Genomic DNA, 57,671 nt, shown 5'->3' with positions numbered 1-57,671 from the left:
TCAAGACGCTGGACCCGAGCACCGGGACGTGGGGCCCGGCGCAGCTCAACGACTACCAGGGCATTGACCTGGAAATCTGGGCGCGCGCCTGGCTTGCCGGGCTCGACCTGCTCTGCACCTCGCCTTACGCGGCGCCGGCCTACGGGGTCGCGGCGGGGCCGCTCGGTCGTCTGCTCGCCGCCAAGAAGCTGCTGGCTTGCGCGGTGGCCGACGGTCTTTCGCCGGTTCTTGCCGATCAGGTCGACGCCAACGGGGTCAACTCTGTGACCTGGGCCGCCGCCCGCGAGGTGCTTTACCAGCGCCTGCTGAGCCAGCTGGTTGCCGCCTACAACACCACGGCGATCATTCAGTTCAACGCCACCGTGACCTCACCGCCGGCGGCCAGCACTGCACGGCTCTCCGGGGCTGGCCGACTGCGCACGCTGAACCAGAGTCAACAGGCCCTGCGGCTGGCTGCCGGCGACGACCCGGATGCCTGGAAAGTCGCCCAGCTCGGCAATGCCAAGACCGCCCTGGGCACCACCACCCACGGTACGGTTTCCTTTGCCCTGGACGTGGCGCAACCGGCCCGGCATCGTGCCGTAGCGCTGTCGCCGGTGTATGTGGTCAACGAGATAGAGTTCGGCATCGCGCCGGTGGTGGCAGGCTATGAAGCGTCGAACTGGTTGAGCTTCGTCCGCGCCTTCGACCAGTTCCCCCCGGCCGCCTTCAGCGCCGCGCTGGGTGCTCCGCTGGTCCCGGTGCCGTTGCGCGCCTACCCGGAACTGCCGGCACTGGTGTCGCAGACCGCCGAGATGGCGCGCACCCCAGATTCGGTCGATGCGGCGCTGCACTGGAATTATGTCTTCACCTACACCCACCAGAGCGCCGCGCAGGACCAGATCCTGCTGGAAGTCGAGTTCAATCGTACAGCGGCTTCGGCGCGTTTCGCCGTCGAGGACGACAGCCTGTTCAACGCGCTCGCCCAATACGCGGCGGTCAGCGACGGCTTGTGGCAGATTCTCGCCGAGCTGCAAGGCCCCAACGCCAAAGGCAGCAACACGCGGCTTGCCACAGCGCTCGATACCTATGCGGGCCTGGCCGAACGGGTCGCTGGGCTCTGGTCGGGTTGGTGGGGTGTCGGCAGTTGCGATACAACGGTGGCGAGCCTCGGCCAGGTCCGCCCGCCCCATCGAGGCCTGTTCGACCCGTCACGACGCGCGGCCCAACACGCCGGCGCAGCGGGGCTGACGTCGGCGCGATCAAGCGGCGCGCCGCATGAGTTCTACCACTATCTGGCAACCCTCGACGCCGCGCAGGTGGACGGAGTCGATGTCTATTTAACGCTGACCCTCCAGCGTCTACACGCCGATGGCAGCGTGGGCTGGCCGGACATCGAGGTGATTCGCGACGACGGCACGAGGGTGCCGCTCAGCGCCGATACGCCGCTGGGTGACACTCAGGTCTACCACTTCCCTGGCGATGACCCGAGCAAACAAGTACCGGCCTTCTCGCGCCTGGGTGTGCAGTACACCCTCAAACACTTGCATATCGCCCGCTACCAGAACGCCAATGCTGCGGTGTCGGTGATCCGCAACGCGCAACTTCTCGGCCCCGAAGGGCCGCAGACCTGCACAGCGTTCGTCTACCGCACGCCGCAATTGAGCTTCCCCGAGCCGCTGGTGCCCTTGATTAGCGTCGACAGCCGCCTGGCGATCGGCACCTGGACCCAGAGCGCCGCCAGCAACCCGTTGACCCCGTTGTTCGAGCAGATGTTCGACAACGATTTTGTCGGTCGCCAGATTGCCGTGAGCATCCGCTACGGCTACACCCTGGTACCTTCCACTCCGCCCATAGAGACGATGCTTCCGGTGAAGCTGCACCCTCGCTTTACTTATGATCAGGCGACTACCGTGCAGAGTATTATCGATGCGGTCGCAGTCTGGGCCGAACAGGCGGACCCGGTGAGCCTCGGTGGCCTCTGGGGCTTGCGTATCGTCCTGTACTCCACCACCGACCCGTCCCTGGACCGGCCGCTGTTGGAGCTGCAGCGAGTCGTCTCGCCGATTGTCTGAATATTGATGAGCGCGGCGCTCATACCTAGCGCTAGCCGTCAGCGCTCCTCTCCTGGCTCACCCTGCACACGCTCTGCGTAGGACGTAAAGCTGCTGTCGTACCAGAGGTCATTTCTCTCCGCCCAAAACTTGATATGGTTTTGAGCATTGAGAATTCGTTGCTAGGGGTAGTGATCGGAAAATGCAGGCACCGGCGCACCCTCGTTTTGGACTGCCCCAAGCTATTCTCCTGAGCGAAAATGGCATAATATGCCAATGATCGGAACAAACTGTTTACGAAAAGCTGGAGCTCATTATGGCAACGAGAAACGTTGTGCTCACCCCTCACCAGGAACAGGTTATCCATGACCTGGTGCAGTCCGGCCGGTATCAGAATGCCAGCGAAGTGATGCGGGAAGGTTTGCGGCTATTGGAACAGCGTGTCGCCGAAGACACCGCCAAAATTGAGGCCCTGCGTCTGGCGACCTCTATCGGCATCATGGACTTTGAGCAAGGGCGCTTTACTCAGTTGAACGAACGGGATCTGGAGCACTACCTCGAGGGCTTGAGCCTGGAGGCCACCCTCCCCGCGCGCGAGAAACACTGACATGCCGCAGTATCGGATTTCGAACGCGGCGCGCGCCGACATTGTCGACATCCTCAGGCTCTCCCAAGCGCAGTTCGGCGATCAAGCACGCCAGCGGTATCAGGCGCTGATCCTCGCGGCGCTGCAAGCGATCGCCGACACGCCTTATCGCATTGGCAGCTACGAACGCGATGAGCTGGCAACGGGCCTTCGCAGCTATCACCTCATCTACTCACGACAGCAGGCCAAACAGCCCCATGGGGCGGTCAAGAGCCCTCGCCATATCGTGTTTTATCGTGTAGCAACCGCCGACGCGATCGAGATCGTCCGACTTCTTCATGACGCCATGGAAGGGCAACTGCATCTGCCCAACGACTGATCGACGACCGAGCTCAAAGGCTTAGCTGGCAATGAACAGCGAAGGTAAGGCGCCCGCATCTATATGCAACCTGAGCGCCCTCGCTGCCATCGGGCTCCGTGCCCCGTTGAAGCGAGAGGTGCTGGGGCCGACCGGACTATTGAGACCCATGATCAGAGGCACGATGCTCAGCGTTGCGTACCACGTTGAATGCTGAACAACCGCTTCCTAGGCGTTTTCCGTGGCCAGGCGCCTAGCATTCCCCTCCATCTGCCGGTGGACACGCGGATCGATCTCCCTGGCGACCAGCGCCATTGCAACATCTCGCAGAGCATGAGCATCTCACGATGCCAATTTCAGGACAGGTGCTGAAAGACAGCCCGGACAACTCCAATTAAGGATATCGGTTCATCTAACGACCAAGAATTTGCCAGATTCGGGTTGGTCATCCAGTATACGGAGGCGCACTGAATACCAGCCACGGCCAGCCAGATCCATGTCAGAAATCGCCATTCGCGATCGCTCGTACACCCTGTGCAATTGGGGGCATAACTGGGGGCATAATTCTATTTTTTCAATCTGAAACTACTGTTCTAGAGCAATGTCAAAATGTTTTTTGGCTTGCCTGAGAGCTTATGATCCGAACGTCGAGACCATAAATGTTATGTATTTAAATCAGTCGCTCTCGACACCCACACTCACTTCAGGCTCACGTGTTGATGTGCTTTACCGAGCAGAGACGCTGCCCAACGGAGAGGCGGATATGGCGATCATACGAATGAGACAAGCGCTGAGGCTCGAATCGTAGATTCCGATCGGCTTTCACGAGTCGCCTACTGCTGCGGCTCGTGAAGTTCTCGCCATGCCTGCCACTTCAAACCAGTAACCAACTATGCACTTAGGCCGTGTCAGTGCCCTCTGCTGGCAGATCGCTCCGAAATGGCTACTCCTGCATCATCGACTCCCGAGGCATGTTGCCCTGCTGCCGACCATTCGTGGAACACCAATCATCTAGGTTAGTGGGCAGCGAGATCATCCGGAACTCATTGGGCGCGAGCGTAACCTTGTAGACCGGGATGCCGATTTCGCTGCAGATGTTCAAGATCTCAAGCGCATGTGCATCCGAGATTTGAGCCCCAAGATGAACAGCCTTGAGGGGCGCTCGACGGTTGAAGCCTTTGACCTCTCTATCGCCATCTGGAATTACCCAGCGCCATTCACGCTCGTATTGCCAATCGACAGCCTTGCACAACGATGCAGCAATGCCAAAAAGCTCGTTGTAATCCTTGCCCAAACGGTGAGCTTTGAAGATATGAGTGATGTCGAACAGCTTTTCTGTGTAGGCGACCGGCCAGAGTGTGAGGGTTGGAAGCTCATTCCGATGAAGGCTTGTGAAGTCATACTCCATGGCAAAACCGGTGTGGTTATGACCATAGTGACTCCACATCAGCACCGAATCCACACGCGCACTTAGGCTGCAGATTTTGTAGCTGCTTTTAAGCTGATCAATGAGGGTCGGGAGCTGCCCGGCCTGGTGATTCGGCGCCAAAATCCCTACTTCATGGAGCCATTGATCCACGTTCAGGCGGGGTGGCTCCTGAGCTGATGCCAGTGCTACTACCGCTGCAATGGGGTCATCGGAGGCCAGAGCAGTGACAACCTGATCATCGCTGAAGCCCAGTTCATCGAGTTTTTCCCAGGCAGCGAGCTTCCGGTAATCAATCCAGAACGCCGTGTCGTATGGATCGTTGAACTCATTGGCGACGCCCAAGTAGAGCGTTTTCTCAGCCAAATTTTTGAATGCGTACTCGCTGCATTTTCTGATTTTGAAAAGCTGATTGGGCGTGTGCAGGACTTTCTCGTTGACTAGCTTCGGGATATCCATATCACCAATCGTGGCCGACGAAATGTTCTCAATGAAATCTCTTACCCATTCCCTATCCACACGAATTCCTTTGGCTATGTGCTGTGCTGATGCCGGAGAAATTACCACACCTAGAGCCCCAATTTACCTACGCTGCCAGCATCCTTAGCAGCTTGTCACAATCATCAAAACTGAATGATGAATGTCGTCCCCCCCCCTTGGCGGCAGATCTTCGAAGAGCTATTTACTGGCTGCTGCTAGCTTTGGGTCTTTCAAAGTTTCTTCGCCCAACGCCAGCATCACGCTAAGTAAAGTGAGACTGAAAACCATAACAAGCGTACGAATTACATTCTCAGCGCTCAACGAGTCCGGTTCGACCCAGTGCCAAACCGTCAAAAATCCCAGTATCGCTCCTAGACCCGTTCTGCCTGCGGTCAAAAAACTTCCACCAATGTCACCTAAAAAAAGATGCACAGCGTCGAGCCAACGCTGATACCGAGCGGACATGAACCTCCACTTGTATTTAACAATTGCAGCCACCGCGAATGCTAAACACAGCCATGCGTAGTAGCCCATCAAAAAAGGTGCCGCGAGTAAAAGGTCCAGCATTGCCTTGAACTGTGCTGACGACTCTGAATTTAACAGAACTGGCACTCCTCCCAACGCGAAGGCGAGTGCCAGCTCCCGGGATGCCCTCACAACAACGTGCAACTTTGGACGTGTTTTTTTAACCTTGAACATATAAACCCTCATCGTGCGTAGTCGTTGGATCTGCGCTGGCTTTGCTCGGAGCGGCAACGATTAATGAAGACAACGAAAGCAGGCAACGGAGCTTACCGGGTTCATAACTGATATGTCCTGCCGAAATAGCCAAGCCGGCAGCCGTAAGCAACTGATCTATCGATCTCTCCCCTTCTCAAAAGCCCACCTCCAGCCAGGACATAGCTCTTGCCAAGCAGACGAACGACATGGTTTTTAGATTCGCAGAGCGGTGGGTCATCCGCGGTTAGGCCCCACGTAAGATCCGCTCAAGTAAGCGCAAGTCCAAAGACGTGGTCGCCCACCCTTTCCGCAGGCCGTGCACGAACACGCTTGCGAAGGTCTTGCTGTTGGCGCTGGCGTCGAATTGACCCATTGGCCAATGCCATGATGTTCCAACAGCAATCCGCAAAAAACCAGCACTGGTAACGGTTCATAAGGTAGAAGCTTGGATCAGTAAGGTTTCAGCAACAGGGTCAATGCTGTGCTGGCGATAACAGTCACGCCGCCTCCTATGCAATTTGCGCCGACATTTCCGCAAATATGTCGTCCGCCGCTGACTCAACGCCCCAATAGAACCAAAGCAGGTGCAGGCACAAGCATCATCCCTACCGCTCGGCTAGATGTAGGCATTAAAGAAGAGCTAGGTGCTTAGCCCGGGAACACGCAGAAAAGCCTTCACCGGGAAGCTTATGTTGCCATGCGACCACACTGGCATCGCCCTTGAAGGAGACCGCAGCGTAGTAAATGCCAAGACCTGACAGCTTACCTGGCCAATTGGCGCGCTGGCCTGCCGAATGTCCAGGCTGCGGCAATATCCCTATCAAGGTCGTGATGCAGAAGTTCATACCTCAGACCATCGTCGTCGGCAATTACCACACCGGGTGACAAAGCAGTCTTCTGCAGCAGCCAATCCTGTCCGGTAGAGCCATGCCGGCAGCGACGCTGTTTGCATGGCCTTTCTAGCTCCCAAAAGCTCCAGTCTATTCGTCTGCCGGGTGAATCCAGCAGCCGGGACTCTCACTATCGAAGAAATCTACTTCTACCTCGCCGAGGTCATCCTGGATGATCTGATGGGCCGTATTGCAGTAAGCCTGGCAGCCCCGAAATACTGAAACGGCCACACGCTGGATGCCACTGCCTCGCATTCGTTTGAGCAGGTGCCTGTCATGCTCCCCCAGTCCCCAGCCGAACAGGGTCAGCGATCTACGTGGCGATGTGAGGACCTCCCGATAGACCGTGGACAGGTAATAGCTGCTACGGATTGAGTTGATTTTTTGCCCAGCGGTCCCCTCACTGACGAACAGAGGCACAATTCGTTCGCTACGCCACTGCCGCAGGATCGCTTCCAGCAGCCCATGGCCTACAGCATGGATTTTGAACTCTTCCTCCACGTTATTACGGCTCAAAGCCAAGCTACCGTGGGGGTAGAAGACCAAGGTATTTTCGCGCTCGCCGTAAAGCGAACGGAATCGCCGCCAATCGTCGTCAAAACTGCCGTCGCGGAAGCAGTCCTTGAACTTGTGACCATCGTCGACGTTAAAGCCGTGCGCCATGGTCCAGTAGATCAGCAAGTCGTAGTTCAGCGAGAGCACCGTGTCGAACCCTTTAAGGTACTGGTACATGTTGGGCAGATGTTGTGTGACCTGCTCGTACTCAGGGTGTACGCTGCGGACCGCCTGTATTAAGGAGTCTCGAACTCGCACATACGCCTGGTGCGTTCGCTCGTCAGGAATTTCAAGTGACCGGTTCACGTTGCTGGCCTGCCAGACCAGCCGCAGGACAAGCTCAAAATCACTGGTTTCGAAGAAGTCGAACAGGCGCTGCACATCGCCGTCGAGCAACTCATTCTCGCGAGCATGCGTCAGCAGAGAGCCATACGCGAAGGTCGGCGCAATCGCGATGCTCGCACCGTTGCCGAGCAAGATAGTGCCGCGACGGTAGTTGTTAGAAATTTCTGCCCACGGCAGGATGGGGAATGGCATACCGGCTCCGCTCTGGATGTTGTCGCGCGATGATAGCCGTACCCGGTGAACGTTTATCAGTGACCGAGTCAATAAAAGACGTGATCACCGAACCGCGGCAAGAATTGAATGAGTGCACGGAAGGAAACTGTATGAGTGGGGAGTAGCTGTCGACCTGATTGCCGGATGCTGCTTTCCGCCACCGCCTGTTGTAGGTCGAAGGCGGCCGGCTGGGAGTAAGGGCTAACCGTCTGCATGCGGTATCGGGTTTCATCCAATCACTACCCTGGCTCGTTCTGACGAGGTCAACTCAACTAGGCAGATGTACAGTTTTTGGTGAGAACCATGGACCAGGGGCAATACATCATAGTTAGAGGGCTGGGCCTGGATAGCATTGACGTAGCGCACTCAATCATCAGCAACTCGCCTAAGCCCGCGTACTTAAAGGGATTGGCAGTGATCGATACGTGACTTTGCCGTCTGCTTCACCGTCATTCGCGCGCAGCTTTGCTGGCGGGCGCGATGGAGAAATTTGCAAGGTAAGGACGCTAGCGACAGCATGGTCGATCAACGAAAAGGATACAGAGAGCGAGGAGCCTTCGCCTGGTTGGCTCACTTGAGACATCCCAGATGTATCGCCATTACTCGTCCTCCAGCTCCATCGCGCGCCTTTCGTCTGCCTGCCGATCTATGTTGTCCTTGGCGTGTTGAAGCAGCCCCCCGTACAGCCTATACGCTGGATCCATCCTGCTCATACCTTTGAGGGTCTTTTCTGCATGTTCCCTAAGTGCCAAATCCTCACTAAAGGGCTCTCCAGCCAGTCCAGATCTTCCGCCAGATACGGCGGATGACCATAAAGCTGAGGAGATATCTCTTACGGCCTTCTCGCTAATAAGCTCCGCCTGACTCAATAGCTCTCTAACAAAGGCCGCTTCCTGAATCACGAGCGACTGGTACGCACTTCGTAACGTGCTTGCGACAACATTTACGTGCGCTTGGCCGCCGCCTTTAGTTAGCAACAGCAGCAAATCGAGCAGCTGCTGTTCATACTTACCGCAAAGACCCGAAACACACGCACCTATATCTATAGTCAGCTTGTCACCCACCTGACCATCCACGGCCCAGGTAAGAAGTTCTTGCAAGAGGCGATGCCCATCACGATGCGCTAGAAGACCAAGCCCTGCACCACTACGATCCCTGCGCATTGATCTATACCCCAAGCAACGACCAACAGCTTGCAATCTACCCTTCATCATCTGAACCACGTCTGCCGGAACCACCTCAACAGCTTGCTTGAGAAACTCGATCACCCAATGATCATCAAGCTCAGGCATCCGCTCTAGCGCTCTCAAAAGAATTCGCCATTGGTCAAAACTGATACTTCCCGCGGGGAGGATGCTACGGCTCGCCAAGAGCATGAAAAAATCATGGGTAGCCTGAGGAGAGACAACCATATCGGCGGTACAGATCATCTCTACCGCTAGCGCTGGATTACCCTTGGCAATCTGGCGCGCGATAGATGCAGAGTTGCGTAAAACAGAAGGGTCATTCGACTGAAAAATGCGTCGCAAAACCGGCAAATCAGCATCAGTGAAGAATCCATCGGCCTGACGTGCATATGCATCCGAAACCATTTCCCAAGCACACGCCGAATCAGCCCTTAACAAATCAGCGATAAGACCGTGGCGGTTCTGATCTGCTATGAGGACGGCCAGAGCAGCCCCTGAAAAGTAATTCAAGGGCGACTGGGAGCTCGACTGTCTGGCCATGATCGCTTGAGCAAGATCTGCACGCCCCTGAAGCAAGCGGTTCACAAAAACATACGAACTCCCCCACCCGTTACCTGCGACGTGACCAATCTCACTGAGCCAATGATCCAAGAACTCATACAGATCCAGAGCATTGGGAAACTCGGCCGTAAGATCCGCTATCAAAGCGAGAGTCTCAGCTTCGTGGGCCTTGTACTCGAAAGACTCGTCACTATCCCACGTCTGATGCCCCCACGCGTCACCAATGAGCCTTACCAGTCGACTCGGCAGGTCACGACCCAACAGCCCAATTACAGCTCGCGCACTAGAACGGCATGCTTGATTCTCGTTATAGAAAGCATGCCAACTGACGGATATCGCTGTTTGAACCAGAACAGCCGGATGAACCGGAGCATTTTCGAGCACAAGATGCACGCGCTGAAGTAATTCAGCGTGAGCAAAGTCCCACGTTTCAAGATCTTCGCCGCCATGCATAGGGCCGCGAAGCGCCTCAGAAAGCAAACTGGAAGCAAGAAATGCCTTCCGGTGTGGGCCTTGCTCTATGGAGCTGACCATGACATCGATCACTCGCGCCCGTACGCTCTTGGCAAGCTCAAAATCCAGCTTGTATCGAGTAATTGTAAAACTCCGATTACTCGAAGTGACCTCCTCCATCTCAGTACCTAACGCCCCTTCTAATATAGTGAAAGGTGTGTAAGTCCCGGACAAGGCCACAGGGCGCTCCAGCAGTTCAGTAGCAAAAGCTACCACTTGCTCCACATAAGCCACTGGCTTGTTAGGTGAGAACTCAGCAAGCTCTCTCAGAATTCGTATTCCGTGGTTCGGATGCGAGTTCAACGCACGGGCGTCTCCTCGCCCCGCCCGCCATAGCAACACACACCCTTCTTCCAAAACTTCCGGGTTGAAGACAGCGTTGCGAATCATCCCGCATACGCCGCCGTCATCCCCATGACCTTCCTCTATAAGCCGCTCAGCGAAGTTGAGTGCCAGCCGCGGCTGATAGTAAGCCACGGCCTCGACGGCATGAACGTGCGGATTATGGTACTCCCCGTGCCATTGGAGCTTTCGTCCAATACTGGATAGCAATGTGCTGCCCTCTGGATCACCATTCCGCAAACGCCAGTCAAGACGCCCTAGGTTGACTAATAGATATTTCAGGTACTCAGAGTCAGCGAGCTCGAAAACACGCTCAACTTTGGGGGTTACGGATCCATCAATACCAATAAAGTTGCGCTGGATGACGGAGTCAGCCAGCAGGTCCGGAGCCAGCCGGTGACGAAGACCGCGCTTAAAGAGAACTCCCCCCTCACCGAGGAGACGAAGCAGGCGCTGAGCATCCTCATGCCCCAGCCCCTCAACCTCCTGCAAGATCCGGAGGAAAGCCGGATCATCGAACACCACAGGCTGCAGCAATGCGACCATCTGAAGAACGGCTTGAAGCTTGGGAACGTCCTGCCCAGTCACAATTTTGCCAGCAATAATATCTTCCAGCCTGGCAAGCACATGCTCCTGAAAGTTCTCGCTGTTGCCAATCAACGCCGGCGGAACATTCTCCTTGGCGACTATCTGAGCAGCTAGCACGGTCACAAGCGGCGTGGGGTATGTCAGTTCCGCAATGATATCTGCCGCCTCGATCGGCCCGCCCGAGGCTTGCAATACCTGCAAAGCAAGGATCTTTGCATCCTGCTTAGTACGCGGCCTCAACTCCACACTCGCTACCTGAGGGCTATCCATAGCTACAAGTGAGGCTTGATTACGAACCATAGCTCGACCGTATGGCCGCAATGAAATCAACAACCTTGCCCTGTTCTCTGCCACTGACGCATACCGCATCAACTGGACAAGATCATCACGATCATGGGCATCGTCGATAATTAATAGCTTCGCATCGCCCCCCAACTCGTCTAAATGTTGTGCCTTGACATCTTCCGTCGGAGAAACAAAAAGAATACATATATCCGGCCGCGCCCCTCGCACCCTCTCAACAACCTCTCGTAGAAGTCGAGTCTTCCCGTTCCCCGGAGCCCCCAGAAGCATCGTAACCAGGAGATTGTCATCGAGAACATCTGCAGCCAGCCTTTCTAACTCTTCCTCCCTGCCTACTAAAGTCCAGGCATGATTGAAAAAGCGACTATTATCCGTGAAACCCTTAAAGAACTCTTCGGCCATCTGAAATGGCCCCGACTCCGGCTCACCAAGAAGTGCCTGGCGTTGCCCTCGAAAATAAATGTCGACCAAATCCCTTCGATCAACCATTGATAGCTCACGGAATTTTGCTGAGATATCTATCCGATCCCACAGCTTCCACCCATCATACTGAGCAATTGCCTGGCGGGCTTTAGGACTTGCGATATTGGAAAGCAACAGCACCTTGAGATCTGACACATAAGTGTGTTCGGCCACAGCATCGTGGACTTTTTGCGCCCCAAATTCTTCTACACGCTTGCATTGAAATGTATGCACGAAAGTGCCCCCGCGCACCTCGATATCGATACCGTATTGTTTGCTGCCATTACCACCAAAGCGATTTACTACGCCGGCACGACTACGGTAGTACCGGTGAAGAAAATCAGCACTAAAGTTTTCGAAGCTGTCAGGTCGCAAAGAATGCACTGGAAGCGGAGCGTCATAGGTCGGCGCACCTTCAGGCTGACTGCTGACTGGAGCAGGCTGTACATATCCAGCAGCGGTAGCCATAACGCCCAACTCCGCCTCTAGAAGAGCAGCGAGGCGAGGCAGCTCTTCCGCCCTCGGACGGGACGCACCCTTCTCCCAGCGACTAACCGTCTGCTGAGTGAGGCCTGCACTGGTAGAAAACTCCTTTTGCTTCCACCCCTTAGCGCTTCTGAGGGTGACAATGAGCGCTGCGAACTCGGGATACTTGACCATGCCACCCTCCAAAATTCAAAAACACATTAATTGTGTTTCAGAATAAGCGAGAATGTGAAAACGTCAAGATCACCTAGGATACGGGCCTGCTTACAGCCAAGGCTGAATATCTACTCAGGTGCTCCTGGTGAGCCCTACGACCCATACGGTACGCTAGCTACAGATACCGCTGATCAAAGGGAGGTGGCATGGCATCGGCAAGACAGGATTTTGAACGCTTCGTGCACTGGATTTACCAGCCAGATAGGCAAGTTCCCGGCGGCGTGCGCCGCCTGGCTACTTTGGCCTTTGCTAACTTTGACGAATTGGCGGGAACCTCACGACAACGAAGCCAGCGCTCAACCTTTCTAGTAGGCCTAATGCGGCGAGAGCTTGATGGTACGGTTGAGGCGCCTCCAGCCGACGTCGCTGAAGCAAACGCAGGCGTCTGGCCATGGGTTAGGTTGCGTCACCTAACGCTCGGTCCATTTAGGGGATTCCGAGCACCTGAGCCTTTCGACCTAACAAAGCAGATCATCCTTTTCTACGGCCCCAATGGCAGTGGGAAAACCAGCCTTTGCGAAGGATTGGAATATGCTCTTCTTGGGGATGTCGAAGAGGCCGGTAACAAACGTATTGCGGCAAGGACGTATCTGGCAAATGTCCACGACAGACGATTCGATCCGCCAGTTCTGAAGGCTACGGATCAACAAGGACGCGAGGTCGACGTTGCTGCAAATCTCGACACCTACCGCTTCTGTTTTATAGAAAAAAACCGAATCGACGCATTTTCAAGAATCGCTGCCCGGCCTAATGCTCAGCGAGCCGAACTGATTGCCACACTCTTTGGTATGGACCAGTTCAATGAATTCGTAGGCCACTTCAACGAGACCATCGACGGACAGCTTGTTCTGGTCGCAGAACTACAAACCACCTTGACGATGCGCCGGAACGCGCTGAAGGCAGACCAAGCAACCGTTAATGGAGAAGCTGCCTCCCAGCAATTGCTGGACGAAGAGGAATCCTCTCTAGCCAAAGAGTACGCAGTTGAACTCACTTATCAAACCCTGAAGGGCTTGATTGGTACAGGAGAATCTTCAGGACGTCTCCAAGAGCTTGATGGCATCCTGGAAGCGGTTCCACCGAGTGTTCTTGGTGTCACACGACAAGGTCTCCAGGATGCTTTCGCAGAGGCACACCAGTGCTCCCAGGAGCTTGATGCGGTTATCGATTCTCTTCGGGCCAAGAGCGACCAAGTGTCCTTCAAGGCACTGTACAACTCTGTTCTCGCCTTGCAGCAGACTGTTGGAGACCGCTGCCCCGCTTGCGACACACCATTGAACGGTGACGCTCATGTTGCCGCAGATCCGTTTAAGAAGGCAGTAGACGGCTTGCAGCAGCTTGAAGAGCTGGGTGCCCTTCAAGAGCAACAGCAGACCATTGAGGTAAAACTTGGCCAAGCATCTCGCGCGTTGCGGCAGATGTTCTCCCCCCTCAACGCGTTCATAACTGCTCACCAAGAAGAGGAATCAGTAGTCGGTCGATGGGCTCTGCAGCTCCCCGCGGAGCCTGTCGGTCGTTGGTGGACAGATATCTATCCCCAGCCCCCCACAGGCCAGCGCGGATTGCCTTCGCTGGATGAGATCCTCGGCGTATTAGACCGCATGACCGCTCAAGACGAGGCGTCAAGGACGGCTCAGCGAGATCGACAACCGCACATCGATGAACGTCGGCGACTTAACGAATTCCAGCTAAAGGTGCAAGCGCAGGATCTCAAGCGGCAACAACTGCAAGCGGATATCGAAGCAGCACGTAACCGCATCAAAGCATTCGACGAAACAAATGCTGGGTTGATCGCACAAGCGGAGCAGGAGAGACTAGATATCGCCCGCGACAGGCCGTACAAGACCGCCTACGACAGATTTCTCGAAGTACTTAGATCTTATAGAGATCAACTCCCTGGTCAGCTAATGGCTGGGCTGAATGACGCTGCCAGAGACCTCTATAACGCATTCAATCGCAATGATCGCGACGAGGACAAGCTATCCGCGCTGCATCTGCCTCTGACTGGCGAAGAAAAGATCGAAATCAGCTTCCGGGGAAATCCTGGGGCCCGCGTCGATGCGCTCCACGTTCTGAGCGAGGGGCATATACGCTGTCTCGGCCTTGCCATTTTGATGACCAAAGCGAAGAGCATCGGCTGCCCAGTTATCGTTTTCGACGATGCCATCAATGCCATCGACCATGACCATCGAGGCGGAATCCGAGAGGCGATCTTTGAGGGCGACCACTTCGCTCAAATCCAACTAATCGTCACCTGTCACAGCAACGAGTTTATTAAAGACATCCAACAACACCTTCCTGCCCATCGCAGAAATGCGTGCCAGGTCTACCTGTTCCGACATCACGATGGCAACTATCAACCGAGAGTTACCGGCAACGTACCGAGCGCGAATTACATTGCCAAGGCCAGGGCAGCAAGGGAAGCGCTCAACGACCGAGATGCGCTCGCTGCTTCTCGCCAAGCCTTGGAGATGCTGAGTGAGAAAGTTTGGCGGTGGCTTGGAAGTCATGGCCAAGGCGTGTTGAATCTCATGTCGGCTGGCGTCGGTGCCGAGCCTGCGTTGAGGAATCTATGCGAAGCGTTGGTCAAGAAATTGGGAGATGCCCAGACCTTCCACCATGCGAACAGAGAGCCACTTCTTGCTGCGTATGGCCGCATTTTGGGTATTCCAGTCAATAATCTTGTCTGGACCTACCTGAACAAAGGCACTCATGAGGAGGCAGACCGCGATGACTTTGACGGGGAACTTGTCGAGGTCGTTGTCCAAACTCTTGAGGAGCTAGACCGCCTAGATCTACGAGGCGGACGCTAGCATTCGTTGCGGCGCACGCCTGGTCTCGGCTGGGAGTAGCATTAACTTCAACTATAGGGGCGAGTGCAGGCACGCTCCTTTATCAATAGACTTCTCCCAACACAGATATTACGGCTAGCAGCGTAAGCAGCTAGCCGTAATATCTGTCGTTGAGCTATGACACACCGGACACCGAATGTGATTTGGCGTCCTACCAGGCGCTTGGTGCCCTGCCCTAGGCGACCAATCATCCAGGCATCCCCCGTGCAAGCCGAGCCTGACGTACACTGAAAGCCATCGACGACCACCCTGCTCCGCCTCAGAGATCGCCAATCTCGATCGCCCGCATTTCCCGCGCTACTGGGGGCAAAACTGGGGGCATATTTTAGTTTTTCCGACCTGAAAATACTGCGCTAGAGCCCAGTCAAAATGTTTTTTGGCGATCCGGACAGTCTCTGATTCACTGTTTAACCATCCGTAGAACGTGTCACAGCCTCCCACTGATCAATATCCCTCAGGGATTGCAGCAGTTTTTCCCGCACATAACCCAGCGCATCACTGCCCAGCAGCAAATGCGCCGGTGGGTGGTCGCTGGCAATCAGCGTCAACATCGCCTGCGCGGCTTTTTGTGGGTCACCCAATTGGTGGCCGCTTTTCTCTTCCCGCGCCTGGCGCACCGGATCGAAGCTGGCATCGTAGTCGGCAATGCTGCGCGGCGTACGCTGCATGGACCGTCCGGCCCAATCGGTGCGAAACGAACCCGGCGCCACGGCAGTGACAAAGATGTTGAACGGCTTGAGTTCTTTGCTCAGGGTGTCGGAGATGCCTTCCAGCGCGAATTTGCTCCCGCAGTAATAGGCGATGCCCGGCATGGTGATCGTGCCGCCCATGGAGGTGATGTTGATGATGTGCCCACGGCGGCGCTGGCGGAAGTACGGCACGAAGGCCTTGGTCACGGCAACGGCGCCGAACACATTGACGTCGAACTGACGACGCATGTCCTCCAGCGGCGACTCTTCGAAAATCCCCTCATGACCGTAACCCGCATTGTTCACCAGGACGTCCACCGGGCCGAAGCGGGTTTCCACCTCGGCAACGACGCTGTCGATCCGCTCAAAATCCGTGACGTCCAGGATCACCCCGTGGGCGCGTTCCGCCGACAACGCTTCGAACGCTTGCAGGGCCGTCTCATTGCGTACGGTCCCGATGACTCGGTGGCCGGCAGCCAATGCCTCTGCTGCCAGCGCTTTGCCAAAGCCGCTGCTGATGCCGGTGATGAACAGTGTTTTTTGAGTAGTCATGAAAAATGGCTCTTGGTGGATGTACTCCCATGGTAGTCAGGTAATCACTGTCGACCTATGCCGGTAAATCTATGAGGTTTGCCTATTCCTATCAGCCGAGGTCGCCGCCTCCTACCGGCAAGGTCACGCCCGTGATGTAAGAGGCCTCATCGGAGGCAAGAAACAGGATCGCGCCGGCCTGTTCGTCGATGCTGCCGTAGCGCTTCATCGGGCTGCTGTCGAGGGTCTGGTCAACGATCTTTTGGTACCAGACGCGCTCCTGGTCGCTCTGGGGCTGGCTGTTGCGCGGGATCCGACGTGGCGGCGCCTCGGTGCCGCCGGGTGCGGTGGCGTTGACCCGGATCCCGCTGCCGGCAGTCTCCAGGGCCAGGCATGCGGTCAGGGCATTGACGCCGCCCTTGGCCGCGCCATACGGCACGCGGTTCACCCCACGGGTGGCGACGGACGAAACATTGACGATGGCGCCGCTGCCCTGCTCCAGCATGTAGGGCAACACGCAATGGCAGCACCACAACGTGGGGAACAGCGAACGACGCACTTCAGCCTCGATTTCGTTCTCGGCGTAATGTTCGAACGGCTTGGCCCAGATGGTCCCGCCGACGTTGTTGACCAGAACGTCGATACCCCCGAAGCGTGCCTTGGCGGCTGCCATCACGCGCGCGCATTCGGCGTGCTGCTCCAGGTCGGCAGTGAGGACCAGCGCCCGCTCATGCTGCAACTCATGCACGAGTTCCGAGCGGTCGACCGCCACCAGCCAGGCGCCCTCTTCCAGCAAACGCTCGGCAACACGTCGGCCAATGCCTTGGGCGGCGCCGGTGACCAGCGCGACCTTGTTGTTGAAACGTGGGTTCATGGTGCTTTCCTCAGGCGGCGTCGCCGGTGGCGATGGCGTTGGGCGTGAACTTCTCGTAATGGAAGCTGGCGGGGGTTACGCCCTGGTTCTTGAAGTGTTGGCGTACCGCGTCGACCATCGGCGGCGGCCCGCACAGGTACACATCCACGTCGCCGTCGTTCAGCATGTCTGCGGCCATGTGTTGGGTCACATAGCCTTGCTGAGGATGCGCGGTCTGTGGGTCGGCCACGCAGGTGACAAACCTGAAATTGGGCAGACGTTTGGCGAAGGCTTCCAGCACCTCGACCATCACCAGGTCCTGATCCCGCGTCACGCCGTAGATCAGCCGGACCGGCCGGGTTTCCACGCGTTCGGCCAACACTTCGAGCATCGACAGGAACGGCGCCAACCCGGTGCCGCCCGCCAGCAACAGCAATGGCCGCGCCACTTCACGCAGGTAGAAACTCCCCAGTGGTCCGGTCATCGGTACGGCATCGCCCGGCCGGGCGCGCTCCAGCCAGCCGCTCATCAGCCCGCCAGGCACATGCTTGATCAGGAAGCTGGCGCGTTTGTCGCCGGGTTTGCTGCTGAAGGAATACGAGCGGGTCTGCCCGCTGTCCGGCACGCCGATATTCACGTATTGGCCCGGAAGGAATACCGGTGCCTGGTCCAGCTCGAAACTCACCTCCAGGGCGGCATCGGCGTGCCGGGTAATGCTCGCCACCGTCGCGGCAAACTGCGCGGTGCCGGTCTTGCACGCACCGGACGGCACCGGCACGGCAATCACGCAGTCAGACTGCGGCACCATCTGGCAGGTCAACACCTGGCGCTCGCCGGCTTCATCCTCGCTCAGAGCGTCTTCGATATAGTCGTCGCCCAAATCATAGGCGCCGGTTTCACAGCGGCATTTGCAGGTACCGCACACACCGTCCGAGCAGTCCATGGGCAGGTTTATACGTTGGCGAAAGGCCGCGTCGAGGACCTTTTCACCCACCTTGCAGTCGATGAAACGGGTCACCCCGTCCTCGAAGTTCAGGGCAATGGAGTACGTCATGGGCATGTCCTCAGATGTGGTAGATATCGATGACCTGATGGATGTAGTCGTTTTTCAGCACCACCTTCTTGCGCGTGATCAGCGGCTGTTCGGCGCGGATGTCGAGGCGATAGAACGAGGTGCCGAAGTACGTATCCGTGGTCTTGTAGCGATGGCTGAGGGTTTGCCAGTTGAAACGCAGTTCCACGTGTTGACCGTCATCGGCCAGCACTTCGAGGTTGGTGATCAGGTGCGCGGTGCGCGGCTCCGGGGTGCTGGCGCTGGAGCGCTCGGTCTTGATCCGGAACACGCGGTCTTCCAGGCCGTCACGGCTGGGGTAATAGATCAGCGAGATTTCGCTCTGGGGGTCTTCGGTCAGGGTGTCGTGGTCGTCCCAGGCCGGCATCCAGTACTCGACCTTGGGTGAATAGCATTCGAGCCACTCATCCCATTGGCGGTCATCCAGCAGGCGCGCTTCGCGGTACAAAAAGTCCAGCAGGCGGTCGCGGGAAGTGCTCATGACAGCACCTCCTTGTCCGTGGCGATCAGGCCTTGCTGCTCGCGTTCAATGGCACGTTGCAGGCTCTGGGCCCAATGGGCGTGCTGGCGCACGAACAGCCCTTCGTCCTCGGTTTTGACGCCACTGAGTTGCGGATTCATGCCCATGGCCCGGGCGTTGTCGTCGGCGCCTTCCACCCATTGTTTCGCGCCGCGGCTGAGGTCATTCCACAAGGTGGTCGCGCCCTGGTAGCCGGTCTGACAGGCGCGGAACTCTTCCAGGTCGTCCGGCGTACCCATGCCGCTGACGTTGAAGAAGTCTTCGTACTGGCGGATGCGCGTGGTGCGTTCCTCGGCACTTTCGCCCTTGGGCGCCATGCAGTAGATCGTGACCTCGGTCTTGTCGACGGCAATCGGCCGCACCACGCGGATCTGCGTGGAGAACTGGTCCATCAGGTATACATTTGGATAGAGGCACAGGTTGCGGGTTTGATCGACGATGAAGTCCGCACGTTCCTGGCCCAGGCGCTCGGCCAGCGCTTCGCGGTGAGCATGCACCGGGCGCACTTCAGGGTTGAGCAGGCGCGTCCACAGCAGGATATGGCCGTGCTCGAAGGCGTAGACGCCGCCCAGGCTTTTCGACCAGCCATTGGCGTCGACAGTGCGCGTGCCTTCGGCTTCGTAATTGCGCCGGCCCATGGTCGCCGAGTAATTCCAGTGCACGGAACTGACGTGATAACCGTCGGCGCCGTTCTCGATCTGCAGCTTCCAGTTGCCGTCATACACATACGACGAACTGCCCCGCAGCACTTCCAGGCCCAGCGGTGCCTGGTCCACCATCTGGTCGATGATCACCCGGGTTTCCCCCAGGTAGTCGCTGAGTTCCGGCACCGTCTCGCTGAGGCTACCGAACAGGAAACCGCGATAGTTTTCGAAGCGGCCAAGGCGCTTGAGGTCGTGGGAGCCGTCACAGTCGAAGCTGTCGGGATAGGCGCCGGTCTTGGCGTCCTTCACTTTGAGCAGCTTGCCGGCGTTGCTGAAGGTCCAGCCGTGGAACGGGCAGGTAAATGAGCCTTTGTTGCCTTGTTTACGGCGGCAGAGCATGGCGCCACGGTGGGCGCAGGCGTTGACCAGGCCGTGCAGCGTGCCTTGCTTGTCGCGAGTGATGACCACGGGTTGGCGGCCGATCCAGGTGGTGAAGTAGTCGTTGATCTCTGGCACCTGGCTTTCGTGTGCCAGGTAGACCCAACCGCCTTCGAAAATGTGCTTCATTTCCAGGGCAAACAGGTCGGGGTCGGTGAAGATGTCGCGGCGGCAGCGGAACACCCCGGTGGCGGGATCTTCCTGGACGGAGTCGCGCAATTGTCGGGCGAGTCGGTCGAATGTGCTGATCATGGGGTAGGCCCTCGGTTGTTCTTGTATCAGGCGCCCCCACCTTATGTGCTTGCCCTACCCCTCAATATCCGCTGACTGCAATTCGCTATCCACCTGGCGCAAGCCGACGCTTCCATGTCTGCGAAGGCAGCTCGCCAAAGCGTTTGCGATAGGTCTGGGAGAAACGTCCCAGGTGCACGAACCCGTGATCCAGCGCCACTTCGGTGACGCTGCGCGCCGTGGCCAGTTGCAGCATGGCATGCACCCGCTCCAGCTTGCGCTGGCGCATGTAGTCCCGAGGCGACAGGCCGACCTGGCGTTCAAACAAGGTATACAGCGACCGTTCGCTGACCCTGGCGATGGCCATCAGTTGTTCGACGCTGATGTCGTCCGTCAGGTGCTCTTCAATAAACTGGCGCACCGCTTCAAAGCCACCGCCTTGATCGGGCCGCGGGACCACCCGCAGAACATTACTGGCCAGCAGCGCCAATAACTTATTGGCCACGATGCGCTCGTAAAGGCCCTGTACTTCCGGTTCGGCGGCGTTTTCAGCCTCATGACAGATCAGCCCCAGCAGTTGCAGGAACCCGCCCATTTCAGTGAGTGCATGGCGCGGCGCCGCGAAACGGATGCCCGGCTGCGGCAACGTCCAGTGCTGTTCAAGGCAAGCGTTTTCCAGCAGGCGAACCGGCACTTTGACGATGAATTTTTCGCAGTCGGCGGAATAGGTCAGGTCCACCGGGTCATCCGGGTTGATCAGCAGCACTTCCCCCGGGCCCAGCACCTCTTCTTCGCCACGGGAATTCGAGCGGCAGTGGCCGTGCAGCAGGATTTGCAGGTGGTAGATGGTTTCCAGCGCCACCGATGTCACCTGCACCGGCGCACCGTAGCTGATGCGGCACAGGTCGAGGCTGGAGAAGGTTCGGTGACTGATGCTCGCCTGCGGGCGGCCCTTGGGTGGCAGGCGGATGCAGTGGCTGCCTACGTGCTGGTTGACATAGTCGGACACGGCATAGGCATCTGCACGATCGAAAATCTGGCTGCGCTCACTCAATAGCACGGTCATGGTTGCGCCTTTTATTGTTATGGGCCCTGCGTCTGTACGTCACCGCAGAGTGATGCGGGGGACTCGAACCGTCCAATATTCAATAGGTGTTGCTTCATACCCCGTAGGTATCGTGGGTTCACTTGCGTTGCAGCACTGACTCCCCGGCCTGGGGCGGCAACCGCAGGTTATCCAGCAACGCCACGCCGGCAATCACCGCCACCAGCAGAAACGTCAGCTGGAAATCGGCGGTGGCGGCCTGCCCGGTATTGCCGTGGAAGCTCATCGCAAACCGCAGCAACAACGCACCAATCGCCACGCCCATGGCCATGCTCAGCTGGAAAAACATGCTGAACAAGGTTGAAGCGTCGCTCATTTGCGCCTTGGGTATATCGGCAAACCCGAGGGTATTGAACAAGGTGAACTGCATGGAGCGTGACAGGCCACCCACGAACAGAATGAACAGGATCAGCGCCCAACTCATGCGCTCGTCCAGCAATCCACAGGCCGCAATCGCCAGTACGCCGAGGACGCCGTTGATCATCAGCACCGGGCGAAAGCCCCAGCGCTGCATCACCGACGTGGTGAACGGCTTCATCGCCAGGTTGCCGGCAAATACCGCGAGCACCAGCAGTCCCGCATCGAAGGCAGAAAGGCCGAACGCCAGTTGAAACATCAAGGGCAGCAGGAACGGCAAGGTACTGATGGCCACCCGAAAAATCGACCCGCCACACAGGCACACACTGAAGGTGCGCACGCTCACCACACCCAGGGCCATTAACGGCTGAGCATGCCGGCGCATATGGCGCCAGGCAAAGGCACCGAGCATCAAACCGGCACCGCTGAGCAAAAGCCCCTGCAACAAGCTGCCACGGCTTTGCCCGAGCAGTTCGACACCGTACAACAGCGCCGCGCTCGCGACGCCTACCAGCAGGAAACCGATGAAGTCGAAGGTGCGGGCAGTGACCTCATCGTGCTTGGGGATCAATACCAGCGTGGCGATTAACGCCAGCAGGCCAAGTGGCAGGTTGAGGTAGAAAATCCACGGCCAGGACGCGTGGGTAACGATAAACCCGCCCACCGGCGGCCCAAGTATCGGCGCCACCAGGCCGGGCCAGGTGATGAATGAAATCGCCCGCACCAGGTCTTTCTTCTCGGTCGAGCGCAGCACCGCCAGGCGTCCCACCGGCACCATCATCGCCCCACTGATGCCCTGCAACACGCGCGCGGCGACGAAGGTTTCGAGGCTGTCACTCCAGCCGCAGAGCAATGACGACACGCTGAACAGCACAATCGCCGAACCGAATACCCGCCGCGAACCGAAGCGGTCGGCCAGCCAGCCGCTGATGGGAATAAACACCGCGACGGCAAGCATGTAGGCGCTCATGCCGATATTCACGTCCACCGCACCCACCCCGAAGGTTTTGGCGATGTCCGGCAACGCGGTGGCGATCACCGTGGCGTCCAGGTTTTCCATGAAGAAAGTGACGGCGACCAACAAGGCAATCAAGGTTGAGCGGCGCTGGGAGATCGACGTCATCGCTGTTCACTCATGGTTTCGAACCGGCACTTTATCAATAAGCGGGTTCTATAGGCGCGACTTCACTGTGCGAGCGCCAGTTTATTCAGTGCATTTTTGATTCCTGCTCACAAGACCTTTTCCGGAATCGACATTTTGCTCACGCAAGGCTGAAGGGATACTACCGGTCTTGCGTATGGCGCACATCGGTGTGCCCGTGGCTATGTTCAAACTACGCCAGTCACGCTATCAACCCCCTCCTTTCCTACAGGTAAACACATGAGTGAAGTCCGTATTTTGATCAACATTGCACGTCCTGCCGAACAGGTCTGGGCGCTCCTCGGCGGGTATGACTGGCTGCCGCGCTGGCTCAATATTATCGAGAGCAGCACTCTGGCTGACGGTGGGCGCACACGTCACCTGAAAACTATCGACGGTGCGACCATCGTCGAGCGTTTGCTCACTTTCGACGACGACCAGAAGCAGTACACCTATGCCCTGCTCGAAGGCCCCGCACCGGTCACCGGCTATGTCGGCATGATGTCGGCGAAGGACGATGGCAATGGCGGGACAGTGGCGTGCTGGTCCAGCACCTTTTCCGTCCAAGGCGCGGATGAGGCAGAGGTTGTTCGCGAGTTCGAGGCCCTCTACCGCAAAGGGCTGGAACGCCTGAAAGCCGTTGTCGAATCCACGGACTGACACTGGAGCAAGCCGGCGCCGCTCCTCAGTCGTGCATTCCCGGCAAGACTATTGTGCTTGCCGATGCATTTTTCTCCTGGCTCAGGCCGCAGATACTGCCATCAATCACCCGCAAAGCGCCCCCGCATCACGCAGGGCGCAGGAGACCTGATGAACTCACATTTTCAACGCTTGCTTGGCCCCGGCAACTTCTCCATCGGCCTGGAATTGCCGCTGGACAACGATTGGTCCACCAGCGGCCAACGCTCGCGCATCGCACAAAAACGCCCCTTTGGCGTGCCCGACCTGAAGCAGCATGCCGAATTGGCTCGATTGGCGGACGAACGTGGCTTTCGAGCGCTGTGGGTGCGTGATGTGCCGGTCTATGACCCGAACTTCGGGGATGCGGCCCAGGTGTTCGAAACGTTTTCCTACCTGGGTTACCTGGCCGGTATCACCCGCAACATCATGCTCGGCACGGCGGCCGTGGTATTGCCGCTACGCCAGCCGTGGTTGACCCTCAAGGCGGCCAATAGCATCGACGAACTCAGCGGCGGCCGCCTGTTGTTGGGCGTGGCCAGTGGTGACAGGCCGATGGAATACCCGCTGTTCGGTGTCGACTACGACCAGCGCGGGGCGCAATTTCGCAGTGCCGTCGAACTGCTGAAAAGCCAGGGCGCCGGACGCCTGCCCGCGGGTGCCGAGTTGTTACCGCAGCGTGACGAGCCGTTCCCGCTGCTGGTCGCCGGGCTTGGCCAACAGTCACCCGCCTGGATTGGCGAGCACATGGATGGCTGGCTCGCCTACCCGGGAACGCCGCAGGAGCATCGTCGGCGCGTGGAGCTCTGGCGTGAGGTCGGTGCAGACAAACCCTACATCAGCTTTTTGCACCTGGACCTTGAAGCCAATCCCCATTCGCCGATGAAGCCGCTGCGTTTCGGCGGGCGTGGCGGGCGAAACGCACTGATTGATGAGTTGGAGGCGTTGCGTGAGTCGGGTGTGCAACATATCGGCCTGCATCTGCGCCACAGCGAACGCCCCGTCGCCGAGGTGATTGAAGAGCTTGCCGAGTATGTGTTGCCGGTGTTCCACCGCGCAGCCTGAAGCGCTACTCATTGGCGGCCTGAGTCCTGTATCGACAGCGCTCGGGCCATTTGCCTACACCCCCTACCCCCGTTAAGACCTCCCGTCCTCACCTCGCAATATTTCAATCCTCTACGCCCCACTACGTAGCGCTCGGTAACGAATCGCACTGATTTGGTGTGCGCGCTCGCAAAAAAACGTCTCACGCACGTAAAAACTGACCAAAAGACCTTAATTTCCAACACTTGGCACGATAACCGCTTACTCACTATTACAGGATTGTTGAACAATCCAAATCTCCCTGCATCCAGCAACCGAGGCGACGAACATGCAAAAAGGTCTGAAGGGCAAGAACACCCTGCGCACATTGGGGCTAGCGATCACCCTGGCGTGCGTGACGCCGCTACTGTCGGCTGCCGAGATCAAGGGCACCCTGAAACCGGGCGAGCTGTCCATCGGCTCCGACCTCACCTACCCGCCTTACACCTACCTTGAGCAAAAGACCCCGGCCGGTTTCGACCCGGAGTTCATGCAGTTGATGGGCAAGCAACTGGGGCTGAAGCCGCGCTTTCTCGACACCCGCTTCGCCAACCTGATCCTCGGCGTCAACGCCCGGCGTTTCGACGTGGTGGCCTCGGCGCTGTATGTCACGCCAGAACGCGCCAAGCAGGTGGATTTCCTCAGCTACCTGAAGACCGGTTCTTCGCTGATGGTGCTCAGCGCCGGCGACTTCAAACCCCAGCGCCCGGAAGACCTGTGCGGCAAGCGTGTCGGGTCGATCAAGGGCGCGTCGTGGGTGCCAAAGCTGAACAAGGTTTCGGCGGACTACTGCCTCCCTGCGGGCAAGCCGGCGATCGAGTCGCGTGAGTTCCCGACGTCGCCGGAAGCCGCCCAGGCCCTGCTCGCCCAAGCGGTCGACGTGCAGATGGAAGACGCGGCGGTCGCCAAGATCACCGTGGAAAAACTGCAAGGCAAAACCGTGATCAGCTCCAGCGAGTTGATCTACCCGGTGGTGGTCGGCCTGGCCGTGCGCAAGGAAAACCCGGCACTGCTCCAGGCGCTGACCGGCGCCCTGAGCCAGATCAAGCAGGACGGCAGCTACGGCAAGCTGCTGGCGCGCTACAACCTGGCCGAGCCGAACGCCGCCGAGATCAGTGCGGCACTGGGTAACTGAAACGCGGAGCACCTTATGCAATTCGATTGGCACTACACCCTGGGCCTGTTGTGGAACGGCGACTTCTGGCGAGCCGTCGGCACCGTGGTCGAACTGAGCCTGGAAACCTGGCTGCTGGGCATTGTGCTGGGGTTTTTCCTGGCACTTGCGCGGCAGTCGGAACTCCGCTGGCTGCGGAACTCGGCCGGCGTCTACATCTGGTTCTTCCGCAGCCTGCCGTTACTGGTTCTGTTGATCTTTGTCTACAACCTGCCGCAGGTGTTTCCGTCCACCAGCGTGGTGTTGTCCAACCCCTACTCCGCGGGCCTGATCGCCCTGGTGCTGAGTGAGGCGGCCTACATCGCCGAGATCCATCGGGGCGGCCTGCTGGCGGTGGTCAAGGGGCAGCGCGAAGCCGGCAAGGCGCTGGGCGTGGGTTATCGCGGCGTGCAGCGGTTGATTGTGGTGCCGCAGGCGCTGCGGGTTGCGTTGCCGACACTGGCCAACGAATACATCACCATCGTCAAGCTCACCTCGCTGGTGTCGGTGATTTCGCTTTCGGAAATCCTGCTGGTGGGCCAACAGCTCTACACCCAGAACTTCCTGGTGATGGAGACCATGCTGGCCGTGGCGTTCTATTACGTGTTCATCGTGACGGTGTTCAGCTGGCTGCTGCGGGTGCTGGAAAACCACTTGGACGTGACCCGCCGCAAACCCAAGGCAATCGCGCCCGCTGAACTCGACCAGGTGGCGACGCGTCGTGCGTCCGGCCAGGCCGAGCCCGGCGAGTTTGCGTTGCAGGCCCGCGGGGTGCGCAAGGCCTATGGCGAGCTGGAAGTCCTCAAGGGCGTCGAACTGAATGTGCGCTGGGGCGAGGTGGTATCGATTATTGGCCCGTCAGGCTCGGGCAAGACCACGCTGATTCGCACCATGAACGGCCTCGAAAGCCTGGACCGTGGCGAAATCACCCTGCAAGGCCAGCCGTTCCTGCGTGGCACCCGGGAGCCCCAAGGGGCGCTGGGTCACAAAGTGCATATGCGCGGCATCGTGCATGTCGGCATGGTGTTCCAGGGGTTCAACCTGTTCCCGCATAAAACCGCCCTTGAGAACGTGATGCTCGCGCCCGTCTACCATGCCCATGGGGGCGGCGAAGAACTGCGTCTTTTGAGCCTGGCGCTGCTGCGCAAGGTCGGCATGCTGGAGCACGCCGGCAAGTACCCGCATCAATTGTCCGGCGGCCAACAGCAGCGTGTGGCAATTGCGCGGGCCTTGGCGATGCGGCCGTCGGTGATGCTGTTTGACGAACCCACCTCGGCCCTCGACCCGGAACTGGTGGGCGACGTGCTGGCGGTGATCGAGGAATTGGCTCGCGAGGGCATGACTATGGTCATCGTCACCCATGAAATGAACTTCGCGTTCAAGCTCTCCGATCGTGTGGTGTTCATGGAAGGCGGCGAGATTATCCAGGACGCCCCGCCGCGTGACATGCTCGAGCAACGCAGCGAACGCATGACCAAGTTCCTCAAAGACGTCCAACTGGCGTGAGCCCAAGGAGCCCCAACGTGAGCCAAGCCAAGGAACCCAGCCTGTCGCTGGCCGACCAGGTTGCCATAGAACTGCGCGAAGACATCATCGGTGGCCGCCTGCTGCCCGGCATGCCGCTGGTGGAGAGCGAACTGGTGAACGCCTACAACGCCTCGCGCAACACGGTGCGTGAAGCCTTGCACCACCTGGGCCGCGAAGGCCTGACCAGCTACGTGCGCAACAAAGGCGTGATCGTGCGCCGCCTCGGGGTGGAGGAAGTGCGTGACATCTTCAAGGTGCGACGCACCCTGGAGCTGCAGGCCATCGCCGCCAGCAAGCCGCTGCGCGAATACCAGTCCGACCTGATGCTCGAGTCCATCGAGGCCGCGCAACTGGCCCAGGACCGCGAGAACTGGCAAGCCTTCGGCACCCACAGCCTGCGCTTTCATCAACACATTGTCGGGCTGATGCGCAGCCCGCTGCTGGACGAGTTTTTTACCCATATTGCAGCCCAGATGCGCCTGGTGTTTTCCAACGCGCCCAGCGAGGAAACCTTCCAGAAGCCCTGGCTGGAGCGCGACCGGCAGATTCACGACTTGCTGGTTGACGGCCACAAACAAGCCGCCGGGGAAGCCCTGGCGAGCTACCTCAATGACTCCGAATCGCTGCTGCTGGACATCCTGAGCAGCATTCCAAAACCCTGAAGCGAGGACCCACCATGTACAAGGACTACCCAGCGGCCTATCAAGTCAGCAAAGGCGCTGCCTTGCAGGTCGACAAAGCCTTCTATGACCGCGTGCGCGAGTCTCGGGATGGGCGCACCCTGATCGAACAATTTGAAGTGCCGATCCGCACCGGCCGCGCCTGGAAAGTTCCGGCCGGCCATGTATTCCGCGTGACCACACCGGTGGGCCCGCAGGTCGGCGATTTCAACGTGTGGAGTGCCAACGACCCCCGCGAACGCATGTGGGCGGCGCGTACCCGCCAACTGCAAGGCGCTCACGTCACTACCTATGACCGCCTGTGGTCGAACCTGCCGTTTTTGCGGCCGATGGTCACCATCACCGATGACAGCCTGGCCGACTACGGCATCGACGAACACGGCGGGCGCCTGCACGATTTGCTCGGCACGCGCTGCGACCCTTACGTGAACAAGATGCTCACCGGCGAAGATTTCCACCACCACTGCCACTCCAACCTGACCCGCGCCGTGCTGCCCCATGGCCTGACCGAGTTCGACGTGCACGACGTGCTGAACATTTTCCAGTGCACCGGCCTCAATCACGACGACATGTACTTCATGAAAGCCTGCCCGGCCAAGCAGGGCGACTACCTGGAGTTCTTTGCCGAAATCGACCTGCTATGTGCCCTCTCCACCTGCCCCGGTGGCGACCTGTCGCTGCCGATGTGGGGCCCGGATGCGGAAGATCCGCTGAAGGTCTGCCGCCCATTGGGCGTTGAGATCTACCGCCTCGACGACGCGCTGCTGGAAGGCTGGAAACAGCCCGAGCGCGCCGCCTATAACGGCAACCATGGCCTTTTGATTCCCAAGGCTGACTGGGAAAAGTAGCGGCCGGATTGAACCCTGGGGCGCCGTGCCTCAGGTGTTCTGGGCGATCCTGCGGCTGATAAAGCTGAAGGCCAGCACCACAAAAATCAGCACGCCGGTGGCCACCTGCTGCCAGTAGAAATTCCAGCCGATCAACAGCAAGCCATTGGCGATGACGTTGATGAACAGCACACCCAGCAGCGTGCCCGGAATATTCGCCCGGCCCTGGCGATTCATCGTGGTGCCGATAAACACCGCGCCAATCGCATTCAGCAAGAATGCATTGCCCGACAGCGGCACATAAGCGCTCACCGTCGAACTCAGCAGAATCCCCGCTACCCCGCACGCCAGCGCCGCCGCCAGCACCGTGGTGGTGACGATGCGGCGCACCGATAACCCCGAGTAAAACGCCAGCAGCGGCTGGGTGCCCTGGGCCAGCAATTCGCGCCCCAGGCGCCCACGGGCCAGCAGCAGGCCGTAGACCACTGCCAATACCAGCACGACCAGCAACGGCAACGGCACACCCAACGGGCTGACACTTGCCAACTCCGGCTTGAAACCCTGGGCGATGTAGATCGGCTGGCCGCCGTCCGAGAGCAACTGCTGGGCACTGGTGCCGATAAACAAGGTGCCCAGGGTGGCCAGGAATGGGCTGATCCGCAGTCCCGCGATCAAGCCGGCATTGAACAGCCCTACCAGCAGCCCGGCAGCCAGCGCACCGGCAATCGCTACACCCAGCCCGTGCCCGGCGTTAAGTAACACCACAAAGCTGAAGCTGGCAAAGTCCAGCGCGGTGCCCACCGACAGGTCGATGCCACCGGCCGCCACCGCGTAGGTCATGCCGATGGCGACAATCGCCAGCAGCACGAAGTTGTTCAGCACCAGGCTTTTCAGGTTGCCACCACTGAGGAACCCCGGTGCCTGCCAGGCAAACACCACGACGATGGCCACGAACACCAACGGCAACGTCAGGGGCAGCAGTGAACGCCACCCACCGCCATGAGCTTGTAGCGTTGAAACCCGACTCATGATTGCTCTCCCCGGTTCAATGCACTGGACGCCGCAACCACCAGCAGAATCAGCACGCCCTGCACACCGTTGACCCAGAAACTCGACAGGTTGAGCAACTGAAACCCGTTGATCAGAAAGCCAATCAACAGGGTCGCCAGCAAGGTGCCAGGAATGCTCGCCACCAGTCGCCGGGAGAACACCACCCCGAGAAAGGCAATCGCCACAACCGACAACAGCATGTCACCGGAACCGGTGGTGCTGCCGCTGAAAAACGCCGCTGAACACAAGGCTGCCACGGCCGCACACAACCCCGACAGCAGATAGCTGGAAAGCACATACGCCGGCACTCGAATACCGGCGGCCTCGGCGGCGTGCGGGTACTCTCCGACGGCATGCAGACGCAGTCCGTAGGCGGTGTGCTGGATCAGCAATGTCAGCACGAAGCCTGTCACCAGCAACACCCAGGCGAGCGCAGGCACGCCCAGCCAGGTCCCACCGCTGAGCAGGTCGAGCAGCGGTGAGTCAGTCGAGACCACGGTATTTTCGGTCAGGACCAGTTCCAGGCCGGCCAGTACATTCATGCTTGCCAGGGTCGCGAGCAACGGTGGCAAACGCAGTACCACCACGGCCAGGCCATTGAGCAGGCCCACCGCCAAGCCACATGCCAAGGTCAGCAGCAGGCTGGTCCAGAGGTCGAAGCTGGCGTTGTTGAGTCGGCTGAACACAGCGGCGCACAACCCCAGGTTGGCCGCCAGCGACAGGTCAAGCCCACCGGATACCACGTTGGAGCCGCCGCCGATGATCACGCAGGTCAGGCCGAAGGCAAGCACCCCCAGGATGGCCGACTGGCTGAACACATTGGCGATATTGCCCACCGACAGGAAGTTGGGTGCAGCAACGGCAAAACCTAACAGAATCGCGAGGAACACACCTGCCGAGCCACGTCGCAACAACAGCACCCATAAACGCTGGGAGAAACCAGGAGCAGCGGTTTCAAGCAGGGACATGGGCCACCTCTCGAGTCGCTGGCAAGGGTGCCGTGGCGTGAACCGCACCTGTGGCACACGCCAGCAGTTGATCACTGTCCGCTTCGCCGGCCTGGAATTCGCCGGCGATTTCACCACGGTGTAACACCAGGATGCGGTCGCAGATTCCCAGCAGCTCGGGCAAGTCCGAAGACAGCACCAGCACCACAGCGCCCTCTTCCACCAAACGCCCGATCAAGCGATAAATCTCGACTTTGGCGCCGACATCCACGCCCACGCACGGCTCGTCCAACAGGTACACCGCCGAACGGCGGCTCAGCCATTTGCCCAGGGCGACTTTCTGCTGGTTACCGCCGCTGAGTTGGCTGACGGCGGCCTGCGGCCCCGGCGCCTTGATCGCCAGTTCGTCGATCAGCCGCAGGCTTTCGGCCTGCTCCTGGCGCTGGTTGAGCAAACCCCAGCGGCTGAAACGCCCAAGCCCGGCCAGGGTCAGGTTTTCCAGCACCGAGAGCAGCGGTGAAATCCCTTGGCTGCGGCGCTCTTCCGGCACCAGGGCAATCCCTTGGGCGATGGCGTCACCGGGTGAACGCAGGCGCAACAAACGGCCTTCCAGGTGGATGCTGCCGCTGTCGGCATGCACCACGCCAAACAGGGTCTTGAGCAAGTCCTTGGCACCCGACCCGACCAGCCCGGTCAGGCCGACGATTTCACCTCGGCGCAGCTCCAGGTCGATTTCCCGGTAGCGCCGGGCCAGGCTCAGCGAGCGCACCTGCAGCAACGGCTCACCCAGTTCGACCTGAGCCTTGGGATACATGTCCTGCACCTCACGGTTGACCATCAGCCGCGCAATCTGCGCGCTGGAGGTATGCCGTGGCTCTACCACCGCCACATCACGACCATTGCGCAACACCGTCACCTCATCGCAGAGGCTGTCGATTTCCTGCAGGTAATGGGAGATATAGAGGATCGACAAACCCTGGTCCCGCAGGCGCTTGACGATCCGCAGCAGTTGGTCGACCTCACGCTTGACCAACGCCACGCTGGGCTCGTCGAACACCAGGATCTTCGGCTGGCGAATCAGCGCCCGGGTGATTTGCAGCACCTGGCGCTCGGCGCTGCTCAGCTCGCCCACCAGCGCGCCGACCGGCAGTTGCAGTTCAAAATATTCCGCCAGCAGACGCTCGGCCTCGCGCTGCTGCCGGCGCCGATCCACAAACGGACCACGGCGTAATTCATGCCCGAAGAACAGCGCTTCGCCCACGGTAAAACTCGCCGGCAACAACCGCTCCTGATGGATGAACTGCACGCCCAGCGCGTCCACCTGGCGCGGCGACAGCGCGGCATACGCCTGGCCGTCAATGCTCACCTGCCCCGAGTCCGCCTTGTGGATCCCCGCCAGGACCTTGATCAAGGTCGATTTGCCGGCCCCGTTCTCGCCCACCAGACCGTGAATGGTGCCGCGTTCGACTTTCAGGCTCGCATCATCCAGCGCCACGGTGGCGCCAAAACGTTTGTGCAGGTGCTGCAAGTGCAACGCGGCCATCAATCACCCCGCAGTTGCTGGACCTGCGCCAGGTTGGCCGCCGTGGTCAGCAACGTCGCGACGTGAGTTTCCTTGGGCAGGTCGCGCTGCCCGGCGAGGTAGCGCGCCACGTTCTGCACCGCGGTCTTGCCGATCAGTGCTGGTTGCTGGGCGACCACCGCGCCCACCGGCGAATTGGCCTGGCCGAGCAGTTCCAGCACTTCAGGCGTGCCGTCCACACCGTAGGTCTTGATTTCGGTGCGCTTGGCATCGATCAACGCCTTACTCGCCCCCAACTGCGGAATGTCCCACGCCGCCCAGATCGCCGAGACACTGCCGGCCGGGTACTTGTTGAGCAACGCGGACACTTGGGAATACGCATCCTGCACGGTGTTGGGGATCACATCCCGCAGCTCCGGCTCGATGATTTCCAGTTGCGGATGATCCTTGAGTGCCAGCTTCAACTGGTCATAGCGAATCGCGCACACCGGCACGCCGTAGAAGCCATTGAACACCAGGATCTTGCCCTTGCCGCCGGCATCCTTGATCAGTTGGTCGGCCAGGGCCTTGCCGGTGGCGACGTTATCCGAGGTGGTGTTGTTGAGGCTGTACTGCGAAGGCGCATCGATGGTGAACAGCGGGATGCCGGCCTTGCTGATGCGCTTGAGCCAAGGGTCGATCACGCTGAGGGTGCCGAGGGTCTGGATCACCGCATCGGGTTTCTGGGTGACCACGGTTTGCAGTTGGGTCACCAGGTTCTTGTCATTGCGCCCGGCGTCGAGGGTGATGGGCGTGCCGCCGAGGCGCTTGATCTCGTCGACCTGGGCCTGGAACGCCTTGATGTCGAAGTAGTGACTGGTGCCGGTCATGCTCACGGCAATGCGCTTGCCGGCCAGGGACGGTACCGCGTCGTCGCCCTCGGCGGCCTGGGACAGGGCGGCGTGGCCCAGCAACAGCGCTGCGCCAAGCCAGATGAAACGGGAACGCGAGAAGAAAGTGCAAGGCATACAGGGCTCCGCTGGGCGACGGGTGAAAGGGTTCACCTGTGTATTGCAGAGCCCATGCCATAAATTATTTTCAATAAAATCAATGCGATAAAAACAACGGGCGATGTTGTGCTGTCTCGAGCAAACCACAACTGTCCGACCGCTGTTGCACAGCCAACAGTTGCACGCCCTCCAGGACCATCGCGCGCTGCACGATCATTCAATATCCGGCCGGCCGTTGGGCCTAACTTAAGGCTCCAATGTCCTGAAACCCTGGAACCTACAATGCCTGCTAGCCAAGCTTCGACGAATTACGCTTCGATCAACTTCGCCCAGAAGTACGCCCTGTTCAGCGAGCAATGGGCGCCCAAGGTCGTCGCGCAGATGAACGACTACCAGTTCAAGGTGGTAAAGATTGAAGGTGACTTTATCTGGCACGACCATGCCGACACCGATGAAACCTTTATTGTCCTGGAAGGCACCCTGCGCATCGACTTCCGCGACGGCGCCGTGACCATCGAGCAAGGGGAAATGTATGTGGTGCCCAAGGGCGTCGAGCACAAGCCGCACGCCTTGGGTGAGGTGAAGCTGCTGTTGATCGAGCCCTGCGGTGTGTTGAACACCGGTACGGAGGGTGGGGAGCGTACGGCGATCAACGACGTGTGGATTTAGCCCCCTCCCGCGTTGCCTGTTTGGGCTAGTCTTCACATCACTGTTTCTCCAGGCCAGGAGCACGCGTGATGAACAGGCAGCTCAAGAAAACCTCAGCCCTCGTGATGACCCTGATGGCGTTGGCGGGCAACGCCTACGCCGGTACTGCCGCCTGCCCGCCCACCGATGCCCTTAAAGACGCGTTCAAAAAGACGCCGACCGGGGAAGTGGTCGCCTACACCGCGTCCGGCCCGGGCGGCCAGCAATGGACCGGGCAAAACCCGATGACAGAGCAGAAAGACCTGCACCAGGTCCACTTCGAAAAGGCGGTGATCCAAAGCAGCCAGGGTCAGTCGTCGGTGGCATGCCACTACCTGGATCAGAACCATGAGCCGGTGAGCATGACCCTGAAAAACCTGGTCAATGCCAAGCCGGTCGGCAGCGCATGGGCAGGCAACGAATGCACGGCAACCAACCCGGCGCTCTGCACCTTTGAATAGCCAGCACGCCGACAGTTTGTGGGGCGCACTGTTCCTTGCATCCTGCGCAACAGTCCTTTGTCATCAATCGCATTGATAGCTCCCTAACGAAACCTGCATGCTAGAGGGCTCGCTTTACGCTTATATCATTCCGAATGATAGTTACCTTTGTTTCATTCGATTCGTGAGATAGCACCCTGCCGAGCATGATCCGCCCATCTTAAATACATTGGCGGATGCACCTCATGGAACAGTCACTCAAACATTTGCGCTATCCCTTGGCCATTTTGGCCGTGATGGTGATGAGCGCCTGCGGCAAAGCGCCCCAACAGGCAGCCGCCATGCCACCAAGCCACGTCAGCGTGGCCAAGGTGCTGGAACAACCGGTCAACGAGTGGGACGAATTCACCGGCCGCCTCGAAGCGCCGGAAACCGTGCAGATCCGTCCGCGCGTGTCGGGCCAGATTGATCAGGTCGCCTTCACCGAGGGCGCGCTGGTCAAGAAAGGCGACCTGCTGTTCCAGATCGACCCTCGCCCATTCCAGGCTGAGGTGCGCCGCCTCGAAGCACAACTCGCACAAACCAAGGCCGCGGCCACCCGCAGCGATAACGAAGCCCAACGCGGCGAACGCCTGCGCCAGAGCAATGCGATCTCCGCCGAACTGGCCGACTCGCGCACCACCGCTGCCCAGGAAGCCCGCGCCGCCGTCGCCGGGATCCAGGCGCAGTTGGACCTGGCCAAGCTGAACCTGAGCTTCACCCGCGTCAGCTCGCCCATCAGCGGCCGTGTCAGCCGTGCCGAGATCACCGCCGGCAACCTGGTCACCGCCGATGTCACCGCGCTGACCAGCGTGGTCTCCACCGACAAGGTCTACGCCTACTTCGACGCCGATGAGCGTGTGTACCTCAAGTACACCGAACTCGCGCGCCAGGGTCGCCGTGGCGCCACTACCCCGGTGTACCTGGGCCTGTCCAATGAAGACGGCAACCCGCACCTGGGCCAGATGAACTTCGTCGACAACCAGGTCAACCCGGCCACCGGCACCATTCGTGGTCGCGCTGTGTTTGATAACAGCAAGGGCGAATACACCCCTGGCCTGTATGCCCGCTTGAAGCTTGTGGGCAGCGGCACCTACTCCGCCGTGCTGATCAGCGACGAAGCCGTGGGCACCGACCTGGGCAAGAAGTTCGTACTGGTGATGGACGGCGACAAGCCGGCCTATCGCGCCGTGGAGCTGGGGCCGAAGATCGAAGGTTTGCGCATCGTGCGCAGCGGCCTGACCAAGGACGACACGATCATCGTCAAGGGCTTGCAGCGCGTTCGCCCGGGATCGCCGGTTGCTCCGGAAACCATCCCGATGGCCAGCAAGGAAACCCTCGCCGCCTTGGCACAACAACGACAAGCGCTTGAAGCCAGCAACCTGGAGCAAGTGGCGCCGGATAAAGCCGCGCCCAAGCTCGCCAGTGTCGCGACTCCACGCGGTTAAGGGATACGACTCAAGATGAATTTTTCCAAGTTCTTCATTTCGCGGCCGATCTTCGCAGCGGTGCTGTCGCTGCTGATCCTGATCGCCGGCGCGATTTCACTGTTCCAGCTACCAATCAGTGAATACCCGGAAGTGGTGCCGCCGACCGTTGTGGTCCGTGCCAACTTCCCGGGCGCCAACCCCAAGGTCATCGGTGAAACCGTGGCCGCGCCTCTGGAGCAAGCCATCACCGGCGTCGAGAACATGCTGTACATGTCCTCGCAATCGACCGCCGACGGCAAGCTGACCCTGACCATCACCTTCGCCCTGGGCACCGACCTGGACAACGCGCAGGTGCAGGTGCAGAACCGGGTAACCCGGACTCAGCCAAAACTGCCCGAGGAAGTGACACGCATCGGTATTACCGTGGACAAGGCCTCTCCCGACCTGACCATGGTGGTGCACATCACCTCCCCCGACCAGCGCTACAATATGCTGTACCTGTCCAACTACGCGATCCTGAATATCAAGGATGAGCTGGCACGGCTGGGCGGCGTGGGTGATGTGCAGCTGTTCGGCATGGGCGACTACTCCCTGCGCGTCTGGCTTGACCCGAACAAAACCGCTTCGCGCAACCTGACCGCCACCGATGTGGTAACCGCCATTCGCGAGCAGAACCGCCAGGTGGCGGCCGGTGCCTTGGGCGCGCAACCTGCGCCGAATGACACCAGCTTCCAGCTGTCGGTCAACACCCAGGGCCGACTGGTCACTGAGGAAGAGTTCGAGAACATCGTCATCCGCGCCGGGGCTAACGGCGAAATCACGCGCCTGAAAGACATCGCGCGGGTTGAGCTGGGTTCCAGCCAGTACGCCCTGCGCTCGTTGATCGACAACCAACCGGCCGTGGCGATCCCGATCTTCCAGCGCCCGGGCTCCAACGCAATCGACATCTCCAATGAAGTACGCGCCAAGATGGCGGAGCTGAAACAGAGCTTCCCGGAGGGCATGGATTACCGCATCGCCTACGACCCTACCGTCTTTGTGCGGGGTTCCATCGAGGCCGTGGTTCACACCTTGTTTGAAGCACTGATCCTGGTCGTGCTGGTGGTGATCCTGTTCCTGCAGACCTGGCGCGCGTCGATCATTCCACTGGTGGCAGTGCCGGTTTCGTTGATCGGTACGTTTGCGGTGATGCACCTGTTTGGCTTCTCGCTCAATGCGCTGTCGCTGTTCGGGCTGGTGTTGGCGATTGGTATCGTGGTGGACGACGCCATCGTGGTGGTGGAGAACGTCGAGCGCAACATCGAGCTTGGACTGGAACCGTTCCCGGCCACCGAAAAGGCCATGAGCGAAGTGACTGGCCCGATCATCGCGACCGCGCTGGTACTGTGTGCGGTGTTCATTCCAGCGGCTTTTATCAGCGGCTTAACCGGCCAGTTCTATAAGCAGTTCGCCTTGACCATTGCGATCTCGACGGTGATTTCGGCGTTCAACTCGCTGACCCTGTCGCCCGCCCTGGCAGCGGTCTTGCTCAAAGGCCACAACGCACCGAAAGACGGGTTCTCCAGGTTCCTCGACAAGATGCTGGGCGGCTGGTTGTTCAAACCGTTCAACCGCTTCTTCGACAAGGCCAGCCATGGTTACGTCGGCACCGTACGCCGGGTGATCCGCGGCAGTGGCATCGCGCTGTTCCTGTATGCCGGCCTGATGGTCCTGACCTGGATGGGCTTTGCCCACACGCCGACCGGTTTCGTACCGGCCCAGGACAAGCAATACCTGGTGGCCTTCGCGCAATTGCCGGACGCCGCGAGCCTGGACCGCACCGAAGACGTGATCAAGCGCATGTCGGACATTGCGATGAAACAGCCGGGCGTGGAAAGCGCGATTGCCTTCCCCGGCTTGTCGATCAACGGTTTTACCAACAGCCCGAACAACGGCATCGTGTTCGTAACCTTGAAGCCGTTCGATGAGCGTAAAGACCCGAGCCTGTCTGCCGGTGCGATTGCCGGTGCACTGAACGGCAAGTACAGCAGCATCCAGGAAGCCTACATGGCGATCTTCCCTCCGCCGCCGGTACAGGGCCTGGGTACGATTGGCGGGTTCCGCCTGCAGGTCGAAGACCGTGGCAACCTGGGTTACGACGAGCTGTACAAAGAAGTACAGAACATCATTACCAAGAGCCGTGGCGTGCCTGAGTTGTTCGGCCTGTTCACCAGCTACACGGTCAACGTGCCCCAGGTCGATGCTGCCATCGACCGCGAAAAGGCCAAGACCCATGGCGTGGCAATCAGCGACATCTTCGACACCCTGCAGATCTACCTGGGTTCGTTGTATGCCAACGACTTCAACCGCTTCGGGCGCACCTATCAGGTCAACGTGCAGGCTGAGCAACAGTTCCGCCAGGATGAAGACCAGATCGGCCAGCTGAAAGTGCGCAACAACAAAGGCGAGATGATTCCCCTGGCGACCTTCATCAAGGTCAGCGACACCTCGGGCCCTGACCGCGTGATGCACTACAACGGCTTCATCACGGCCGAGATCAACGGTAACGCCGCACCGGGTTACAGCTCCGGCCAGGCCCAGGCGGCGATCGAGAAACTGTTGAAAGACGAACTGCCCAACGGCATGACCTACGAGTGGACCGACCTGACCTATCAGCAAATCCTCTCGGGCAACACCGCGCTGTTCGTGTTCCCGCTCTGCGTATTGCTGGCGTTCCTGGTACTGGCCGCCCAATACGAAAGCTGGAGCCTGCCACTGGCGGTGATCCTGATCGTACCGATGACCCTGCTGTCGGCCATCACCGGGGTGATTATCTCCGGCGGCGACAACAACATCTTCACCCAGATCGGCCTGATCGTGCTGGTGGGCCTGGCCTGTAAGAACGCGATTCTGATCGTCGAGTTCGCCAAGGATAAACAGCAGGAAGGCCTCGATCCGCTCGCGGCGGTACTGGAAGCCTGCCGTCTGCGTCTGCGGCCGATCCTGATGACCTCGTTCGCCTTCATCATGGGTGTGGTGCCTCTGGTGATGTCCAGCGGTGCCGGTGCCGAGATGCGTCACGCCATGGGTGTGGCGGTGTTCTCCGGGATGATCGGCGTGACCTTCTTCGGTCTGCTGCTGACGCCAGTGTTCTATGTACTGATCCGCCGGTTTGTTGAACGCGGTGAAGCGCGCAAAGCGGCCAAGGCCTTGAAGCTGGAGACACAGCAATGAGCGTGAAAGTATTTTTACCGAGCTTGCTGGTACTGGCGCTGAGCGCCTGTGCCGTGGGCCCGGACTATAAAACCCAACCTCTGGAGGCGGCCAACGTAACGGCCGCCGCCAACGCCAAACAGTACGACCACGCGAAGTTCGAAGGCATCTGGTGGCAGCAGTTCGAGGACCCGACCCTTAACCAGTTGGTGACTCAATCCCTGAACGGTAACCGTGACCTGCGGGTGGCATTTGCCCGCCTGCGGGCGGCCCGGGCGATTCGTGACGACGCCGCCAATGACGTGATGCCGGTGATCACCAGCCGCGCCAGCAGCGACGTGGGCAAAGGCCAGATTCCGGGCCAGACCACTAAACGCGTCAACAGCGAGCGTTATGACCTGGGCCTGGACATGGCCTGGGAAGTGGACTTGTTCGGGCGGATCCGCCGCAACCTCGAAGCCAGCGACGCTGACCAACAGGTTGCCGAGGCCGACCTGTATCAACTGCAAGTCACGATGATTGCCGAGCTGGTGGACGCTTACGGTCAACTGCGGGGCGCGCAACTGCGCGAGAAAATCGCGGTGGCTAACCTGAAGAACCAGGAAGATTCGCGCGGCATCACGGTCAGCCTGCGGGATGCCGGTGTGGGCGATCAGCTCGATGTGGTGCGGGCCGATGCGCGGCTGGCGGCTGTAGAAGCCAGTGTGCCGCAGCTGCAGGCTGAGGAAGTGCGCGAGCGTAATCGTATCGCTACCCTCCTCGGCCAGCGTCCGGACAAGTTGACCGTGGACTTGAGCCCGAAAGATTTGCCGGCGATTGCCAAGGCCTTGCCGATTGGTGATCCGGGGCAATTGTTGCAACGTCGTCCGGACATTCTCAGTGCCGAGCGTAAGTTGGCAGCGGCCACGGCGCGGATTGGGGTGGCCAAGGCTGATCTGTTTCCGCGGGTGAGTCTCAGTGGGTTCCTCGGGTTTACCGCTGGGCGGGGTTCGCAGATTGGGTCGGCGGCGGCGAATGCCTGGTCGCTGGGTCCGAGCATTACCTGGGCGGCGTTTGACCTGGGTAGCGTGCGGGCTCGGTTGCGTGGTGCGGATGCTGAGGCGGATGGTGCTCTGGCGAGCTATGAGCAGCAGGTGTTGCTGGCGCTGGAAGAATCGGAGAATGCCTTCAGTGATTACGGTAAGCGCCAGCAGCGGTTGGTTTCGCTGATTCGTCAGAGTGAGTCGAGCCGGGCTGCTGCGGATCTGGCAGAGATTCGTTACCGCGAAGGGACGGTGGACTTCCTGGTGTTGCTGGACGCACAGCGTGAGCGTTTGGCCGCCGAGGATTCCCAGGCTCAGGCCGAGGTGGATCTGTATCGGGGGATTGTCGCGATTTACAAGGCGTTGGGGGGTGGGTGGCAGCCGAGTACCACCATTGCCAGTGCCAAGTGATTTGATTTAAAGAGCTCCTTTGGTTGGTCGCATCCAGCCAATTTTTAGCCCCGTGCCGTCGTTCGGTCGCGGGGCTTTTTTTTGCTCGTTTGTGGTGGGTACATATCCGTTATTTCGGTCAGGGCTGCTATTGGTTCCGCTCTTACAGCGGCTCACTTTTGAAGAGCGCAAAAGTAAGCAAAACGCTCTTGCCCCACCACTCGGCACCTCGCTTAGGCTCGGTGTGCCCTCACTCCGGCTTTGGACCGTGGGCCGCCGCGATGGGCCATCCTTGGCCCAGCGCGGCTAACCCGGCGTCCTGCCGGGTTACCCACGCTCCAAAGCCTGCGTTCGGCCAGCGTGGTTTAACGGGGCGCCTAAGATCAAAATCAAGATCAACAGCAAGAGCACAGCGGCCTACCGGCCGGCTTGAGTGTTGTGAAGCAAAAGCCAAATCAAAAGCTAAAGCGGGCACGGTCAAATGTGGGAGCTGGCTTGCCTGCGATGGCATCGCCTCGGTGTATCTGAAAAACCGAGGTGTCTGCATCGCAGGCAAGCCAGCTCCCACAGAAAAGCAGATCTGCATTCGCTCCGGCTTTTGATCTGGCTTTTAACACTCAAGCCGGCCGGTAGGCCGCTGTGCTCTGCTTTTGATCTGCTTTTGATTTTGATCTGCGGGCCCCGTCAACCACGATGGCCGCACGCAGGCACGGTGGAGCGGGTAAATCGGCAAGGATGCCGATTTAGCCGCGCCGGGCCATGGATGGCCCGTCGCGGCGGCCCGCGGAGCCGTGCCGGAGTGCGGGCATGCCGAGCCTAGGCGAGGCACCGAGTGGTGGGGCAAAGACCTTTTGGTTACTTTTGGCTGGGCCGGCATTCCGGGCGTTTGCCAAAAGTGACCCGCTGTAAGAGCGGAACCATAAGTGGCCGTTACCGCAGCAACGGATATGTACCCAATACAGCTACCGCGCAAGCACCATGGCAAAGTACCCAAACACCGTGAGCAAAATCCCCGACACCGCATACGCAACAGGAAACCCGATCCACGGCACAGTGCTGTCGATCTCCTTGGCCGCCTCCCGCGCCGGCCCCGAGTGACTCCGCGCCCCCGCAACACCGCCCATGAGAATCGCCGGATTAATCTTGAACACATGAAACCCCACAGCCCAAACAATAAACGGTGGAATCGTGCAAGCCACAAACCCAAGCAAAAAGATCTTCAACGCAATGATCGCGCTGATCTGCGAAACCAGATTGGCCCCGGCATTCACCCCCACGATCGCGACAAAGAAAATCAGTCCCATGTCCTCGAGAATGTTGCGCGCCGCATTCGGCGTATTCCCAAAAAACCGCACCCGCGACACCAGCGACGAAACGATAATCCCCGACACCAGCAACCCGCCCGCATTGCCCAACCCCACCGCCGCACCGAACGCCGGCACTTGAATCAGGCCGATCAGCAACCCCAGCACCATGCCCAGCGACAGCGTCAGCAAATCCGTCGCCGTACTCGGCCGCCCCGCTTTGCCCAGCAACGCCGTGGCCTTGTCGATGGCACTGCGCAAGCCAATCAAGTGCATCACATCCAGGCGCTGCAACCGCGTTTCCAGCCCCACCGGAATCGGCGCACCACCCCGCTCAATCCCCACCAACTGCACCTGCCCGGCAATCGGCGACTGGCTGAATTCCTTGAGCGCCTTGCCCACGGCATCCTTGTGGGTCACCAGAATCACCGCCTCATCCAGCGGTATATTCAACGCCCGGGCATCCGGTACTTCCGGCCCGATCAGGCCCATGTGATCGGTCAGCGCATCCAGGCTGCCGCCCAGGGCAATCACATCGCCCAGCTGCAACACCAGCGTCGGATCAGCCCCCAGCAACTCTTCACCACGCTCAACGTTCTCGATCTGGTACAACGCAAAGCGCTGGCGAAACTGCGCAATGCTTTGTCCTACCAGCTCCGGGTTTACCAGGCGATAAGCCCGCAGGTCGAACGGTCGATAGCCGCTGAGCCCGGCATCGTCGACGTTCGGCACACCGTGCTCCACCTCGAACTCTTTCGCGGCCTTGCGCGCATCCACGCCCCACCAGCGCGGGAGGTATTTGCAGATCAATATGATCCCGACTGTGCCCCAGATATAGGTGATGCCGTAAGACAGCGCGATCATCGCCGTGGCCGCTGCTGCGGTGGTGCCCGGCGGCAGTGGAACCACGCCCGAGGTGATGGCCTGCTCGGCGGAACCAATGGCCGCCGACATGGTTTGCGAACCGGCGAGAATCCCGCCTGCCGCGCCTACCGGCAGGGACAGCAACCGCACGCCGAGCACCACGATGCCCAGCCCGAGGAACGAGGACAGGATCGCCAGGAAGGTGAACTTCAAGCCATCGCCCTTGAGGCTGTTGATAAACGAAGGCCCGACCCGCAAACCGACGCCGTACATGAACAGGTAATAAAACAGGCTCTTGGTGAAGTTATCGAGTTCGAAATGCACGCCGTAGTACGACGCCCAGGTCGCAATCGCGCAGCCGATCACGATGGCCCCGGCCACCGCGCCCAGGCCGTAGCCCTTGATGGTGCCGCGCCCGACCCAGACGGACAGGCCAACCACCAGGAACAGCAGGATGTAAGGGTTGTCGTGCAGGAAATTGAAGAAGGCAGTCACGATGATTCGTACCTGGCGATGCAACGCTAAAGGCACCGGGCCCCAAGGCCCGGTGAGTGTTCAGTGCGTTCAGTCGAGGTTCGGGGTGTCGGCCGGGATGACCGGGTCGGCGATGGCGCCATGGCTGAAGCTGGGGCCCGCGTCGGAATGCTCTACCGGGTTTTTCTGCAGGTAGGCAACGGCCTTGCGTAGGTCTTCCAGCAGCAACGCCACCAGGTCACGGCTCACGCCATGCCGTACGAGGATGCGCTGTACCACGACGTTCTGCCGGTCGGACGGCAACGGGTATGACGCGATCTGCCAGCCGCGCATGCGCACACGCTCCGACAGGTCGTAGAGGCTGAAGCCGTGGTCTACGCCGTCCTTGAGCTTGTAGCAGACCGCCGGCAGCCCGTCCTTGCCGTCGTACACCAGTTCCAGCGGGGCGAACTTGGTGATTTCCGACGCCAACCATTGCGCCGTATCGGAACACGCTTGTTGAATACGGGTGTAGCCGTCACGACCGAGCCGCAGGAAGTTGTAGTACTGGGCGATGATTTCACCGCCGGGCCGGCTGAAGTTCAGGGCAAAGGTCGCCATGTTGCCGCCCAGGTAGTCGACGTAGAAGATCAGCTCTTCCGGCAGGTCTTCAGTGGAGCGCCAGATCACCCAACCCACGCCAAGCGGCGCCAGGCCGTACTTGTGGCCGGAAGCGTTGATCGACTTGACGCGCTCGATCATAAAGTCCCATTGCAGCTCTTGCTGAATGAACGGGGCGATAAACCCGCCGCTCGCCGCGTCGACATGAATCGGAATATCCAGGCCAAGATCGCGTTGCATCGAGTCCAGCTCGGCCGCCAGGGCGGCGACCGGTTCGTAGATCCCGGTGAAGGTCACGCCCAGGGTCGCCACAACACCGATGGTGTTTTCGTCGCAATATTCCCGCAGGTCGGCCGGGCGCAGGCCTAATGCATCACCGCGCAACGGCACTTCGCGGATTTCCACATCGAAGTAGCGGGCGAATTTTTTCCAGCAGATCTGCACCGGACCGCACACGAAATTCGGTTTGTCCGTGGGCAACCCCGCGGCTTCCCGGCGCTTCTTCCAACTCCACTTCAGGGCCAGGCCGCCGAGCATCGCCGCTTCGCTGGAACCGGTGGTGGAACAGCCGACGGTTTGCCACGACTTCGGCGCGTGCCACAGGTCGGCAATGATGTGCACGCAACGGTTTTCGATCTCGGCCGTCTGCGGGTACTCATCCTTGTCGATCATGTTTTTGTCGAGGGCGTCGGCCATCAACTGCTGCACTTCGGGCTCGACCCAGGTGGTGCAGAAGGTCGCCAGGTTTTGCCGGGAATTGCCGTCCAGCAGCAGCTCGTCGCGCACCAGGTTGTAGGCGGCGGACGGCGTGGTCGAGTGGTCCGGGAGGCGATATTTGGGCAGTTTGTGTTGGGCGGAGCCACTCGAATAGACGTCTTCGATAGCTTGGTCCTGGGTCTCTACGGTTCTGTGAAGTGCCATGAAATCCTGCTCTTGAATGAGGGAAATGGCGTAGACGTTGATCGCGACAAATGCCGATCAGGCTGCGTCAGGAAACGAACGATGGAGCGGTGGCGCCGAATATCACACGCACCGAGGCACAGGAAAGTGACCCAGGTCATTAAAGCCGCGGATAGGCAATCGAACGTTGGCGGTCCCTTGGCAGTGACCTATTGGCTCAGCGCTTCGTTCAGTATCAGGCTGCGATAGTGCCCGGGGTTGGAGCCCGACCACTTGCGAAACGCCTTGTAGAACGAGCTGGCATCGGCAAACCCCAGGCGGGTTGCGATTTCGGTAAAGCTGATGTCGGAGTCGGCCAGCCACACAATCGCCAACTCCTTGCGCACGCTGTCCTTGAGGCCCTGGTAGGTCTGCCCTTCTTCCGCCAGGCGTCGGCGCAGGGTCGAGGCCGAGATGCACAGGGACGCGGCCAGGCCTTCGGTTTCCGGCCAGGTGTCGGCAGGCATCTGCCGCAGGTCGGTCTTGATGCGGGTGGCGAGGCTGTCGGGGTCGCGGTATTTGACCAGGATGTTGGCGGGCGCGTGGGCCAGGAAACGCTTGAGTTCTTCCGGGCTGCGCTTGATCGGCAGGTCGAGGCAGTCGGCTGAGAAAATCATCCGGGTACGCGGCCGGTCGAAGCGCAGGTTGTCGGAGAACATCACCTGATAGTCGTCGCAGAAGTCCGGCGGCGAACAGCGCAGCTCAATCGCCAGGATCGGAATGCGTCGCCCGGCCAGCCAACAGGCGACGCCGTGGACGATCATCCAGTAGGCAAAATAGGTGAAGGCCCGTTTGGGTTCGGGCTCTGGCTCCAACAATACGATTTCCGCCAGGCTCTGCTGATGCACCAGTTGCGCGGGCATGCGCTCGAACATCAGCGACAGGAAGCCCAGGCCGGTTTCCAGCGCGGTGGCCAGGGTCGGTTGCGCCATAGAGGCCCGGCACAGGAATTCCAGGCTGCCGGATTTGAGCTTGCGCGGGTCCATGCCAAAGAATTCATCGTCCATGCGGCGTGCCAGCAGGCGCCAAAGACGCGCGTAAGCCGTTGCCGGGACACGTGCACTTGCCTGTTCCAGCAACGCTGGATTGATCCCGACTTTGCTCAACACTTCATCGGTCGCCGCACCCGGCGCGCAGCTCTGCAACAAGGCTTCGCGAACCAGATGGATGGAAATCGTGTCTTTTTCCGACATGGGGAATGGCGCAATCCGGTGGCTGGGACAATGCCGCGCATTCTAGTGGCGGTTGCGGTTTGCCACCACCGTTCAGTCAAGGTTCAGTAAAGGTCAACATTTCTTGTTTAGCAATGAGTATCATTATGTTACAACTTAGCATCCTATCTAGTGACGATTCGGTGCCGAATGCTTGTTCCTTTTCTCATCATGCTGCGCGAAGGCATAGAAGCCGCCTTGATCGTTGGCATTATTGCCAGCTACCTCAAGCAAACTGGCCGTGGCCAGTACATGCCCGCAGTGTGGATCGGCGTGTTTCTGGCTGCGGCCCTCGCGCTGCTGGTCGGCGGTGGCCTGGAACTGGTGAGTGCCGAATTCCCGCAGAAACAACAGGAACTGTTCGAAGGCATCGTTGGCCTGGTGGCCGTGGGGATTCTCAGCTCCATGGTGTTCTGGATGCGCAAGGTGGCGCGCTCCATCAAGCATTCCCTGCATGAATCCCTTGATCATGCCCTCGCCGGTTCCAAACACCAGGTCACCGCGCTGATCGCCATGGTGTTTTTCGCCGTAGCCCGGGAAGGCCTGGAAACCGTGTTCTTCCTGTTGGCGGTGTTCCAGCAAAGCGAAGGCCCGGGCGCACCGATTGGCGCCCTGCTCGGCCTGATCCTGGCGATCATCGTCGGCTTCCTGATCTATACCGGCAGCATGCGCCTGAACCTCGGCGCGTTCTTCCGCTGGACTGGTTTGTTCATCCTGGTAGTGGCCGCCGGCATCCTCGCCAACTCGGTACAAGCCCTGCACGAAGCCGGGGTGTGGAACCACCTGCAAACCGTACTGTTCGATTTCAGCGCGACGCTGCCGATGGATGGCCCTCTGGGCTCGGTGCTGGCCGGCATGTTCGGCTATCAGGACGCCCCGACCATCAGCACCCTCGGCGCCTACCTGATTTACCTGGTGGTGGCCCTGGTGATGTTCTTCCTGCCCGCGCCGCCGAGCAAGCCGGCTACCCGCACAACTTCTTCCGTTTCCAGCCAGTAAGGACCGCCTCTTGTCCAACCAAACCCCTCAACCGGCTCCGCCCTCCCGTGCCTTGCGCTGGGCGGTGGGCGGCTCGGTGGTCGTGATGATCGCCGCCGGTGGCCTGTTCTACTACGCTTCGCAACTGGCTGCCTCCAAGCGCCAGGCCAACCACAATGAAATCGCGGTGACGATCCACGCCCACAGCTGCGAGCCGAATGCGCTGACGGTGCCGGCGGGACACGCCAGTTTCCGCATCATCAACCGCTCGGACCGTGCCGTGGAATGGGAAATCCTCGACGGCGTGCTGGTGGTCGAAGAGCGCGAAAACATAGCCCCGGGCCTGAGCCAGGTGATCAACGCCAACCTGCTGCCCGGCGACTACCAGATCACCTGCGGCCTGCTGAGCAACCCACGAGGCACCCTGACGGTGACGCCGACTGCCGAGTCGGACGCGCAAGCCAAGGCCAAGCCGTCGATGGTGGCGTTTATCGGCCCGCTGTCGGAGTTCCGCGTGTACCTGAGCAGTCAGGGCGGCGCGCTGGTCAAGGCCGTTACGGCACTTGAGCAGGCCATCGAGGCCGGCGACCTCACCCAGGCCCAGGCACTTTACGTACCGGCCCGCGAGGCCTACCAGCGTCTGGCCCCGGCCTCGCAACGCCTGGCAGAACTGGACAACGCAATCAACGCCCGCGCCGACTACTTTGAAAAACGCGAACAGGACCCGGCGTTCAGCGGCTTCCACCGCCTCGAGTACGGCCTGTTCCAGCAACGCAACCTCGATGGTCTGGCGCCGATTGCCCAGCGCCTGGTTACCGACGTGACCAGCCTCAAGCAACAGTTGCTGGCCCAGTCGCTGCCGCCGGAGCAACTGGTGAGCATCGTAGTGCGCAACCTCAACAGCCTGGCCGACGTACGCGCCGCCAGCGGCGAGGAAGAACGCTACAGCCACACCGACCTCAACGGCTTCGCCGCCAACCTGGACGCCGCCCGCAAAGTGGTCGACCTGATGCGCCCGCTGCTGACCAAATCTGCCGCGCAATTGCTGCCGGAGATCGACAGTGCGATCAGCGCCCTCGACGCCGAACTCAGCGGTTTGAAAGTCGATGGCCGCTACGCCTCGTATGACAGCGTTACCGCCGATCAGCGCAAGCAGATCGCCGACAAGGCCAAGGCTCTGGCCGTTGCACTCGATGGAATCGACCCCGCCCTTGGCCTTTCCGGCCTGAAGTGAAGACGACCGTAGACATGAGTGATTCAGAACAGTTTTCATCCCAGCGTCGTCGTGTATTGCTGGGCATGGCCGCCACCGGCGTCGCGATTGCCGGCAGCAGCCTGAGCTGCCCGGCAATGGCCGCCAACGCGGCTGCACAAGTGACCACCGCGCCAAGCAGTGAAAAGACCCAGGACCACCACGATTTCCATGGCAAGCACCAGACCGGCATCGTCACCCCGCGCCCGGCCTGCGGCATGCTCGTGGCATTCGACGTATTGGCCAGCGACCGCGAGGACCTGGAGCGGCTGTTCCGCACCTTGAACGAGCGCATCGCGTTCCTGATGACCGGCGGCACCGTGGTGCAAGTCGACCCGAAACTGCCCCCCACCGACTCCGGCATCCTCGGCCCGGTGGTAACGCCGGACAACCTGACCATCACCGTGTCGGTGGGCGAGTCGCTGTTCGACGAACGCTTCGGCCTGGCTGCGGCCAAGCCCAAGCGCCTGATCCGCATGGTGGGTTTCCCCAACGATGCGCTGGAACCGGCGCAGTGCCACGGCGATCTGAGCCTGCAGTTCAGCTCCAACACCCCGGACACCAATATCCACGCCCTGCGCGACATCGTGAAAAACCTGCCGGACCTGCTGCTGGTGCGCTGGAAACAGGAAGGCAGCGTGCCGCCCCAGGCCCCTGCCCGCCCTGGCGAGCCGGCGCAGAGCGCGCGCAACTTCCTCGGTTTTCGCGACGGCTCGGCCAACCCGAACTCCAACGACAACAAGGCGATGGACCAGATTGTGTGGGTACAGCCAGGCAGCGACGAACCGGCCTGGGCCGCCAATGGCAGCTACCAGGCGGTGCGGATCATCCGTAACTTCGTCGAACGCTGGGACCGCACGCCGCTGCAAGAGCAAGAAAGCATCATTGGCCGGATCAAGACCAGTGGTGCGCCCATGGATGGCCAGAAAGAAACCCAGGTGCCGGACTACAGCAAGGACCCGGAAGGCAAGTTGACCAAGCTCGATGCCCACATCCGCCTGGCCAACCCGCGTACGGCACAGACCCAGGCCAACCTGATCCTGCGCCGGCCGTTCAACTACTCCAACGGCGTCAACAAAAACGGTCAGCTGGACATGGGGCTGTTGTTCATCTGCTACCAGGCTGACCTGGAGAAAGGCTTTATCAGCGTGCAAACCCGGCTCAATGGCGAGCCTCTGGAGGAATACCTGAAGCCGGTCGGCGGCGGTTATTTCTTCACTTTGCCAGGCGTCACCGGGGACAAGGATTTCATCGGGCGCACGCTGCTTGATGCGACACATCCACACACCACTGCCAAAACCTAAAACAAACCCCAGAGCGGAAATCGTCCCATGAAGAAGTCGTCTCTCGCATTGTCGTTGTTAATGAGCCTTTCGCCGCTGGCGGCCTTTGCCGCCACCGCGCCGCTGGACCTGGTAGGGCCGGTGTCGGACTACAAGATTTACGTCACCGAAGAAATCGGCGAGCTGGTCACCCAGACCCAGGCGTTCACCGACGCTGTGAAAAAAGGCGACCTGGCCACCGCCAAGAAACTGTACGCGCCAACCCGCGTTCACTATGAGTCCATCGAGCCGATCGCCGAGCTGTTCAGCGACCTCGACGCCTCCATCGACTCCCGTGTGGACGACCACGAGAAAGGCGTGAAAGCCGAAGACTTCACCGGCTTCCACCGCATCGAGTACAGCCTGTTCTCCGAGAACACCACCAAAGGCCTCGACGCCCTGGCGGACAAGCTCAACAGCGATGTACTGGACCTGAAAACCCGTGTGGACGGCCTGACCTTCCCGCCGGAAAAAGTTGTCGGTGGTGCTGCTGCCCTGCTGGAAGAAGTCGCCGCGACCAAGATCTCCGGTGAAGAAGATCGCTACAGCCACACCGACCTGTATGACTTCCAGGGCAACATCGACGGCGCGAAGAAAATCGTCGACCTGTTCCGTCCGCAGATCGAGAAGCAGGACAAGGCCTTCGTCGCCAAAGTCGACAAGAACTTCGCCACCGTGGACAAGATCCTGGCCAAGTACAAAACCAAGGATGGCGGTTTCGAGACCTACGACAAGGTCAAGGAAGCAGACCGTAAAGCCCTGGTTGGCCCGGTCAACACCCTGGCAGAAGACCTGTCCACCTTGCGTGGCAAGCTTGGCTTGAACTGATGCACCTCACTCGCGGGCCGTTCGTGCCCGCGAGTACTCCCCGCTCCAGCGGTAGTGCCCAAGGGTATCTACCTGTGATTTCTGACAGTAGACAGGCTGAAGGTATTGGAATCTCATCGAACGGCGGGCTTGGATGAATAAGCCCGCTCAACCTTGAGGCAAAAATCATGAGCAATGAACTGTACGATCTGACTACATTTGAAAATAAAAACTGGAACGAATGGACCGAGACCGTCCCAGGCACCACGAAGTTTGTGCAGCAAACGCCCAATGATCCGCTGGATTTTTATCTTTCATCCGACTTCGGAACGGGCAGTGCTATCCGCATACAAAAGCGTTTCCGCTTTACTGCGGGGCAGGAGTATTTACTCAACTTTCAGTTCAGATCAAAAACACCTGCTCGCCTCATCGTCAGGCTGGCGGAAGTTGAGCAATCATCCAGTCTTTTCCAACCGAGCAATAACTGGATTGGTGTCACAATTCCCCTTCCCACCGCGACAGAATCCGGCAACCAGTTAAATCTCAGAATCACTTTTCGATTTGAACTTCAAACGGACCAGGCCGACAAATTTGACCTTGATAATTTACTGGTCAGGCATGTCGACCACAAAGTCAAACAATAGATGCCTTCACATCCAGGCAGTCAGAGCCAGCTTGCAGTACCCAAACCAGCATGGCAGTGGCGCCCCGCAAAAATCGGAATGCATGCAACGGTGCTACAAGATCCGATACAACAACCGCTCGATCCGCACCCGGCTGACCCGACGCAAGAACTTGCCGACGGCCGCCGGGTACTCCACCAGTGTTTCCAGCTGCTGATAGCGCTCGATACGTGAGGTGTGCTGGAAAATCTCCGCCAGTTCAGTGCGCCGTGGCCCTACCCACTCACCCTTGGGATCATCGATGAGCAAGGCGTTTTCCAGGTCGAGGCGAAACGCTCGCGGGTTGATGTTGTTGCCGGTCAGCAAAGTGTAGCGCTGGTCGACCCACATGCCCTTGAGGTGGTAGGTGTTGTCGCCGTCGCGCCACAGGTGCAGGTTCAACTGGCCGCTGTCGATCATGCGCTGATGGCGCTTGGCGAAGCGACGCAGGCTGATTTCGTAGAGATACGGCAGCGCGGCGATAACCTTGAACGGCTCGCTCGGCGGAATGTAGAAGTCGTTGGCAGTCTTGTCGCCGACAATGATGTCGATCTTCACCCCGCGCGCCAGGGCGCGGTTGATTTCCCGGGTCACCGGCAGCGGCAGGTTGAAGTACGGCGTGCAGATGGTCAGCTGGTGTTGGGCGCTGGCAATCAGCTCGCAGATCACCCGGCTCAGGGGGTTGTTCTTGCACACGCCCAACAGCGGGCTGACCGACAGGTTGCCATTTGGCAACTGCCCCGCCGTGGTGTCATACACCGCGTGTTTCAGGCGACTGCGCAGGTCGCCAATGTCGTTGCGCAGGCTGCGGGTGGTCGGTGGGTTGGGCAGGTCCAGGCGATGCACCGCCTTGGCGGCTACCAGGCCGTGCTCCACCAGGTGCTGCATCGAGTCGGCCAGCGCCTTGTTGTGAATCAGGTGATAACGGTCGTAACGGTATTTGTCGAACTTGTGCAGGTACACGTTATTCAGGCTGGCGCCGCTGTACAGCACGCTGTCATCGATCACAAAGCCCTTGAGGTGCAGCACGCCGAACAGTTCACGGGTTTGCACCGGCACGCCATACACTGGCACTTCGGTGCTGTGGGACTCGGTCATGGCCTGGTACCAGGCGCTGTTGCCCGGCTGCTTGCCGGCGCCGATCAAACCACGCTGGGCCCGCAGCGAGTCGACCACCACCACGATATCCAGCCCGGGCCGGGCGGCCTTGGCGGCATGCAATGCGTCGTAGATCTCTTGTCCCGCCTCATCCTGCTGCAGGTATAACGCCACGATGTAAATGCGCTGGGTGGCCTGGGAAATTTTCTCCAGCAGGCAACGGCGGTACTCGGCGGCGCCGGACAGCACCTCGATCGCGTCGGGCGTGAGGGGAAAACCGCGCAGCTTGGGCAACAGGGAGCGTTTGAATAACGACGGCATAGGGCTCGCAATGGGTCGAATCCGAAGGACTCCAGAGCTTACACCATGGGCTGGCTCAGGTCTTCCCGCCGGCGGGTAAAAAATAATTAATTGACCAAGAAGAACGATCGTTCTACTGTAATTTACATGAACGATATCACTCGCGACATTATCCTCGACGTCACCGAAAAGTTGATCTACCGAAATGGCATCGCAGCCACCGGCATGGATCTTCTGGTGAAGACCGCCGGCGTCTCCAGAAAGAGCGTCTACCGCTACTTCGCCAACAAGGACGAACTGGTGATCGCCGCCCTTCAGCGCCGCGACGAGCGCTGGATGCACTGGCTGCGCAGCGAAGTGACACGCCACGCCACCACGGGCGAGCGCCTGTTAGGTGTGTTCAGTGCGCTGAAAACCTGGTTCGGCTCCGACGATTTTCGCGGCTGCGCCTTCATCAACACCAGCGGCGAGACCGGCGACCCGCAAGACCCGGTCCGCCTGCTGGCCAAGGCCCATAAACAGAAACTGTTCGAATACGCCCTCGAACTGTGTCAAGCACATGGCACCCCCGACCCGGAACGCCAGGCCGCGCACCTGCTGATCCTGATTGATGGCGCCATTACCGTTGCCCTGGTGATGGGCGACACCACCGCTGCCGATAATGCGCAAGCCATGGCGCGGACCTTATTGCAACTTTGACCCCACGTTCATTAGAACCCGTTCAGGAGCCGTCCGATGTCATCCAACCCAGAAATACGCCCGCCGGTGCCTCCATTCACCCGTGAATCAGCGATTGAGAAAGTTCGCCTGGCCGAAGACGGCTGGAATTCCCGAGACCCGCAACGAGTATCCCTGGCCTATACCCTGGATACTCAATGGCGCAACCGAGCCGAGTTCGCCCACAACCGCGAAGAAGCCAAAGCCTTCCTGACCCGCAAATGGGCCAAGGAACTGGATTATCGGTTGATCAAGGAGTTGTGGGCGTTTACCGGCAACCGCATTGCGGTGCGCTATGCCTATGAATGGCATGACGACTCCGGCAACTGGTTCCGCTCCTACGGCAACGAGAACTGGGAGTTTGACGAGAACGGCTTGATGGCGAACCGGTTTGCCTGCATCAACGACATGCCGATCAAGGAAAGCGAGCGCAAGTTCCACTGGCCGCTGGGGCGGCGTCCGGATGAGCATCCGGGGTTGTCGGAGCTTGGGTTGTAGGCTCGACGCTACCCAACTGTGGGAGCGGGCTTTTCTGTGGGAGCTGGCTTGCCTGCGATGCAGACACCTCGGTGTATCAGGCACACCCAGTTGACGCCATCGCAGCGATGCGGCGACCCGACAAGCCAGCTCCCATATAACCCCGGCGGTCTACGTCAGTCCTGGTTAAGGCCTACCCGATACAACACGCCGTTATCTTCATCCGTCAGCACATACAGGTAACCATCCGGCCCCTGACGCACATCACGGATCCGCGCTTTCAACCCCCCAAGCAATCGCTCTTCGTGGATGACCTTGTCCCCATCGAACTGCAAGCGAATCAGCTCCTGGCTCACCAGTGCACCAATAAAAACGTTGTGCTGCCAGGCCTTGAACCGGTCGGCGTCGTAGAACGCCATGCCACTCACGCCGGGGGATTTCTCCCAGACATGGTGCGGCGGCACTGTGCCTTCGGCGGTCTTGCCCTTGGCCTCGGGAATCGGCGTCAGGGAATAGTTGATGCCGTGGGTCGCCAGTGGCCAGCCGTAGTTTTTCCCTCGTTCAATGATATTGATCTCATCCCCGCCACGCGGGCCGTGCTCGTTTTCCCAGAGTGTGCCGCTCCACGGGTTCAGTGCCGCACCCTGTGGGTTACGCTGGCCGTAGGACCAGATTTCCGGCCTCACGCCTTCCTGGCCGACGAAGGGGTTGTCTTCGGGTATACGACCGTCCGGGAAGATCCGCACGACTTTGCCTTGCAGCTTGTCGAGGTCCTGGGCGGTGGGGCGGTCGTTGTTTTCCCCCAGGGTCACGAACAGATAACCATCGCGGTCAAACACCAGCCGCGAGCCGAAGTGGTTGCCCGTGGACAGCTTGGGCTCCTGGCGCAGGATCACCTTGAAGTCCTGCAGGCCACTCAGGTCATCGCTCAAACGCCCGCGCCCGACGGCGGTGCCGGCCGTGCCGTTCTTGCCACCGCCTTCGGCGTAGGACAGGTACACCAGGCGATCCTCCTTGAAGTCCGGTGACAGGACCACGTCCAGCAAACCGCCCTGCCCTTTGGCAAACACTTGAGGCACGCCCGTCAGAGGCGCGGACAGCTTGCCGTCCGGGCTGACAAAGCGCAGGTTGCCGGGACGTTCAGTGACCAGGAAGCCTTGTTTGTCCGGCAGGAAGGCCACGGCCCAGGGATGATCCAGGCCCTTGACAATCGGGGTGACGGTGATACTCCCCTGCTCGCTGGGGAACTGTTGGGCGTCGGCCGCCGAAACGGGCAGCGTCAGAGGCAGCAAGGCAGCGGCGCAGAAGGTCGCCAGGAGGGTTTTGCGTAGAAACATACGGTGGGTTTCCTTGTCGTTTTTACACACTCAATCGCCGCGATTGCCATTGGCGTCGCGGGTGGGAGCTTTGGGCTGGATGGCCGGCGGGGTCTGTGGGCCGTCACGGCGCTGGACGCTGTTGCCGATACCGCCGTTTTGCAGGGTCGGTGGCCGCTGCGCCGGTGGGATGTAGGTACCCCGCGCAGCAGGCGCGTTGGGCTGGGTGCCCTGCATGCTGTTGGGGTTGGCCTGATGAATCGGGCCGTTGTAGGGGTTGTTGCTGCTGCCAGGCAGGTTTTGTGCCTGTGCCAGCGAACTCAAGGCCAGGCCCATCGCCAATACCGCAAGGTGACGCAAACGGGTGTTCATGACAAAGCCTCTCTGGGCGCGAGTAATACGTGCTTTCGATAACACGCTACGCCTTGGGTTCGGCTTTGGTAACTAAATAGTTTCTCATCAGGTGTAACACGATCTGTCTGAAACCCCGGTGCCAGCCGGCTGGCCAGGGAAACTTTTGCCGAAACCGCCGTGTCACCTGAAGACCCCTACATCTTCAGGAAAACCGACATGCCAAGGGCTATCTGGAAAGGCGCAATCAGTTTTGGCTTGGTACACATCCCTGTATCGCTGGTCTCGGCCACGTCCTCCCAGGGCGTCGACTTCGACTGGCTGGACAAACGCAGCATGGACCCGGTGGGTTACAAGCGCATCAACAAGACCACCGGCAAGGAAGTCACCAAGGAGAATATCGTCAAGGGTGTGGCCTACGAGAAAGGTCGCTACGTGATCCTCAGCGAAGACGAAATCCGCTCGGCCCACCCCAAGTCCACCCAGACCATCGAAATCATCGCATTTGTGGCCAGCGACCAGATCCCGTTGCAGAACATCGACACGCCCTACTTCCTGGCGCCCGACAAACGCGGTGGCAAGGTCTATGCGCTGCTGCGGGAAACCCTGAAGAAAACCCGCAAGGTCGCCCTGGCCAACGTGGTGCTGCACACCAAGCAGCACCTGGCGGCACTGATGCCGCTGGAGTCGGCGCTGGTCTTGGTGATGCTGCGCTGGCCCGCTGAAGTGCGCGGCCTGGATGAGCTGGAACTGGGCAGTGACGTGACCAAACCGACCCTGGCCAAGGGCGAGCTGGACATGGCCAAGCGACTGGTGGAAGACATGAGCGCCGACTGGAAGCCCGAAGAATACCGCGACAGTTTCCAGGAAAAGATCATGGCGCTGGTGGCGAAGAAGGCCAAGGCCGGCAAGATCGAAGACGTGGAATCCAGCGAGGGTGAGGATGAGCGCAAATCAGCCGATGTGATCGACCTGACGGAGTTGCTCAAACGCAGCCTGGCGGGCAAGAGCCCGACGAAGAAAGCTGCCGCGAAAAAAACCCGCAAGGCTTCATGAGGTAGATCGCCATGGCCAAGCCCCTGAGTGAATACAACGCCAAGCGCGACTTCGATGTAACCGCCGAACCTGCAGGCAGTGCGCCTCGCGGCAGGAGCCGCGCCCAGGCCTTGACCTTCGTGATTCAAAAGCACGATGCGCGCAACCTGCATTACGACTTTCGCCTGGAACTCGATGGCGTGCTCAAAAGCTGGGCGGTGCCCAAGGGCCCGAGCCTGGACCCGAGCCAGAAGCGCCTCGCCGTGCACGTGGAAGATCATCCATTGGGCTACGGCAGTTTCGAGGGCAGCATTCCCGCCGGCCAATACGGCGCGGGTGACGTGATCGTCTGGGATCGCGGCGTGTGGCAGCCCCACGACGACCCGCGCAAAGCCTACGCGGCTGGCAAGCTGAAATTCACCCTGATCGGCGAAAAGCTTGCCGGCGACTGGACGCTGGTGCGCACGCGGCTCAAGGGCAGCGGCGACAAGGAGCAGTGGTTGTTGATCAAGGAAAACGATCAACAGGCGCGCCCGTTGGCTGATTACGACGTGGTACAGGCCGAGCCGAAAAGCGTGCTGAGCGATGCAACGGTGGGACGCCCGAAAAAACCAGCTGCAGCGAAGAAAACCACGCGCAAATCCTCAACCGCCCTGCCCGATCAGTTCACCCCACAATTGGCGACACTGGTGGACCGTGCACCGGACGGCGACTGGGTGTACGAGATCAAATTCGACGGCTACCGCATCCTCACACGTATTCGTGACGGTGAAGTGCGGCTGTTCACCCGCAATGGCCATGACTGGACAGACAGGCTGCCGCGCCAGGCCAAGGCCCTGGAGACCCTTAAACTCAAGGACAGTTGGCTCGACGGCGAGGTGGTCAGCTTGAACGCTGATGGGTTGCCGGACTTTCAGGCGTTGCAGAACGCCTTTGATATCGGTCGCAGCCTGGACATTGTCTATTATCTGTTTGATGCGCCGTTTCTGGAAGGTCGTGACCAGCGCGAGGTCGCCGTCGAAGAGCGGCGCGCCGCGCTGAAAAGCGTGCTGACCCGCAGCAGGAGCAAGCTGCTGCGCTTCTCCGAGTCCTTCGCCGCCAATCAGCGGGATATCTTCGAAAGCGCCTGTGACCTGGCGCTGGAGGGCGTGATCGGAAAACGTGCGGGCAGCCTGTACGTCTCCAAGCGCAGCCCCGACTGGATCAAGCTCAAGTGCAGGCTGCGACAGGAATTCGTAATCGTCGGTTTCACCCGTCCGCAAGGTTCACGCAGTGGCTTTGGCGCACTGCTGCTGGCGGTCAATGACGACACCGGGCTGGTGTATGCCGGGCGCGTGGGTACGGGGTTTGATCAGGCGGCCTTAAAGAAGATCAGTGAGCAGTTGAAAGCCTTGGAGCGCGATGCGTCACCACTGGCCAAACCGCTGACCAGCGCCCAGGCGCGTGGTGTGCACTGGGTCGAGCCGCAGTTGGTAAGCGAAGTGCAATTCGCCGAATGGACTCGCGAAGGTGTGGTGCGCCAGGCGGCCTTTGTCGGGCTGCGTACCGACAAGCCGGCGGAGCAGATTGTTCATGAGCAGCCGCGGGCGGCCAAGTCGATGAAGGAAAAAA

45 protein-coding genes (2 of these 45 only partly in view) are annotated in these 57,671 nt (G+C 59.7%); 24 read left to right on the top strand and 21 right to left on the bottom strand.

Annotated elements, in window-relative coordinates; all coding sequences use genetic code 11:
• From BLU46_RS31760 to BLU46_RS31750, 3 genes are all read left to right on the top strand, one after another.
• Positions 1–2,054: the end of a hypothetical protein gene (locus BLU46_RS31760; protein WP_093209763.1), read on the top strand. 2,401 nt of this gene lie to the left of the window's left edge; only the last 2,054 of its 4,455 coding nucleotides appear in the window; the start codon falls outside the window, past its left edge; it ends in the stop codon at positions 2,052–2,054.
• A gap of 295 nt (positions 2,055–2,349) precedes the next feature.
• Complete coding sequence (locus BLU46_RS31755) at positions 2,350–2,640, top strand: type II toxin-antitoxin system ParD family antitoxin (RefSeq protein ID WP_093209760.1); 291 nt, start codon at positions 2,350–2,352, stop codon at positions 2,638–2,640.
• Position 2,641: 1 nt separating this feature from the next.
• The gene (locus BLU46_RS31750; protein ID WP_093209757.1) at positions 2,642–2,998 is read left to right on the top strand and encodes a type II toxin-antitoxin system RelE/ParE family toxin; all 357 of its coding nucleotides are present in this window, start codon (positions 2,642–2,644) and stop codon (positions 2,996–2,998) included.
• Between the two features lie 922 nt (positions 2,999–3,920).
• Here BLU46_RS31750 and BLU46_RS31740 read toward each other — a convergent pair.
• The 4 genes from BLU46_RS31740 to BLU46_RS31725 form a co-directional block, all read right to left on the bottom strand.
• Positions 3,921–4,922 (bottom strand): DUF2971 domain-containing protein, encoded by a 1,002-nt coding sequence (locus tag BLU46_RS31740; RefSeq protein ID WP_093209754.1) that lies wholly within the window; start codon positions 4,920–4,922, stop codon positions 3,921–3,923.
• Between the two features lie 159 nt (positions 4,923–5,081).
• The gene (locus BLU46_RS31735; RefSeq protein ID WP_093209751.1) at positions 5,082–5,582 is read right to left on the bottom strand and encodes a hypothetical protein; all 501 of its coding nucleotides are present in this window, start codon (positions 5,580–5,582) and stop codon (positions 5,082–5,084) included.
• Between the two features lie 1,001 nt (positions 5,583–6,583).
• Positions 6,584–7,585, bottom strand: a complete 1,002-nt coding sequence (locus tag BLU46_RS31730; RefSeq protein WP_093209749.1) for a DUF4917 family protein — start codon at positions 7,583–7,585, stop codon at positions 6,584–6,586.
• A 620-nt stretch (positions 7,586–8,205) separates the two neighbouring features.
• Positions 8,206–12,222 carry a helix-turn-helix domain-containing protein gene (locus BLU46_RS31725; RefSeq protein WP_093209746.1) on the bottom strand — a complete coding sequence of 1,339 codons (4,017 nt, stop codon included), beginning with the start codon at positions 12,220–12,222 and terminating at the stop codon, positions 8,206–8,208.
• Between the two features lie 188 nt (positions 12,223–12,410).
• On the opposite strand from BLU46_RS31725, the gene BLU46_RS31720 reads away from it, so the two are divergent.
• Positions 12,411–15,077, top strand: coding sequence for an AAA family ATPase (locus BLU46_RS31720; protein ID WP_093209744.1), 2,667 nt, complete (start codon positions 12,411–12,413; stop codon positions 15,075–15,077).
• 446 nt (positions 15,078–15,523) lie between these two features.
• On the opposite strand, the gene BLU46_RS31715 is transcribed toward BLU46_RS31720, so the two are convergent.
• The 7 genes from BLU46_RS31715 to BLU46_RS31685 form a co-directional block, all read right to left on the bottom strand.
• Positions 15,524–16,357 (bottom strand): oxidoreductase, encoded by an 834-nt coding sequence (locus tag BLU46_RS31715; protein WP_093209743.1) that lies wholly within the window; start codon positions 16,355–16,357, stop codon positions 15,524–15,526.
• 91 nt (positions 16,358–16,448) lie between these two features.
• Positions 16,449–17,210, bottom strand: coding sequence for a 1,6-dihydroxycyclohexa-2,4-diene-1-carboxylate dehydrogenase (locus tag BLU46_RS31710; RefSeq protein WP_063030369.1), 762 nt, complete (start codon positions 17,208–17,210; stop codon positions 16,449–16,451).
• Positions 17,211–17,220: 10 nt separating this feature from the next.
• A complete protein-coding gene (benC, locus tag BLU46_RS31705; RefSeq protein ID WP_063030370.1) occupies positions 17,221–18,243 on the bottom strand; it encodes a benzoate 1,2-dioxygenase electron transfer component BenC in 1,023 nt (340 codons plus the stop codon).
• Positions 18,244–18,253: 10 nt separating this feature from the next.
• Positions 18,254–18,742 carry a benzoate 1,2-dioxygenase small subunit gene (gene benB / locus BLU46_RS31700; protein WP_063030372.1) on the bottom strand — a complete coding sequence of 163 codons (489 nt, stop codon included), beginning with the start codon at positions 18,740–18,742 and terminating at the stop codon, positions 18,254–18,256.
• The gene (locus BLU46_RS31695; protein WP_093209740.1) at positions 18,739–20,115 is read right to left on the bottom strand and encodes a Rieske 2Fe-2S domain-containing protein; all 1,377 of its coding nucleotides are present in this window, start codon (positions 20,113–20,115) and stop codon (positions 18,739–18,741) included. Before BLU46_RS31695 ends, benB begins: the two co-directional genes overlap by 4 nt.
• Positions 20,116–20,200: 85 nt before the next feature.
• Positions 20,201–21,160, bottom strand: coding sequence for an AraC family transcriptional regulator (locus BLU46_RS31690; RefSeq protein WP_093209737.1), 960 nt, complete (start codon positions 21,158–21,160; stop codon positions 20,201–20,203).
• Positions 21,161–21,278: 118 nt separating this feature from the next.
• On the bottom strand, positions 21,279–22,679 hold the full coding sequence (locus BLU46_RS31685; RefSeq protein WP_093209734.1) for a DHA2 family efflux MFS transporter permease subunit: 1,401 nt from the start codon (positions 22,677–22,679) through the stop codon (positions 21,279–21,281).
• A gap of 258 nt (positions 22,680–22,937) precedes the next feature.
• Between BLU46_RS31685 and BLU46_RS31680 the strand changes: the two genes are divergently transcribed.
• The 6 genes from BLU46_RS31680 to BLU46_RS31655 all read left to right on the top strand — a co-directional run bounded on the left by BLU46_RS31680 (position 22,938) and on the right by BLU46_RS31655 (position 28,666).
• Positions 22,938–23,357, top strand: coding sequence for an SRPBCC family protein (locus tag BLU46_RS31680; RefSeq protein ID WP_063030377.1), 420 nt, complete (start codon positions 22,938–22,940; stop codon positions 23,355–23,357).
• Positions 23,358–23,507: 150 nt separating this feature from the next.
• Positions 23,508–24,440: an LLM class oxidoreductase gene (locus tag BLU46_RS31675; protein ID WP_093209731.1), complete on the top strand. Its 933-nt coding sequence runs from the start codon at positions 23,508–23,510 to the stop codon at positions 24,438–24,440.
• A 307-nt stretch (positions 24,441–24,747) separates the two neighbouring features.
• Positions 24,748–25,593 carry an ABC transporter substrate-binding protein gene (locus BLU46_RS31670; protein WP_093209728.1) on the top strand — a complete coding sequence of 282 codons (846 nt, stop codon included), beginning with the start codon at positions 24,748–24,750 and terminating at the stop codon, positions 25,591–25,593.
• Between the two features lie 15 nt (positions 25,594–25,608).
• Positions 25,609–27,117, top strand: a complete 1,509-nt coding sequence (locus BLU46_RS33405; RefSeq protein ID WP_093209725.1) for an amino acid ABC transporter permease/ATP-binding protein — start codon at positions 25,609–25,611, stop codon at positions 27,115–27,117.
• A gap of 17 nt (positions 27,118–27,134) precedes the next feature.
• A complete protein-coding gene (locus tag BLU46_RS31660) occupies positions 27,135–27,800 on the top strand; it encodes a GntR family transcriptional regulator (RefSeq protein ID WP_003210850.1) in 666 nt (221 codons plus the stop codon).
• 14 nt (positions 27,801–27,814) lie between these two features.
• Complete coding sequence (locus tag BLU46_RS31655; RefSeq protein WP_003210853.1) at positions 27,815–28,666, top strand: urea carboxylase-associated family protein; 852 nt, start codon at positions 27,815–27,817, stop codon at positions 28,664–28,666.
• A 30-nt stretch (positions 28,667–28,696) separates the two neighbouring features.
• On the opposite strand, the gene BLU46_RS31650 is transcribed toward BLU46_RS31655, so the two are convergent.
• From BLU46_RS31650 to BLU46_RS31635, 4 genes are read right to left on the bottom strand one after another with little or no spacing between them, the layout of a single operon-like run.
• On the bottom strand, positions 28,697–29,674 hold the full coding sequence (locus BLU46_RS31650) for an ABC transporter permease (protein WP_093209722.1): 978 nt from the start codon (positions 29,672–29,674) through the stop codon (positions 28,697–28,699).
• Complete coding sequence (locus BLU46_RS31645; protein WP_093209720.1) at positions 29,671–30,663, bottom strand: ABC transporter permease; 993 nt, start codon at positions 30,661–30,663, stop codon at positions 29,671–29,673. The genes BLU46_RS31650 and BLU46_RS31645 overlap by 4 nt, the downstream gene beginning before the upstream one ends.
• Positions 30,650–32,185, bottom strand: coding sequence for a sugar ABC transporter ATP-binding protein (locus tag BLU46_RS31640; RefSeq protein ID WP_093209717.1), 1,536 nt, complete (start codon positions 32,183–32,185; stop codon positions 30,650–30,652). The genes BLU46_RS31645 and BLU46_RS31640 overlap by 14 nt, the downstream gene beginning before the upstream one ends.
• Complete coding sequence (locus tag BLU46_RS31635; RefSeq protein WP_017479686.1) at positions 32,185–33,171, bottom strand: sugar ABC transporter substrate-binding protein; 987 nt, start codon at positions 33,169–33,171, stop codon at positions 32,185–32,187. Before BLU46_RS31635 ends, BLU46_RS31640 begins: the two co-directional genes overlap by 1 nt.
• Before the next feature lie 264 nt (positions 33,172–33,435).
• Between BLU46_RS31635 and BLU46_RS31630 the strand changes: the two genes are divergently transcribed.
• The 5 genes from BLU46_RS31630 (at position 33,436) to BLU46_RS31610 (ending at position 40,374) form a co-directional block, all read left to right on the top strand.
• Positions 33,436–33,822, top strand: a complete 387-nt coding sequence (locus tag BLU46_RS31630; RefSeq protein ID WP_093209715.1) for a cupin domain-containing protein — start codon at positions 33,436–33,438, stop codon at positions 33,820–33,822.
• A 68-nt stretch (positions 33,823–33,890) separates the two neighbouring features.
• A complete protein-coding gene (locus BLU46_RS31625) occupies positions 33,891–34,301 on the top strand; it encodes a DUF3757 domain-containing protein (RefSeq protein WP_093209712.1) in 411 nt (136 codons plus the stop codon).
• Between the two features lie 224 nt (positions 34,302–34,525).
• Complete coding sequence (gene mexE / locus BLU46_RS31620; protein ID WP_093210225.1) at positions 34,526–35,767, top strand: multidrug efflux RND transporter periplasmic adaptor subunit MexE; 1,242 nt, start codon at positions 34,526–34,528, stop codon at positions 35,765–35,767.
• A 15-nt stretch (positions 35,768–35,782) separates the two neighbouring features.
• On the top strand, positions 35,783–38,962 hold the full coding sequence (locus BLU46_RS31615; protein ID WP_063030419.1) for an efflux RND transporter permease subunit: 3,180 nt from the start codon (positions 35,783–35,785) through the stop codon (positions 38,960–38,962).
• Entirely contained in the window at positions 38,959–40,374 is a 1,416-nt protein-coding gene (locus tag BLU46_RS31610; protein WP_093209710.1) for an efflux transporter outer membrane subunit, read from the top strand. The genes BLU46_RS31615 and BLU46_RS31610 overlap by 4 nt, the downstream gene beginning before the upstream one ends.
• Positions 40,375–41,315: 941 nt before the next feature.
• On the opposite strand, the gene BLU46_RS31600 is transcribed toward BLU46_RS31610, so the two are convergent.
• The 3 genes from BLU46_RS31600 to BLU46_RS31590 all read right to left on the bottom strand — a co-directional run bounded on the left by BLU46_RS31600 (position 41,316) and on the right by BLU46_RS31590 (position 45,727).
• A complete protein-coding gene (locus BLU46_RS31600) occupies positions 41,316–43,016 on the bottom strand; it encodes an aspartate:alanine exchanger family transporter (RefSeq protein WP_063033961.1) in 1,701 nt (566 codons plus the stop codon).
• Between the two features lie 69 nt (positions 43,017–43,085).
• Positions 43,086–44,516, bottom strand: a complete 1,431-nt coding sequence (locus tag BLU46_RS31595) for a glutamate decarboxylase (RefSeq protein ID WP_063029927.1) — start codon at positions 44,514–44,516, stop codon at positions 43,086–43,088.
• Between the two features lie 188 nt (positions 44,517–44,704).
• Entirely contained in the window at positions 44,705–45,727 is a 1,023-nt protein-coding gene (locus tag BLU46_RS31590; RefSeq protein WP_063029925.1) for an AraC family transcriptional regulator, read from the bottom strand.
• A 168-nt stretch (positions 45,728–45,895) separates the two neighbouring features.
• Here BLU46_RS31590 and efeU point away from each other — a divergent pair, with 168 nt between their 5' ends.
• From efeU to BLU46_RS31565, 5 genes are all read left to right on the top strand, one after another.
• On the top strand, positions 45,896–46,744 hold the full coding sequence (gene efeU / locus BLU46_RS31585) for an iron uptake transporter permease EfeU (protein WP_003218412.1): 849 nt from the start codon (positions 45,896–45,898) through the stop codon (positions 46,742–46,744).
• 10 nt (positions 46,745–46,754) lie between these two features.
• Positions 46,755–47,957, top strand: a complete 1,203-nt coding sequence (gene efeO / locus BLU46_RS31580) for an iron uptake system protein EfeO (protein WP_093209704.1) — start codon at positions 46,755–46,757, stop codon at positions 47,955–47,957.
• Positions 47,958–47,971: 14 nt separating this feature from the next.
• The gene (efeB, locus tag BLU46_RS31575) at positions 47,972–49,279 is read left to right on the top strand and encodes an iron uptake transporter deferrochelatase/peroxidase subunit (protein ID WP_093210224.1); all 1,308 of its coding nucleotides are present in this window, start codon (positions 47,972–47,974) and stop codon (positions 49,277–49,279) included.
• Positions 49,280–49,306: 27 nt separating this feature from the next.
• Positions 49,307–50,125: an iron uptake system protein EfeO gene (efeO, locus tag BLU46_RS31570; RefSeq protein WP_003218415.1), complete on the top strand. Its 819-nt coding sequence runs from the start codon at positions 49,307–49,309 to the stop codon at positions 50,123–50,125.
• Between the two features lie 167 nt (positions 50,126–50,292).
• Entirely contained in the window at positions 50,293–50,748 is a 456-nt protein-coding gene (locus BLU46_RS31565) for a hypothetical protein (RefSeq protein WP_093209701.1), read from the top strand.
• 93 nt (positions 50,749–50,841) lie between these two features.
• On the opposite strand, the gene pssA is transcribed toward BLU46_RS31565, so the two are convergent.
• Complete coding sequence (gene pssA / locus BLU46_RS31560; protein ID WP_093209699.1) at positions 50,842–52,185, bottom strand: CDP-diacylglycerol--serine O-phosphatidyltransferase; 1,344 nt, start codon at positions 52,183–52,185, stop codon at positions 50,842–50,844.
• A 126-nt stretch (positions 52,186–52,311) separates the two neighbouring features.
• Between pssA and BLU46_RS31555 the strand changes: the two genes are divergently transcribed.
• Together BLU46_RS31555 and BLU46_RS31550 are read left to right on the top strand one after the other, a co-directional pair.
• Positions 52,312–52,863, top strand: a complete 552-nt coding sequence (locus BLU46_RS31555; RefSeq protein ID WP_093209696.1) for a TetR/AcrR family transcriptional regulator — start codon at positions 52,312–52,314, stop codon at positions 52,861–52,863.
• Between the two features lie 36 nt (positions 52,864–52,899).
• Positions 52,900–53,379, top strand: coding sequence for a nuclear transport factor 2 family protein (locus BLU46_RS31550; protein WP_063029913.1), 480 nt, complete (start codon positions 52,900–52,902; stop codon positions 53,377–53,379).
• 155 nt (positions 53,380–53,534) lie between these two features.
• On the opposite strand, the gene BLU46_RS31545 is transcribed toward BLU46_RS31550, so the two are convergent.
• Both BLU46_RS31545 and BLU46_RS31540 read right to left on the bottom strand, forming a co-directional pair.
• Entirely contained in the window at positions 53,535–54,695 is a 1,161-nt protein-coding gene (locus tag BLU46_RS31545) for a PQQ-dependent sugar dehydrogenase (RefSeq protein WP_093209694.1), read from the bottom strand.
• A gap of 30 nt (positions 54,696–54,725) precedes the next feature.
• A complete protein-coding gene (locus BLU46_RS31540) occupies positions 54,726–55,046 on the bottom strand; it encodes a hypothetical protein (protein ID WP_093209691.1) in 321 nt (106 codons plus the stop codon).
• A gap of 198 nt (positions 55,047–55,244) precedes the next feature.
• Here BLU46_RS31540 and ku point away from each other — a divergent pair, with 198 nt between their 5' ends.
• Together ku and ligD are read left to right on the top strand one after the other, a co-directional pair.
• Positions 55,245–56,081 carry a non-homologous end joining protein Ku gene (ku, locus tag BLU46_RS31535; RefSeq protein WP_093209688.1) on the top strand — a complete coding sequence of 279 codons (837 nt, stop codon included), beginning with the start codon at positions 55,245–55,247 and terminating at the stop codon, positions 56,079–56,081.
• A gap of 11 nt (positions 56,082–56,092) precedes the next feature.
• Positions 56,093–57,671 carry the 5' portion of a DNA ligase D gene (ligD, locus tag BLU46_RS31530; RefSeq protein WP_093209686.1) on the top strand. Its footprint extends 920 nt past the window's final position, so only the first 1,579 of its 2,499 coding nucleotides appear in the window; its start codon is at positions 56,093–56,095; the stop codon falls past the right edge of the window.

This window comes from Pseudomonas yamanorum, from assembly GCF_900105735.1.
GTDB lineage: Bacteria > Pseudomonadota > Gammaproteobacteria > Pseudomonadales > Pseudomonadaceae > Aquipseudomonas > Aquipseudomonas yamanorum.
This window is presented reverse-complemented; position numbering and strand designations above follow the sequence as displayed.

Excerpts from the sequence above, each read along its gene's own strand:
- BLU46_RS31695 (WP_093209740.1), bottom strand. The coding sequence starts at position 20,115 with ATGATCAGCACATTCGACCGACTCGCCCGACAATTGCGCGACTCCGTC.
- BLU46_RS31595 (WP_063029927.1), bottom strand. The coding sequence starts at position 44,516 with ATGGCACTTCACAGAACCGTAGAGACCCAGGACCAAGCTATCGAAGAC.
- BLU46_RS33405 (WP_093209725.1), top strand. The coding sequence starts at position 25,609 with ATGCAATTCGATTGGCACTACACCCTGGGCCTGTTGTGGAACGGCGAC.
- mexE (WP_093210225.1), top strand. The coding sequence starts at position 34,526 with ATGGAACAGTCACTCAAACATTTGCGCTATCCCTTGGCCATTTTGGCC.
- BLU46_RS31675 (WP_093209731.1), top strand. The coding sequence starts at position 23,508 with ATGAACTCACATTTTCAACGCTTGCTTGGCCCCGGCAACTTCTCCATC.
- BLU46_RS31680 (WP_063030377.1), top strand. The coding sequence starts at position 22,938 with ATGAGTGAAGTCCGTATTTTGATCAACATTGCACGTCCTGCCGAACAG.
- BLU46_RS31690 (WP_093209737.1), bottom strand. The coding sequence starts at position 21,160 with ATGACCGTGCTATTGAGTGAGCGCAGCCAGATTTTCGATCGTGCAGAT.
- BLU46_RS31685 (WP_093209734.1), bottom strand. The coding sequence starts at position 22,679 with ATGACGTCGATCTCCCAGCGCCGCTCAACCTTGATTGCCTTGTTGGTC.
- efeO (WP_003218415.1), top strand. The coding sequence starts at position 49,307 with ATGAAGAAGTCGTCTCTCGCATTGTCGTTGTTAATGAGCCTTTCGCCG.
- efeB (WP_093210224.1), top strand. The coding sequence starts at position 47,972 with ATGAGTGATTCAGAACAGTTTTCATCCCAGCGTCGTCGTGTATTGCTG.
- BLU46_RS31635 (WP_017479686.1), bottom strand. The coding sequence starts at position 33,171 with ATGCCTTGCACTTTCTTCTCGCGTTCCCGTTTCATCTGGCTTGGCGCA.
- BLU46_RS31625 (WP_093209712.1), top strand. The coding sequence starts at position 33,891 with ATGAACAGGCAGCTCAAGAAAACCTCAGCCCTCGTGATGACCCTGATG.
- BLU46_RS31725 (WP_093209746.1), bottom strand. The coding sequence starts at position 12,222 with ATGGTCAAGTATCCCGAGTTCGCAGCGCTCATTGTCACCCTCAGAAGC.
- benC (WP_063030370.1), bottom strand. The coding sequence starts at position 18,243 with ATGACGTACTCCATTGCCCTGAACTTCGAGGACGGGGTGACCCGTTTC.
- BLU46_RS31545 (WP_093209694.1), bottom strand. The coding sequence starts at position 54,695 with ATGTTTCTACGCAAAACCCTCCTGGCGACCTTCTGCGCCGCTGCCTTG.
- BLU46_RS31590 (WP_063029925.1), bottom strand. The coding sequence starts at position 45,727 with ATGTCGGAAAAAGACACGATTTCCATCCATCTGGTTCGCGAAGCCTTG.
- BLU46_RS31735 (WP_093209751.1), bottom strand. The coding sequence starts at position 5,582 with ATGTTCAAGGTTAAAAAAACACGTCCAAAGTTGCACGTTGTTGTGAGG.
- BLU46_RS31555 (WP_093209696.1), top strand. The coding sequence starts at position 52,312 with ATGAACGATATCACTCGCGACATTATCCTCGACGTCACCGAAAAGTTG.
- BLU46_RS31645 (WP_093209720.1), bottom strand. The coding sequence starts at position 30,663 with ATGTCCCTGCTTGAAACCGCTGCTCCTGGTTTCTCCCAGCGTTTATGG.
- BLU46_RS31640 (WP_093209717.1), bottom strand. The coding sequence starts at position 32,185 with ATGGCCGCGTTGCACTTGCAGCACCTGCACAAACGTTTTGGCGCCACC.
- BLU46_RS31720 (WP_093209744.1), top strand. The coding sequence starts at position 12,411 with ATGGCATCGGCAAGACAGGATTTTGAACGCTTCGTGCACTGGATTTAC.
- BLU46_RS31630 (WP_093209715.1), top strand. The coding sequence starts at position 33,436 with ATGCCTGCTAGCCAAGCTTCGACGAATTACGCTTCGATCAACTTCGCC.
- BLU46_RS31615 (WP_063030419.1), top strand. The coding sequence starts at position 35,783 with ATGAATTTTTCCAAGTTCTTCATTTCGCGGCCGATCTTCGCAGCGGTG.
- BLU46_RS31710 (WP_063030369.1), bottom strand. The coding sequence starts at position 17,210 with ATGAACCCACGTTTCAACAACAAGGTCGCGCTGGTCACCGGCGCCGCC.
- BLU46_RS31755 (WP_093209760.1), top strand. The coding sequence starts at position 2,350 with ATGGCAACGAGAAACGTTGTGCTCACCCCTCACCAGGAACAGGTTATC.
- benB (WP_063030372.1), bottom strand. The coding sequence starts at position 18,742 with ATGAGCACTTCCCGCGACCGCCTGCTGGACTTTTTGTACCGCGAAGCG.
- BLU46_RS31670 (WP_093209728.1), top strand. The coding sequence starts at position 24,748 with ATGCAAAAAGGTCTGAAGGGCAAGAACACCCTGCGCACATTGGGGCTA.
- BLU46_RS31550 (WP_063029913.1), top strand. The coding sequence starts at position 52,900 with ATGTCATCCAACCCAGAAATACGCCCGCCGGTGCCTCCATTCACCCGT.
- BLU46_RS31655 (WP_003210853.1), top strand. The coding sequence starts at position 27,815 with ATGTACAAGGACTACCCAGCGGCCTATCAAGTCAGCAAAGGCGCTGCC.
- efeU (WP_003218412.1), top strand. The coding sequence starts at position 45,896 with ATGCTTGTTCCTTTTCTCATCATGCTGCGCGAAGGCATAGAAGCCGCC.
- BLU46_RS31715 (WP_093209743.1), bottom strand. The coding sequence starts at position 16,357 with ATGACTACTCAAAAAACACTGTTCATCACCGGCATCAGCAGCGGCTTT.
- BLU46_RS31565 (WP_093209701.1), top strand. The coding sequence starts at position 50,293 with ATGAGCAATGAACTGTACGATCTGACTACATTTGAAAATAAAAACTGG.
- BLU46_RS31610 (WP_093209710.1), top strand. The coding sequence starts at position 38,959 with ATGAGCGTGAAAGTATTTTTACCGAGCTTGCTGGTACTGGCGCTGAGC.
- BLU46_RS31540 (WP_093209691.1), bottom strand. The coding sequence starts at position 55,046 with ATGAACACCCGTTTGCGTCACCTTGCGGTATTGGCGATGGGCCTGGCC.
- pssA (WP_093209699.1), bottom strand. The coding sequence starts at position 52,185 with ATGCCGTCGTTATTCAAACGCTCCCTGTTGCCCAAGCTGCGCGGTTTT.
- ku (WP_093209688.1), top strand. The coding sequence starts at position 55,245 with ATGCCAAGGGCTATCTGGAAAGGCGCAATCAGTTTTGGCTTGGTACAC.
- BLU46_RS31650 (WP_093209722.1), bottom strand. The coding sequence starts at position 29,674 with ATGAGTCGGGTTTCAACGCTACAAGCTCATGGCGGTGGGTGGCGTTCA.
- BLU46_RS31730 (WP_093209749.1), bottom strand. The coding sequence starts at position 7,585 with ATGCCATTCCCCATCCTGCCGTGGGCAGAAATTTCTAACAACTACCGT.
- BLU46_RS31750 (WP_093209757.1), top strand. The coding sequence starts at position 2,642 with ATGCCGCAGTATCGGATTTCGAACGCGGCGCGCGCCGACATTGTCGAC.